Below are 56,079 nucleotides of genomic sequence, written 5' to 3'. Positions count from 1 at the left end.
TACGCCAGCCCCCACAAGCCGCTTGCAGACGATGTGACGCTTCCCCTAGTCTCCATCACACCGGCCCTTGCCGCCGGCTGCGCCGATGTGGAGCCGCCCATGCCTGCCAATCCATCCCGACTTGCGTCTGCCGCCCGTAACGGCGCAGGCAGGCGTGCGCGGGCCGCTGCCCTGTGCGCAGCGGCCGTCGCGGCAGCTTGCGCCGGACTCAGTAGCAATGCGATGCAAGACATCATCGATTCCTGGAAGCGCGTTCCGGTCGATGAAGCGAAGCGCCAGTGGGGTCCGCCGCAGGCCGTGCAGGCCCTTCCCGCCGGCACCGCCTACATCTGGACCGACACCGTGCCGGTCGCGCGGCCGCCGGGCAGCGGCCCGCGCGATGCCGGCATGGAGCGCACGCCGGTGCCGGGGCAGTGCCAGCGCAAGCTGGTAGCGGACCCCGCCGGCATCATCACCGGCGGCGAGTGGCGCGGCGATGCCTGCTGCATCACCGCGCTGGCCGGGCGCTGCGCCGCGCTCAAGTATCGGGGGCGCGGCTGAACACAGCCGCCGCCTGGATCCCCACCAGCTCAGCGTTCAGGCCACGCACCGGTATCGGCCAGCACGGGCGACATCTCCCGGAAGGCGAAGCGCAGCGGCAGCGCGCGCTCGCGCCGCACCACGCGTTCGACATGCAGCCGCACCAGCCGCTCCGCGCCGGCGTAGGCGGCCAGTTCCGCGCCTTCCCAGATCACTTCCGCGCGACCGCCCACATGCAGCAGCGAACCGTCGGCAAAATCCGGCACCACGATGCCCGCACGCGGGTCGGCCAGCAGGTTGCCGATCGTGTTGAAGAAGTTGTTGCCGTTGAAATCGGGAAACGTCAGGGTCTGGTCATCGTCCACGCGGATAAAGCCAGGCTTGCCGCCGCGGTGCGAAACGTCGACACCGCCGGTATGCTTGCCCTCGCCCTGCGGCGACACCGTATGGCTGGACGCGATGAACAGCGTATCGGCGCCGCGCAGCCACGCGCTGGCCTGCGCGTCGAGCGCGTCGCCGTGCCAGGTCGCGGGCGCGGCGGCTGGCTCGGCAGCGGCGACGTCGCGCAACTGGATATAACGCGGGCAGTTGCCGAAGCTCTGCTCGACCTGGACCGTCATCCCGCCCTCGTCGCGCGCCACGATGATCCCGTTCATGCGGTTGCGCCGGCGCGTCGGCAGCTCGATGCCGAGCAGCCCGATGCGCGCGCCCTGCTCCAGCGCCGCTGCCAGCGGATCGCCGGGCAGCGGCACGGCGTCGATGCGCAGGTGCGTGGCGTCCGGCGTTTGCGCAAACCCCGGCGGCCCGACCAGCAGCGTGGCCCATGGCATGCCGTCGGCGTCGACCGCGCCGGCCAGCAGGAACGGCAGTTGCGCGAAGAACGTGCGGTGCTGTTCCGGCATCTCGCCACGGATCACGCGCGGACCCGCCGCGGCCATGCGCTCGCGCTTGCCGGCGCGCTGCTGCGCGGCGAGTTCGCCGGCGTGGAAAGGCAGGCCGGCATGCGGCCAGGTGGGCAGGTCCATGATCGGCTCCTTCGAAACGTGAATGGCCTGGCGCGCGCGCCGGCGGCAACGGTTAGGCGGCCAGGCTGGGCTGCGATACCAGCATCGGCACGAACCCGGGCAAGGCTTCCACGCGCCGCAGCCAGGCGTTGAGCGCGGGGTACGGCGCCAGCGGCACGTTGCCTTCCTCGGCGCGGGCGATATAGCTGTACGCGGCCACATCGACAATGGTGGCGTGGTCGGCGGCCAGGAACGTGCCCGCGGCCAGCACCGACTCCATCAGTGTGAACAGCCGCTGCGCGCGGGCGACGGCATCTTCCATCGGCACCGGCCGCCCGAACAGCACGCCCAGGCGCGCCGCGGCCGGGCCGAACGCAATCTCGCCGGCGGCCACCGACAGCCAGCGCTGCACGCGCGCCGCGCCGACCGGATCGCGCGGCAGCCAGCGGCCGTCGTCATAGCGCGTGGCCAGGTAGACCAGGATTGCGTTGGAATCGCCCAGCACGACGCCGTCGTCGTCCAGCACCGGCACCTGGCCAAACGGGTTCAGGCGCAGGAAGGCCTCGCCGCGCTGCTCGCCGCCGCGCAGGTCGACGTCCACCAGCCGGTAGGGCAAGCCCAGCAGCCCCAGCATCAGCTCGGCGCGATGCGCGTGGCCGGACAGCGGCGAACGGTACAGCACCAGCGGCCTGGCCGGCACTGCGGGGGGATGGGTCTGTTGCATGGCACTCTCCTGAGCGGTTGGTATGGACGGATTCTCGGCGCCGGCCAGCCTGGAATAAATGGGGTCATTGGTATTTGACTACTCCGGAAAATGGAGTAATGTCTGGCGCCATGGACAAGCTACGTGCGATGCAGACCTTTGTGCGGATCGTCGACGAAGGCAGCCTGACGGCCGCCGCGGCGTCGCTGCATACCTCGCTGCCGGCGGTGGTGCGTACGCTGGCGGCGCTGGAATCCGAGCTGCAGGTGCGGCTGCTCAACCGCACCACGCGGCGGCTGTCGCTGACCGCCGAGGGCCGCAGCTACCTGGACGGCTGCCGGCGCATCCTGGCCAATATCGACGAAATCGAAGCCGGACTGAGCGACAGCCATGTCGAGCCCAGCGGCCAGCTCACGCTGACCGCCTCGGTCCTGTTCGGGCAGATGTACGTAGCGCCGGCGGTGACGCGCTTCGTGCAGCGCTATCCGCGCGTGCGCTGCCGCATGGAATTCACCGACCGCGTGGTGAACCTGCTCGAGGAAGACCTGGACGTGGGCGTGCGCATCGGCCCGCTGGCGGACTCCACGCTGGTGGCGCAATCGGTCGGGCACATCCGCCGCGTGGTGGTCGCCACACCGGCCTACCTGCGCAAGCACGGCGTGCCGCGCCACCCGGACGACCTGGCAAGCGCCAACTGCCTGCGCTTCACCGGCAACCATGCGCACTGGTGGTCGTTCCGCGACGGCGAACGCGAGTTCCATGTGCCGGTCTCGGGCAACCTGGAGTTCAACCAGACCGCGCCCGCCGTGGCCGCCTGTGCTGCCGGTGCCGGCTTCGGCCATTTCCTGTCGTACCAGGTCGCGCAACTGGTGGAAGAACGCAAGCTGCGCATCGTGCTGGAAGATTTCGAACTGCCGGCGTGGCCGCTGTCGCTGATCTATCCCCACGCGCGGCTGCTGCCGGCGCGCACCCGCGCCTTTATCGACTGGATGCGCGACGAACTGAGCCCGCGCTTCGGCTGAACCGTCACCTTCTCGTGCTCGCATTCAGAATGTTCTGATTGATGTGCCCGGCACAGCGCAAGGCACGCGGCTCGCACCGTCGTGCGCCGCACGGCATCCGGGCGGACCAATTGCAGGGCAAACCGACAAAACCCCTTGACGCGTTGCGGTGCGCACCGGTATTTTCAAATTCGAATCCGAATTCGAATACGGAAATATGACCATGTCAGCGACGCCTTCCAGCTTCCCCGCCAGCGCTTCCTTCCCCCGTATCGACACCCCCTCGATCCTGCAGCCGCCGCGCCAGCGCCGTGCCCGCGAGACCGAACAGGCCTTGCTGGGCGCGGGCCGCGAGCTGCTTGCGACGCGCGACTTTGCCGCGGTGTCGGTGGCCCAGATCGCTGCCGCGTGCCAGGTATCGGTCGGCGCGTTCTACGGCCGCTTCCGCGACAAGATGGCCTATTTCGAGGCCCTGCGCGCAATGGTGATGGAAGAAACCTCGGCCTCGATCGACCGCTACCTGGCACAGGAACGCTGGGAAGATGTCGCCACGCCGGTGCTGCTGGAAAAGGCCGCCCGATTCATGGTGCTCGGCACGCTGGCCAACCGCGGCGTGATGCGCGCATCGCTGCGCCATGCCGCCACCCGCCCCGAGGAATGGCTGCCCCACCGCCAGAACGGTGAAGCGATCGTTGAACGCATGGTGCAGTTGCTGGTGCCCCGGCTGCCGCTGCCCGCCGAGACGGCCGAGTTGCGTGTGCGCTTTGCCATGCAGGCCGTGTTCAGCGTGCTGGTCAATGCCGTGCTCAATGATTCCGGCCCGCTGCACCTTGACGACGAGCGGCTGATCACCGAGCTGAACCGCCTGATGGCGGGCTATCTCGGCGTTCCCCTGGCAGAGGCGGCCTGAACCTGGCCGGGTAATGCAGCCGGGCCATGGCTGCTATGAATTGCGCGGCGCTTGCTTGGCGGTAGCACCGGCGCTCCATAGAATGTGCCCACGCCCGGCCCCGCGCCGAGGCAGCCCTATCCGCCTCAATGCTTATCGGGACCGCTCATGGCCACGCTTTTCCTCGTCCGGCACGGACAAGCCTCGTTTGGCGCCGCCAACTATGACTGCCTGTCGCCCACGGGCCGCCAGCAGGCGCGCTGGCTGGGCGAATACTTCGCCGAGCGCGAGATCCGCTTCAGCCGGGTCGTGGCCGGCACGCTGGTGCGCCAGCAGGATACCGCCACCGAAATCCTGGCCGGCATGGGGCAGCCGCAGGCCGCGGTGATCTCGCATTCCGGCCTGAACGAATACGACGGCGAGGCGCTGTACCGCTGCCACACCCGCGGCGCCGACCACCTCGCCCACCAGAACACCGACTACAACGACTACTGGCGCACCTTCCGCGCCGCCTATGCGGCCTGGACGCAGGACGGGCTGGCCGAAATGCCCGAGAGCTGGGCCGACTTCGGCGCGCGCATTGCCGGCGCGCTGGCGCAGGCCAGCGAGGGCACCACGCGCGAAGATGCAATCCTGGTGGTCAGCTCGGGCGGCGCCATCGGCCGCGCCACCGCGGACCTGCTCGGCGCGCCGGCGCAGGCCGCGATCGAGATGAACCTGCAGTTCCGCAATACCGCGTTCTGCGAGATCATCGTCGGCCGCGGCGTGCAGCGCCTGCTGAGCTTCAACAACGTGCCCCACCTCGAACGCGCCGACCGGCGCAGCGCCGTGACCTTCGCCTGATTCAGCGTTTTCTGCCTCCCAAATGACAATGGCCGCGATTCCGCGGCCCTTCTTTTTCCTGCTCCGGCTGCTGGCGCGGGCACTTTGACATGCCCGCGCCGCCGGTCCTTCTCCCTTTACTACTCGGTCTCGCCGCGTCGCCGGATTACAGGCGCTCGACGATGGTCACGTTGGCCAGTCCGCCGCCTTCGCACATGGTCTGCAGGCCGTAGCGCTTGCCATGCGTATGCAGCGCATGCACCAGCGTGGTCATCAGCTTGGCGCCGGAGCCCCCAAGCGGATGGCCCAGCGCGATCGCGCCGCCATGCACGTTCAGGCGCTCGGGATCGGCGCCGGTGGCCTTGAGCCAGGCCAGCGGCACCGGCGCGAAGGCTTCGTTGACTTCGAACAGGTCGATATCGCCGATGCGCAGGCCCGCGCGCTTGAGCGCCACTTCGGTGGCCGGCAGCGGCGCTTCCAGCATCACCACCGGGTCATGGCCGATCACGGTCATGCTGTGCACGCGCGCCAGCGGCTTCACGCCCAGCTTCTTCAGGCCGGCCTCGTTGACCACCATCAGGCCCGCGGCGCCGTCGCAGATCTGGCTGGCGGAAGCGGCGGTCACGCGGCCGCCTTCGGCGATCAGCTTGACGCTGCCGATGCTTTCCAGCGTGGCGTCGTAGCGGATGCCTTCGTCGGTGGTGTGCATCTCGCCATTGGCGCCGTCGGCGGTGCGCACTTCCACCGGCAGGATCTCGGCGCTGAAGCGGCCCGCCTTGGTCGCGGCGATGGCGCGCTGGTGGCTCTGCAGCGCGTAGGCATCCAGCTGCTCGCGCGACAGATCGTACTTGCGCGCGATCATCTCGGCGCCGGTGAACTGGCTGAACTGCACGCCGGGGTAGCGCGCCTCGACGCCGGGGCTCTTGGGCACGCCGAAGCCGTTCTTGGCCGGCAGCTGCGACGACAGGCCCATCGGCACGCGCGTCATGCTTTCCACGCCGGCGGCGATGACGATGTCCATCGCGCCCGACATCACCGCCTGCGCGGCAAAGTGCAGGGCCTGCTGCGACGAACCGCACTGGCGGTCGACCGAGGTGCCCGGCACGCTTTCCGGCAGGCGCGAGGCCAGGATGGCATTGCGCGCCACGTTGCCGGCCTGCTCGCCGACCTGGCTCACGCAACCCATGATGACGTCTTCGACCAGCGCCGGATCGGCGCCGGTGCGCTCGACCAGCGCGTCGAGCACCTGTGCCGCCAGGTCGGCCGGATGCCAGCCCGACAGCTTGCCGCCCTTGCGGCCGCCGGCGGTACGGACCGCCGCGACGATATATGCCTCTGCCATGTGATCTCCTTGGTTCGGTGCAGGCCGCCTGCGCAGCCGTGGTGTTGTGCGGGATGCCGGCACGGGTGCCGGCAGCGTCGAAGGCTATTGTTGCGCCGCGGGTGGCGGCCAGCGTCGTCGGAAGCGACGAAGTTGCCGCACCGCTCAGGCGCGCGGCGCCAGCACCGCGAAGATCGCGGTGGCGCGCAGCAGGCAGCGCTCGCCGCTGAACAGCCGGCAGGTGCCGTAGCGCAGCCGCGAGCCGAGCTTGTCGAACTCGACGCGGGCCTCGACCCAGTCGCCCAGGCGCGCCGAATCGAGGTAGTCGAGGCTCAGGTTGACCGTCACCGCGCTTCTGTCACGGCCGCATTCCAGCGACATCATCATGCCGATGGCGGTATCGGCCAGCGTCGCCAGCATGCCGCCGTGCGGGATGCCCAGGTTGTTCAGGTGGCTCTCGTCGATGCGCACCGCCAGCGTGCGGCGTTCGGCATGCAGGTAGAGCTGGCCGAAGCCGGCCATGTAGCCGCGCATCCGGCGCAGCGGGACAAAGCCCTCCGGCACGTCGGCGCCGGCTTCAGCGGGCGCGGCGATGGCGCGGGCCAGCGCCGCTTCGATTTCCGCCTCGGCCATGGCGTCAGGCAAAGTAGCGCGAGGCCACGCTCAGGTGCTCGCGGCAGTCGGCGACCATGCGCGCGATCAGTTCCTCGCAGCTGGGCACGTCGTCGATCAGGCCTACGCACTGGCCGGCGCTGATGATGCCGCCATCGGTCTCGCCCGCCTTCAGCGCGGCCTTGCCGCGCACGCCGGCAACCAGGTGCTTGACGTCCTCGAACTGCGCGCCGCCGGGACGGCGTTCGATGCTCACCACTTCGTCCGACACGGCGTTCTTCAGCACGCGCGCGGTGTTGTGCAGGGTGCGGAAAATCAGGTTGGTGTCGCGCTCGCTGGCCTGCACCAGCGCCTGCTTGACGTTGTCGTGGATCGGCGCCTCGCGCGTGGCGCAGAAGCGCGTGCCCATGTTGACGCCCTCGGCGCCCAGCACCAGCGCCGCCGCCATGCCGCGGCCGTCGGCGATGCCGCCGGAGGCGATCACCGGGATCGACAGCTTGCGCACCGCCTGGGGGATCAGCACCATGCCGGGCACATCGTCCTCGCCCGGATGGCCGGCGCACTCGAAGCCGTCGATCGAGACCGCATCCACGCCCAGCCGCTCGGCCGACAGCGCATGGCGCACCGCCACGCACTTGTGGATCACCTTGATGCCCGCGGCCTTGGCCCGCGCGATATGTTCCTTGGGGTTGTTGCCGGCGGTCTCCAGCACCTTGATGCCGCTTTCGATGATGACGTCGAGGTAGCGCGCATACGGCGGCGGGTTGATCGACGGCAGCAGGGTCAGGTTCACGCCGAACGGCTTGTCGGTCATGTCGCGGCAGCGGCGGATCTCGTCGGCCAGGTCCTCGGGCGTGGGCTGCGTCAGCGCCGTCAGGATGCCCAGGCCGCCCGCGTTGGAAACGGCCGAGGCCATTTCGGCGTAGCCAACCCATTGCATGCCGCCCTGGATGATGGGGTAGCGAATGCCAAGCAGTTCGGTGATGCGTGTCTTCATGGTGGTCCTTTTGCTGTCTGTGGCGGCGGCAGGCACGGCGGTACTGCGAGGTGCCGGCCCTGCCGCTTGATCCACGCCAGTCTACGGCGGCGTGCGCCGTCGCAGCCTCGTCGGAAGCGACGATTGCGGGCGGCGCAATCTGCACTAGTGTTGGGCGAGCCCCGCTGCCGGCGCCCTCACCCGAAAGCTTCCGGCATTCTCCGGCATCCCTCCCATCTCCCAGCAGGAGCCCCGCATGACGCCAGCCACGCCTTCGTTCGAAACCCTGCGCTACGCCGTTGCAGACGGTGTCGCCACCATCACCCTGCACCGCCCCGACCAGCTCAACGCCTTCACCGCGCAGATGATGCACGAGCTGATCGCCGCGTTCGACGCCACCGATGCCGACGACAACGTGCGCGCGGTGATCGTCACCGGCTCGGGCCGCGCCTTCTGCGCCGGCGCCGACCTGTCCGGCGGCAGCTCCACCTTCGATTTCGAAAAGCGCTACGGCGCCAGCCCGGACACCGCCCATCGCGACGGCGGCGGGCGCGTGTCGCTGCGCATCTTCCGCAGCCTCAAGCCGGTGATCGCCGCGGTCAACGGCGCCGCGGTCGGCGTGGGCGTGACCATGCAGCTGCCGATGGATATCCGGCTGGCGTCGACCGACGCCAAGTTCGGCTTTGTCTTTGCGCGCCGCGGCATCACGCCGGAAGCGGCGTCGTCGTGGTTCCTGTCGCGCGTGGTCGGGATCTCGACCGCGCTGGAATGGTGCTATACCGGCCGCGTGTTCACGGCGCAGGAGGCGCATGAACGCGGCCTGGTGCGCTCGCTGCACGCACCCGAAGACCTGCTGCCGGCAGCGCAGGCGATTGCGCGCGAGATCGCCGCCAATGCCGCGCCGGTCTCGGTGGCAATCTCGCGCCAGCTGATCTGGCGCATGGCCGGCGCCAGCCACCCGATGGAAGCGCACAAGCTGGACAGCCGCGCGATCCAGTCGCGCGGCCGCTCCGCCGACGTGAAGGAAGGCGTCAGCGCCTTCCTGGAAAAGCGCCCCGCCGCGTTCCCCGAGACCGTGTCGCAGGACATGCCGGACTTCTTCGACTGGACCAGCGAGCCGCCCTTCATCTGAAGCGCGCCCGTCGATCAACTTTTCCGGAAATCCGCATGAAAGTCAGCCAGGCCGTCGCCAGCCGCAAGTCCGTCCGCGGCTTCCTGCCCCGGGCCGTCGCGCCCGATACCATCCGCCGCGTGCTCGACGCCGCCGCGCGCGCCCCGTCCGGCGGCAACCTGCAGCCCTGGCATATCCATGTGGTCGGCGGCGAGGCGCTGGAACGGCTGCGCGGCATCATGCGCGAGCGCGTTTCCCAGGCCCCCACCGGCGAAGCGCGCGAATACGACATCTACCCGCGCGAGCTGGTCTCGCCCTACCGCGAGCGCCGCTTCCAGGTGGGCGAGGCGCTCTACCACCACCTCGGCATCCCGAGCGAGGACAAGGCCCGGCGGCTGGCGCAGTTCGCCAGCAACTTCACCTTCTTCGGGGCGCCGCTGGCGCTGTTCTGCACGGTGGACCGGCGCATGGGCCCGCCGCAGTGGTCGGACCTGGGCATGTACCTGCAGACGGTGATGCTGCTGCTGCGCGAAGAAGGGCTGGACAGCTGCGCGCAAGAGTGCTGGGCGATGTATCCGCAGACCATCGCGGCGTTCCTGTCGCTGCCCGCCGAACGGATGCTGTTCAGCGGCATGGCGATCGGCTACGAAGACCCCGAGGCGCCCGCCAACCGCCTGCGCGCCGAGCGCGCGCCGCTGGCGGAATTCACCGAATTTCTGGGCGTTTGAGCCGGCCGCGCTTGGCGGTCTAGAGCAGCCCGAGCTGGCGCGCAATCGCCACCGCCTGGGTGCGGTTGCTGGCGTGCAGCTTGGCGCTGATATTGCGCAGGTGCGTGCGCACCGTGGTCTCGGACACGAACAGGCGCTCGGCCATGGCGACGTTCGAGTAGCCCTCGGCCAGCAGGTGCAGCACCTTCTGCTCCTTCGGCGTCAGCGGCTCCACCAGCGCCGGCGGCGCGGGCCGGCCAGCGCCGCCAGTCGGCTCCGCGGCAGCCTGGCCGCAGGCCTGCAGCAGCTTCTCGACGTAAGGGGGCGGCAGGCTGGCCGACTGGCGCGCGCAGGCGTCGGCCACCAGCCGGCGCACATCGTCGCCCTCGTCGGCAAAGATGCGGACAAAGCCTTCGGCCGCGCCGAAGCGCAGCGCCTCGCCCATCACCACCAGCGCATGCGCGCCGTCGCCGGTGCGCTGCCATGCCTGCGCCAGCAGGATGCGCAGCTTGAGCGCGCGGCGCATCAGCTGGTTGCCGGCGGCCGCCGCCAGTTCGCGCTCGATGGCCTCGCGCACCGGCGTGCCGGGGCGCGCGTACAGGTCCAGCCGCAGCCGGCCGAGCGTGATGTCCTCGACATCGCTGGCAAATGAACTGACGCCCGGGCGCGTGCGCCACAGCGCCGGATCGGCGGCGCGCTCGATCGCTTCTTGCGCGGCGTGCACATTGCCCTGGCGCAGCGCCAGCCGGGCGCGCTCCAGCATCGCCGCCATCACCAGCCGGGTCAGGCCGCGATGGTGCCCCAGCGCTTCGAGCTGCGCCAGCCACTCGTGGGCCTGGTCGGTCTCGCGGCGCTCGAAGGCGATGCGGGCCAGCACCGCATGCCCGGTGATGATCTGGTCGGGCAGGCCGAGGTCGCGCGACAGCGGCAGGTAGACGTTGAGCAGGCGGCTGGCACGTTCGGAATCGCCGCTCTCGTACAGGCCCTCGGCCAGCAGGATGCCGGCCATGGCGTTGCCGTTGGTGGGCCCGAAGCGGTTCGGCAGCATGGTGCTGGCGGCGATGCGAAAGCGCGCCAGCGCCTGCTGCAGCCGCCCCTGGCGCAGATCGATCAGCCCTTCGACCGCTTCCGAGAAGATCTTGTTGAAATTGCTGTCCGAGCCCCGCACCGCGTGGCGCGCCACCTGCAGCAGCCGGCGCGCTTCGGGATAATCGCCGGCCACCGCGGCCAGCCGCGCCATCGAGGTGGCCAGGATCGCATCGGGAAAGGCATAGCCCATCGGCAACGGCGGCAGCTCGTTGCGGGCGAAGGCGCGCGCGTCGTCGAAGCGGTCCATCATGTTCAGCAGCATGTGGCGCAGCGCGCGGATATGCGCGAGCAGGTCGCCGGCCGCGCCCTCGGTGGGAATCTGCTGCAGCAGCCCGATGGCTTCGGCCGGCCCGCGCGTGAACGACACCGCCCACACCCGCGCGATCTGCAGCTTGGGCAGCCGCGCCAGCTCATCGGCAGGCACCGCCTCGAGCCAGCGCGTCAGCAGGCGCATGCGGCCCTGCGCCAGCAGGTCGTCGGCGGCGCCATCGAGCAGCTGCAGCGCATGCGCCAGCGCGCCGGCGGCGAAGGCATGTTCGATGGCCGGCACCAGGCGCCCTTGCGACTCATACCAGCGCGAGGCTGACAGATGCAGTTGCGGCATGGCCTCGGGCATGGCCTGCGCCAGCTGCGCGCGCAGGAAACCTGAGAACAGGCTGTGATAGCGATACCACTGCTCGGGCGCGGCACCGCTGCCGCGCTCGCCATAGCGCTCGCTTTCCAGCGGCAGCAGGAACAGGTTGGCGCGCTCCAGCCAGGCCAGGATTTCCTCGCTGCTGCCGGAGGCGGGCTGGCATACCGCATCGCACAGCGGCCCGCACAGCTGGTCCAGGATCGAGGTGCGCAGCAGGAAGTCGCGCACCGGCTCCGGCAGGTGCAGGAAGACGTCTTCGACCAGGTAATCGGCAATCGCCGCGTTCGAGCCCGAGAAGCCGGCAATGAAGCCCTCGGGCTGGGTGCGCCGCTCCAGCGCCACCGACGCCAGCCACAGCGCCGTGGCCCAGCCCTCGGTGCGCCGGTGCAGCACGCTGATGGCGGACGGCTCCAGCTTCAGCCCGCGCGCCTGGCGCAGGAACGACGCGGTCTCGTCGGCGGAAAAGCGCAGCTGCGCCGGTTCGATCTCGAGCAGTTCGCCGCGCGCGCGCAGGCGCGCCAGCCCGGTCTCGGGCACCCAGCGCGTGCCGATCACCACGCGGCAGCCCGGCGGCAGGCTTTCCACCAGCTGCCAGACCAGTCCGGCCACGGCCGCGTTCTGGATCGCTTCGAAATCGTCGAGGAACAGCGTGAAGTCGCCGTGATGGCTGGCGAGGCGGTCGATCAGCGCAAGCGCCTGCTCGCCCGGATCCTGCGCCAGTGTTTGGGGTGCGGAGCGGTCCGGACCGCCGCTGCCCAGGCCCTGCGCGATGGCGGCCTCGATCGAACCGAGGAAGCGCGAGGCGTCGTTGTCCGCGCGGTCCAGCGTCAGCCACGCGGTGCGGCCGCCAGCGGCCTCGAGCCGCGCGCGGCACTGGAGCATGGCGGTGGTCTTGCCGAAGCCGGCGGGTGCGCGCACCAGCACCAGCTTGACGAAGCCCGCCGCGCACACGGCATCGCAGATCGCCGCGCGCTGGACCTGGAACGGGGTCAGCAGCGGCGGGCGCAGCTTGGCGGCCAGCGATGCCGCGCCGGCAGGTGGCGGCGTGCGCCGTCCGGTCTCCTCGATACTTGCCATTGGCTGTTTGTCGTCTCCGCACATCGCGGCCCTTGCCGGGCGCGCGAGGCGCCCCCGGCTGCAAGATGCAGGCGGGCGGCCGTGGCTGTGGTGTAGCGGGGAATTATGACGTAAACCGCTGGCCGCGCGAAAACGCCGGGCAGCGGCCATGCACCGTGTGCCGGTGCCTCACACCAGCTTGCTGGCGTGCCCGGCCCAGTAGCGGTCGCGCAGCAGCCGCTTGAGCAGCTTGCCGGTGGGCAGCCGCGGCAGCTCGGGCTCGAAGTCCACCGTGCGCGGGCACTTGATGGCCGACAGGTTGGCGCGGCAGAACGCGATCAGTTCGGCGGCCAGCTCGGGCCCCGCCTGGCCCATGTCGGCCGGCTGCACCACCGCCTTGACCTCTTCGCCGAAGTCGTCGTTGGGCACGCCGATCACGGCGACATCCATCACCTTGGGATGCGTCATCAGCAGGTTCTCGGCCTCCTGCGGGTAGATGTTGACCCCGCCCGAGATGATCATGTTGGCCTTGCGGTCGGTCAGGTACAGGTAGCCATCGGCGTCGACATAGCCGACATCGCCGATGGTGCTCCAGTCCGGATGCTGCGGATGGCGCGTCTCGGCGGTCTTGGCCTCGTCGTTGTGGTACGCGAAAGCGCGGCCCTCGGCAAAGTAGATCGTGCCCGGCTCGCCCGGCGGCAGCAGCGCGCCGTCCGGCCCGCAGATGCGCAGCTTGCCCACCATGGCCCGCCCCACCGTGCCCTTGCGCTGCAGCCATTCCGGCGTGTTGACCACGGTCACGCCGTTGCCCTCGGTGCCGGCGTAGTACTCCCAGATCACCGGCCCCCACCACGCGATCATCGCTTCCTTCACTTGCACCGGGCATGGCGCCGCGGCGTGGATCGCCACGCGCAGCGACGACACGTCATAGCCCTGGCGCTGCGCCTCGGGCAGCTTGAGCATGCGCGAGAACATCGTCGGCACCAGCTGCGTATGCGTGATGCGGTGTTGCTGCACCAGCCGCAGGAACTGCTCGGCATCGAAATGCTCCATCACCACCACGGTGCCGCCCAGCGCCTGTACCGTCATGGTGTAGCGCAGCGGCGCCGCGTGGTACAGCGGCGCCGGCGACAGGTAGCGCGTGTCGGCATCGAAGCCGTAGAGGTGCTGGCACAGGGTGGTCAGCGTCGTCGGCACCTCGATGTCGGGGCTGGACGGGGGCGCGTACACGCCCTTGGGCCGGCCGGTGGTGCCGGACGAATACAGCATGTCGCCGCCGGTCACTTCGTTGTCAATGCGCGTTGCCGGGCACCCGGCGAGCGCGTCTTCATAGCTGTCATAGCCCGGCACCGTGCCGTCCAGCATCAGGCGGCCCTGCAACGCCGGCGTCTGCCCGGTCAGCGCCGCGGCGATTTCCGCCTGCGCGTGCGTGGTGACCAGCAGGCGCGCGCCGCTGTCGTTGACGATATAGGCCGCGTCGGCCGCGTTCAGGCGCGTGCTCAGGCAGATATAGACGATGCCGCTGCGCTGGGCGCCCCAGCACAGCTCGAACAGCCGCGGGTGGTTCTCCACCATGAAGGCCACGCGGTCGCCGGGCTGCAGGCCGAGCTTGCGGAACAGGTGGGCGACCTGGTTCGAGCGCTGGTCCAGCTCGCGGTAGGTAACGACCGCGCCGCTGCCGCCCATGATGACGGCTGGCTTGTCGGGCGTGCGCTGCGCGTGGATGTGCGGATGCATGGCGTGGAACTCCTCGACTGGGGTGGTGGAGTCGGCGGATGCCGATCCCGCATTCTCGGAACCCTGGCCGGTTCAACCATCGTCGGAAGCGACGAAGCGGCACGGGCACGTTTTGCCGCAGCGCCGCAATTGAAGGCGCTTGCGCTCGCCGGCGCAGCTTCGTCCGATGCGACGATGCGCCGCCGGGCACCCTGGCCGGAAGATGGCCGCCAGACTACCGCCATCACGCCTCACCCTTATCCGAAGGAGCCAAGGTGGATTTCCAGTTCAGCGAAGAACAGTCGATGCTGCGCGACACGCTCGCGCGTTACCTGGCCGATCACTATGATTTCGAAGCCCGCCGCGCGGCGTCACAGTCCGCGGCGGGTTGGCGCCCGGAGTGCTGGCGCGCGTTTGCCCGCGACCTGGGTATCCTGGGCGCAGGCTTCCCTGAGCAGCTCGGCGGACTCGGCGGCGGCGCCGTCGAGCACATGATCGTGATGGAACAGCTGGGCCGCCACCTGGTGCTGGAGCCATACCTGGGCACCGTGGTGCTGGGCGGCGGCGCGCTGCTGCACGGCAGCCCCGAACTGGCCGCGCAGTGGCTCCCGGCCATCATCGGCGGCGAGGCCACCGTGGGCTGGGCCCATGCCGAGCCCGCCAGCCGCTATTGCCGGCACGACGTGCAGGCCAGCGCGACGCGCGTTGGCGACGGCTACCGGCTCAGCGGCCACAAGCACGCCGTCGCCGGCGCGCCGTTCGCCTCGCACCTGCTGGTCAGCGCGCGCAGCAGCGGCGCGCGCCGGGACCACGGCGGCATCAGCCTGTTCTGGATCGCGCGCGACACGCCGGGCGTGACGCTGCGCGAATATCCCACCTTCGACGGCCAGCGCGCCGCCGAAGTGCTGCTCGACAACGTGCAGGTGCCGGCCAGCCAGCGCATCGGCGAAGAGGGAGAGGCCCTGGCGCTGATCGAGCAGCTGTGCGACCACGCCATGATCGCGCTGGCCGCCGAAGCCAACGGCGCGATGGCGCGCATGCTCGCCGACACCATCGACTACGCGCGCCAGCGCAAGCAGTTCGGCGTGCCGATCGGCACCTTCCAGGTGCTGCAGCATCGCATGGCCGACATGTACATGCAGCTGGAGCAATCGGTGGCACTGACCCAGGTGGCCGCGATGCAGGCCGCCAGCGCTGCGCCCGTGCGCGCGCAGGCCGCGTGCGCCGCGAAGATCCAGGCCGGCCAGGCCGGCGCCTTCGTCGGCCAGGGCGCGGTGCAGATCCACGGCGGCATGGGCGTGACCGAGGAACTGGCCGTGGGCCACTACTTCAAGCGCGTCACCGCGATCGACCTGCAGATGGGCTCGGCCGAGCACCACCTGCGCCGCTACGCCGACCTGCTCTATCCCGCCCGGGCCGCGGCCTGAAGCCACCCCGATTCAAGACCGATTACCCAGCGAGGCCCGTCGATGCATCTCGATCTCTCCCCGCAAGACCAGCAGTTCCGCAAAGAAGTGCGCGCCTGGATCGCCCAGGCCTATGACGCCGACCTGCGCGCGATGATGGCGCAGTCCAAGAACGGCTACCTCGACAAGGCCGGACAGGTGCGCTGGCAGAAGGCGCTGCACGCGCGCGGCTGGGCCGCGCCGAACTGGCCCAGGGAATACGGCGGCCCGGGCTGGAGCGCGGCCGAACGCTTTATCTTCCAGTCCGAACTGGCCGCCGCGGGCTGCCCGCCGGTGTCGCCGATGGGCCTGAAGATGGTGGCGCCGGTGATCATGAAGTACGGCACGCCCGAGCAGAAACAGCGCTTCCTGCCGCCCATCCTCAGCTCTGACGTCTGGTGGTGCCAGGGCTATTCCGAGCCCAACTCCGGCTCCGACCTGGCGTCGCTGCAGCTGCGCGCCGACCACGGCACCGACAGCGATGGCGAGCACTACATCCTGAACGGCTCCAAGATCTGGACCACGCACGCGCAATGGGCCGACTGGATGTTCTGCCTGGTGCGCACCAGCCGCGAATCGAAGCGCCAGGAAGGGATCTCGTTCCTGCTGCTGGACATGCACACGCCCGGCATCACGGTGTCTGCGCTGCCGACGCTCGATGGCCCCATGCCCGGCCAGCAGGAGGTGAACCAGGTCTTCTTCGAGAACGTGCGGGTGCCGGTGGCCAACCGCATCGGCGAGGAAGGCAAGGGCTGGACCTATGCCAAGTACCTGCTCGAGTTCGAGCGCGGCGGCACGTATAGCCCGATGCTGCGCAAGCAGTTGTCGAAGATCGCGGAGATCGCGGCGGAGCAGCCTGGCGATGACGGTGGCAGGCTGCTGGACGATCCCGCCTTCCGCCGCAAGCTGGCGGCGCTGCACCTGCGTGCGGCGGCGCTGGAAGCGGTCGAGTTACGCGTGTTCTCGGGCGTGGAGTCGGGCACCTCGATAGGGGCGGCGTCCAGCATGTTGAAGCTTACAGGCACCGAGACGCTGCAGGCGGCAAGCGAACTGGCGGTAGAGGCAGCGGGCCCAGCGGCGCTGCCGTTCGTGCAGGACACGTGGGCGCATTTGCAGGGGCGCGAGGCGCCGCCGCGCGTCGGACCGGACTATGCGGCGGTGCTGGCGCCGCGTTATTTCAACTACCGGAAGGCTTCGATTTACGGCGGATCCAATGAGATCCAGCGGAATATTATTGCGAAGCTTGTGTTGGGGCTTTGAGGGGGTTCAGGGTGGTTTTTGGAACGGCCGCTGTGTGCGGCTGTTTTTTTGGGGCTTGTCTTGGTGGTGACATGCTGTCGGCGTTTGAACCGCCTGGTTCCGCCCTGCTGGGCGGGTCACTTTTTGTCCGAGCGACAAAAAGTAACCAAAAAACGCGTCGCCTATGCGGCTGGCAATCAATTTCACGGCGTTGGTGGTTCTCGCGGTGGTGATTTCCCTTTAGCGTGGGTGCCCGTTCGACCCTGCTAACGCTATGTGAGTCAGGGACAACGCCTCCGATAACCGACTTTTGAACAATCCCAACTAGGGTGTAGGCAGCCTGCTGCTAGCCATATCGCGGGGACGCCTACGGCTGCTGCGCAGGCCCTATCTCAGGTCGGGTGCTCTGGCACGGAACGCGTCGCTGCGCTCGCTTGGCGCTCGAGCGCGCCCCGCCGGCGCCGGCGCCCGCGCCCGCATCCACTGCCACTGGTTTGCTCCCCTCTCCCGCCTGCGGGAGAGGGGCCGGGGGTGAGGGCAGGGAGCCTCAACGAAGTGGGGCCTTCCACAGCGAAACAGCCCCGGTGTCCGCGGCCAGCCAACGCCAAGCGAGCGCAGCGACGCGTTCCATGCCAGAGCCCACGCCGCGCGATAGGACCGGCGCGCAGCGCAGCCGAAGGCGTCCCCGCGTTGACGCCAGCAGCAGGCTGCCTACACCCTAGTTTGGGATCGTTCAAAAGTGGGTTATCGCAGGCACCACCCCTAACTCACATAGCGTTAGCAGGCTCGAACGGGCACCCACGCCAAACGGAAATCACCACCGCCCGAACCACTGACGCCGTGGAATTGATTGCCAGCCGCACAGGCGACGCGCTTTTTGGTTACTTTTTGGCGCTCGGCCAAAAAGTGACTCGCCGGCTACGCCGGCGAAACAGCCACGCCCGCCAAGCACGACAAGCGGCCGGCATTGCCCCGAATGCCATGGCATGGCTCTAAAAAAGACGCTGGATTCCCGCCTGCGCGGGAACGACGGTAGCGCTTGATTACCACCCCACTGAACCGCATTAAGCCCATAGGGTTCCCCCTGAATTGACGCCCACCCCTCCTACCCATATATTTTTATGAACATACAGTTCATTTTTGAACACACCAAACCTGCCAGTCGGAAAAAATGCCCCTCAGAATCGGAATCAACGGCGCCGGTATCGGCGGCCTGGCCGCCGCCATCGCCCTACGCAAACTAGGCCTCGACCCCATCGTCTACGAACAAGCCCCCCGCTTTGCCCGCGTAGGCGCCGACATCAACCTGACGCCCAACGCCGTGCGCGCCCTCGACGGGCTGGGCATTGGCGACGCCCTGCGTGAAACCGCCGCGCGTCCCAGCCACCGCATCAGCCGCATGTGGGATACCGGCGCCGAGACCTCCCGGCTGCCGATGCAGGAAGACGCCGAGCAGCGCTACGGCGCGCCGCAACTGACCATGCACCGCGCCGACCTGATGACCGCGCTGGAAGCCGCCGTGCCGGCCGCCCGCGTGCGGCTCGGCCACAAGGCCGTGGCGATCGAGGCCCGTGCCGATGGCGCGACGCTGCGCTTTGCCAATGGCGCGCAGGAGCAGGTCGACGTGCTGGTGGGCGCCGACGGCATCCATTCCACCGTGCGCACCGCGCTGTTCGGCCAGGAAAGCCCCATCTTCACCGGCGTGGTCGCGTATCGCGCCGTGGTTCCGGCCGGGCGCCTCGCCGGCGTGCCCAACCTGGGCGCCTTCACCAAATGGTGGGGCCCGGACGCGGCCACGCAGATCGTCACCTTCCCGCTCAACCGCGGCCGCGACATCTTTATCTTCGCCACCGTCGCGCAGGAAGCCTGGCGCCATGAATCGTGGACCACGCCGGGCCGCGTGGAAGACCTGCGCAGCGCCTATGCCGGCTTCCACCCCGAGGCGCGCGCGCTGCTCGATGCCTGCGACGACGTGCTGATCTCCGCGCTGTACGTGCGCGATCCGCTGCCGGCGTGGTCGGCGGGCCCGGTCACGCTGATGGGCGACGCCTGCCATCCGATGATGCCGTTCATGGCGCAGGGCGCGGGCATGGCGATCGAGGACGGCGTGGTGCTGGCGCGCTGCCTGGCCGAGGCTGCAGCCGCCGGCGCCGCCGACGTCCCCGCCGCGCTGGCGCGCTACCAGGCCGCGCGCCATGCGCGCGCGAGCCGCATCCAGATCGGCTCGCGCAGCAATGCCTGGCTCAAGGAAGGCGGCAATGCCGACTGGGTGTACGATTACGACGCCTGGAACGTCGCCCTCGGCTGAAGCCGCCGGCCCGCGTTTCGCTCCTCACGGCCGCCTGCGCGGCCGTTTTCCATGGATAGTCAACGCCAACATGCCCAAGTCCCGCCTGCCGACCGAACCTGACCTCGACGACGGCGCAGCACCGGAAGACGCCCGCGAGGCCCAGCTGGTCTCGCCGGTGATCCGCGGCCTGCGCCTGCTGCGCTTTATCGCCGAAGGCGGCGCCACCGCCAACCTGAGCGAGGTCGGCCGCCGCATCGACGTGAACCGGGTCACCGTGATGCGGCTGCTCGATACGCTCGAGCACGAAGGCATGGTCGAGCGGCTGCCGCAGGGCGGGCACCAGGTGGGCTTCAACTTCCTGAAGCTGGCCTCGCGCGTGCTGGCCTCCAACGACCTGACCAGCTTTGCCGCGCGCGTGCTGGCGCGGCTCAGCGGGTCGCTGCAGCTATCGGCCTACCTGGCGGTGCGCGATGGCGGCGATGCGCTCTACCTGCTGCGGCAGATGCCGGCGGCGGCGCTGGTCAGCAATATCCAGGTGGGCAGCCGCATTGCCGCGCACCTGACCACGCCGGGCCGGATGCTGATCGCCGAGCTGCCGCCCGAGACGCTGCGCGAATTGCTGGGGCCCGACCCGCTGCCGACCGCGACCGGCCAGAGCCCGGCCACCCACGCTCGGCTGGCCGAGATCCTCGCCGCCGACCGCGAGCGCGGCTGCGCGTGGAGTTTTTCGGCCTACGAGCCTGGCATCGATGCGTGCGCCGCACCGGTGCGCGGCGCCGACGGCGCGGTGATCGCCGCCATCAGCGTGGCCGGGCCGCAGCAGCGCTTCGACGCCGACGGCGCACTGCGCGAGCGCGTGGCGAAGGAAGTCCGGCAGGCCGCGCACGACCTGTCGCAGCTGATGGGTTACCGCGGCGGCGCTACTCCGCGGTGATGCCGTACTGCCGGATCAGCTTTGCCCACGTGGCGGTTTCCTCGCGGATGCGCTGGTCGAGCGCCTGGGCCGTGCTGCCCACCGGCTCCATGCCCTGGCGCTGCAGCTCGGCGCGCAGCGCGGGCGTGGCCAGCAGCGCGCGCACGTCGGCGCCGAGCGCATCGGCCGCGGGCTGCGGCGTGGCCTTCGGCACCAGCAGCGCGTACCAGGAACTGACGTCGATGCCGGGCACGCCCTGCTCGGCCAGCGACGGCACGTTGGGCGCGGCCGGCGAACGCTTCGGCTGCGTCACCGCCAGCGCGCGCAGCGCGCCGGACTGGATGAACGGCGCCAGCGTCGGCCAGGTGCCGAACAGCACCGGCACCTGCCCGCCCACCACGTCGTTGAGCGCCTGCGTGGTGCCCTTGTACGGCACGTGCAGCAGCGCGATGCCGGCCTGGTGGCGGAACAGCTCGCCGGCCAGGTGCAGGCCGCTGCCGACGCCGGGGCTGGCGTAGCCCAGCGGCTTGCCCGACTTGTCGGCCTGCCGGGCCAGCCTGATCAAGTCCTGCACCGAATGCGCCGGCACCGACGGGTGCACCGCCAGCACGTTGGGCGATCCCGCCAGCAGCGACACCGGCCGGAAATCGCGCTCGACGCTGTAGGCCAGCGCCGGCATCAGCGTCGGGTTGATGGTCAGGTTGCCGGCGGGGGTCACCAGCAAGGTGCAGCCATCGCCCGGCGCGCGCCGCACCGCGTCGATGCCGATATTGCCGTTGGCGCCGGGCTTGTTGTCGACCACGAAGGGTGTGCCGCGCCGCTGCTGCAGCCCGTGGGCCAGCGTGCGCGCGAGCTGGTCCGCCGGACCGCCCGCCGGAAACGGCACCACGATGCGCACATTGGCACAAGCGGCCTGCGCTCCCTGCCAGGGCAGGCATGCCGCCAGCGCCACCGCCAGCGCCGTACCGGCCAGCCATTGGCGCCGCCGCGGCGCCCTCTTTTGTTGCTTGCTTTGCTGCATCGTGCTTTCCCGTGGTGGCCGTCGGCACCTTGCCGTCAGGCGAACGGCCTGGGCACCTCCGGCCGGTAATCAAGCAACCGCGACAGCTCCGCCGCGGCCCGCCGCACCTGTTCCACCATGTGGTCGAGCTGGTCCGGGTCGATGCGCGCGGCCGGGATGGTGGCGCCCAGCGCCGCCGTCACCTTGCCGCTGCGGTCGCGCACCGGCGCCGCGATGGTCGAGATGCTGGCCTCGAAGAAGCCTTCGTGCAGCACATAGCCGCGCTGGCGGTCGCGCTGGACCATCTCGTACAGCTCTTCGACCGTGCGCGGCGTGCTTTCGGAATAGACCTCGAGCCGCTCTTCCGGATAGAGCGCGCGCAGCTCGGCCAGCGACAGGTCTTCCAGCAGCACGCGCCCCAGCACCGTGGCATGCGCGGGCAACCGGGTGCCGACGTTGACGGTGCTGGCAAACGGGCGCGATGCCACCGACTTGGCCACATAGACAATGGAGCGCCCGTCGCGCACCACCAGGTTGCACGGGTAGTGGATCTCGTCGCGCAGCCGGTCGAGCAGCGGGCGGCCCAGTTCGGTCAGTTCCAGCGACGCCAGGTAGTCAAAGCCCAGGCGCAGCACCGCCATGCCCAGCCGGAACTCGCGCCCGCCGTCGGTGCGCTCGACGAAGCCCATCATTTCCAGCGTGGCCAGCAAGCGGAACACGGTCGAACGCGGCACCTTGAGGCGGCGTGCCAGCTCCGCGGCCGACAGCGTGCGCTCGCGGCTGCTGAATTCGCCCAGCAGGCGCAGGCCGCGCTCCAGCCCCGGCACGATGTACTTGTCCTGCGCACCCTCCGGCGCCCCCTCCTGCCCGCCTTCCTGCGTCTCTTCCTGCGGCGAATCGGTCATCATGGTCTGTCTCTGCAATATTCGGTCTTGGCGCAACGCTCTCATATATCACGCCCGCACCCGATAGGGTACCCGTATTGCGGACCGTCCCCGCCGAGCAGGCCGCTAGGCGCGCGGGCGCAGGTAGTCGCGCAGCCACGCCGCGCACTGCTCGCCGTGCGCCGCGGGCCAGCGCACCACGATGGTCTCGTCGTGGCGGCGCAGCTCGATGCAGATTTCGGCAAGCGGACCGCGCGCGGCCTCGCTGCGCCCGAACAGCCGCGCCAGCAGTCCGGCGGGCGCCGGCGCCGGCACGGACTGCGCCGGCAGCACCGCATGGCCGTTCGCTGCCGGCGGCGTCGCGGCGGCCGCCGGCGTCACCGCGGCCGGGTTCCGCGCCGGCGCGGGGGCGGGCGGTGCGTGCTGCCCGCCCTGCGGCTCCAGCCGCGCCAGCAGGTTGGCGCCGAACTCGTCCCACATGCGGTCGGCCTTGGTCTTCATCACGCTCAGGCCGAAGGTGCCCAGCCGGCCCAGCACATCCAACTGCACCTTGATGCGCAGCTGCGTGCCGCCATCGTCCAGCGGCGTCAGGAACAGCTCGCTCGACTGCCGCAGCGAGCTTGCCACCGAAGCGTCCTCGCCGGTGCCCTCGGTGCGCAGGTAATGGGGCGCGCGGGTCTCGACGATCTTCGTATGCAGCCGGAAGCGCGCGTTGATGAAGGCAATCTTGACCGCCATGTGCGCGATGTACTCGACCTCGCTGAGCACTTCGATCGATGCCATGCCGGGCACGCACGCGCCCATCACGTTGGGGTCGAGCAGCAGTTCCCACACGCGCGCCGGCGGCGCCGCGGTGACCAGGGTCTTTTCAATTTCCACGCATTTTCTCCGCGGCGGACAGGACCGATTCGACGATGCCGACATAGCCGGTGCAGCGGCACAGGTTGCCGTTCAGGCCATGGCGGACTTCTTCCTCGGTCGGGTTGGGATTGTGGGCAAGCAGCGCGCACGCGGCCATCAGGAAGCCGGGGGTGCAATAGCCGCACTGCAGTCCGCCGTGGTCCATGAAACTCTGCTGCAGCGGATGCAGCTGGCCATCGGCGGCCAGCCCCTCGACAGTCATCACGTGGCGCCCGCGCGCCTGCACGGCAAGCATCAGGCACGACTTGACCACCTCGCCGTCGACCAGCACGGAGCAGGCGCCGCAGATGCCAGTCTCGCAGCCGCGCTTGGTGCCGGTCAGGTTCAGGTCGTCGCGCAGCAGGTCGGAAAGCAGGCGCCGCGCCGGCACCTGCACCTGGTGTTCTTCACCGTTGACGGTGAGTTCGATGCTGACTTGGTTCATGGGTAGGCTCCTTACTCCGATGCCACGCCGAACAATGCGGCAATGGTGCGGCGCGCGACCACGCGCACCATCTCGCGGCGGTAGGCCTCGGACCCGCGCGCGTCCGACACCGCATTGATGTCCGCGGCGACGATGGCCGCGGCCTGCGCGGCCAGTTCCGGCGTCACCGCCTGGCCCGCCAGCAGCGCCTCGGCACGCCGCAGCCGGCATGGCACCGGCGTGGACGCGCCCACCGCCAGGCGGGCCTCGATGCAGAACGCGCCCTCGCGCCGCACCGCCAGCGCAACGCTGGCCAGCGGCCGGTGTTCCGCCGCGGTGCGCAGGAAGCGCGCGTAGTGGCCATCGGCCCCGGCCCCCGGCGCGGGCACGCGGATCTGCGTGACGATTTCATCCGGCGCCAGTGCAGTGACGTAGTAGTCGACCAGGAAGTCCTCGATATCAATCACGCGCTCGCCGCCGCGGCCGCTGACCACTACCTGAGCGCCCAACGCCATCAGGCAGCCGGGCGGATCGGTGGCCGGGTCGGCATAGCAGAGGTTGCCGCCGAGGGTGCCCTGGTTGCGCACTTGCGGATTGGCGACGCGCGCGGCCATGCTGGCCAGCATCGGGTAGTGCGCCCGCACCAGCGGCGAGCGCGCGAGCTCGGCATGCAAGGTCAGCGCGCCGATGCGCAGGCCGTCGCGCGCATCGAAGCTGATGCCGCGCAGCGCGTCGAGCCGGCCCAGCGAGACCAGGTGGGCCGGCGCCAGCATGCGCTGGCGCATGCCCAGCATCAGCGCGGTGCCGCCGGCAAAGACGCGGCAGCTGTCGCCCAGGTCGGCCAGCATGTGGCTGGCCTCGGCCACGGTGGCCGGCTCCAGCAAGGCAAAGTCACGCACGGGCGGCCTCCTTTTCGTTGAGCGCGCGCAGGCCCGCGAGCACCTTCTCCGGCGTGATCGGCAGCGACTGGATGCGCACGCCGACGGCGTCGAACACGGCATTGGCGATCGCCGCCGCGCCCGGCAGGATCGCGGTCTCGCTGGCGCCCTTGGCGCCGTAGGGGCCGTTGGGGTCATTCGATTCCACCACGTCGGTGCGCAGCATCGGCACGGCGTCGGCGGTGGGCATGGTGTAGTCGGCGAAATTGCCGTTCATCAGGCGGCCGTCCTCGTAGTGCAGTTGCTCGTACAGGGTCCAGCCGATCGCCTGCACGGTGGCGCCGTGGGTCTGGCCATGCACCGCGAGCGGGTTGATGGCCTTGCCGCAGTCATCGGCGACAAAGCTGTCGATCACGGTGACCTGGCCGGTGCAGGTGTCGACCTCCACTTCCACCGCCTGCGCCGCGAACGAATGCGCGGGCGCGACGTTGCCGTAGTAGTCGGCATCGTGCATCACCGTGGGCGCGTCGTAGCTGGCGCGCACGTGGATGCCCTCGCCGCCGTGGCGGAAGATATGCAGGCGCGCGATCTCGGCCAGCGTGGCCGACTTGTCCGGCTGGCCCGGCACGGCGACGCGGCCATCGGCGATCACCAGCTGCTGCGCGTCGACGCCGAGCTTTTCCGCCGCCAGCGCCAGCACTTTCTGCCGCGCCTCGCGCGCCGCGCGCAGCACCGCGTTGCCCGAGATAATGGTCACGCGCGACGCCAGCGAGCCCAGGCAGAACGGCGCGGTATCGGTATCCGGCGCCATCACGGTGACGTGCGACAACGGAATGCCCAGCTCCTGCGCGCAGATCTGGCTGAGCATGGTGTTGGCGCCCTGCCCCATGTCGCACTCGCTGGTCTGCAGCATCACGCGGCCGTCCTCGTTCATCTTGAGCAGGATGGTGGAGCCGTCCCAGTTGCCCAGCGTGCGGTTGCCGCTGACATGCATCGCCGCGGCAATGCCGACGCCGCGCCGGCGCGTGCCGGTGCCGCGCGGCGCCGCGCGTTTTTCGTCCCAGCCGATGGCCCGGCGCGTCATGTCCAGGCATTCGGCCATGCCGGTGCTGCTGATCTTCCAGCCGTGCACGCTGGTCTCGCCGGCGCCGATGGCATTGCGCTTGTGCACTTCGACCGGGTCGATGCCGAGCATGCCGGCCAGCACCGTCAGGTGGCAGTTCAGCGGAAACTGCATCTGCTGCCCGCCAAAGCCGCGGAACGCGCCGCGCGGCGGGTTGTTGGTATAGGCCATCACCGCGTGCGTGCGCACGTTTTGCACGCGATGCATGTTGTCGCTGCGCATGGCGGTGACGTGCATCACATCGCCGGCAAGACCGGAGTACGCGCCGCACTCGGCCGTGATGCGCACGTCCTTGGCCAGGATCACGCCGTCGGCGGACAGGCCCAGGCGCAGCCAGACCTGCATCGGCACGCTGGCGCGCGCGCCCTGGAAATCCTCCAGCCGGTTGTTGACCAGCCGCACCGGGCGTTCCAGCCGGCTTGCCAGGAAGGCGCAGATCAGGCTGTTGTTCTCCTCGACGATCTTGGCGCCGAAGCCGCCGCCGGTGGTGGCCTGCACCACGCGGATGGTCGAGACCGGCCGGTCCAGCGCCTCGGCCAGCCGCGCGCGCGCCAGGAACACAGACTGCGTTGACGCCCACAGCGTGAGCCGCCCGTTGCCGTCCTGCGCCGCGACCGAGGCCATCGGCTCGAGGTAGCCCGGGTACTGCGAAGGCATGTCGTAAGTGGCTTCGTACACCGCGGCGCAGGCCGCGAAGGCGGCATCGACGTCGCCGCGCTCGATGCGCATTTCATGGCCGATATTGCGCGTGCCGGCGTGGATCTCTGGCGCGCCCGCGGCCAGCGCCGCGGCCGGCGTCAGCAGCGCGGGCAGCACCTCGTACTCGACGCGGATCAGGTCCAGCGCATCGCGCGCGATGTCCTCGCTGAGCGCCACCACCGCGGCCACTTCCTCGCCCACGTGGCGTACCACGCCGCAGGCCAGGATGCGCTGCTCCTTGCGGTGCGGGCCCCAGTGGCGGGCGGGCACGTCGTGCCCGGTCACCACCAGCTTCACGCCGGGCAGCGCCCTGGCGGCCGTAGTGTCGATGCGCACGATGCGCGCGTGCGGGTGCGGGCTGCGCAGCACCCTGGCGTGCAGCATGCCGGGCAGCTTGATGTCGCCGGCATACTGCGCGCGGCCCATGACCTTTTCCCGCGCGGTCACCTGCGGCGTGGAGCTTCCCACGATGGCCTTGCTCATGCCGGCCTCCTGCTTGTCTGTTTGCATGAATGCGATGCGCTGCCCTGCGTCATTCCGCGGTGATCGCCAGGTCGCGGATCACCTTGCCCAGGCGCTCGTAGTCGGACGCGTTGACCTTTTCCAGCGCGGCCGGCGCGCCGCCCACCGGGGTCGCGCCGAAGGTCGCCATCTTCTCGGCCACTTCGGGCAGGCGCAGCACCTCGTTGAGCTGCTGGTTCAGCGTCTTGACCACCTCGGGCGGCGTGCCTTTCGGCGCCATCACGCCGTGCCATGCGCCGACCACCACGTCCTTGTAGCCCAGCTCGGCCAGCGTCGGCACGTTGGGCAGCAGCGGCGAGCGCTTTGCGTCCGTGATCGCCAGCGGGATCAACCGGCCGGTGTTGATGTACTGCGCCACCGGGCCCAGCGTGACGTAGGCAAACTGCACGTGCCCCGCCACCACATCGTTGACCGCAGGGGCCACGCCCTTGTACGGCACATGCTGGATCTTCACGCCGGCGGCGCGGTTCAGCATCTCGCCGGCGATATGCATCGGCGAGCCAGCGCCCGGGCTACCGTAGGTCAGCGTCTTGCCGCCCCTGGCCGCGGCCACCATCTCGCCCACGGTCTTCACGCCCGCCTGCGGGTTGGCGACCAGCAGCACCGCCTGCACCGCGGTCTGGATCACCGGAGTAAAGCCGTGCAGCGGGTCATAGCTGGCCGACGGCGCCAGCTTCAGCACCATCGGCGCCAGCGTGAACGGGTTCGGCGTGTACAGCAGCGTGTAGCCGTCCGCCGGCGCACGGCCGACAAAGGCCGCGCCGACCACGCCACCGGCGCCGGGACGGTTCTCGACAATCACCGGCTGCTTCAGGCGCGCCGACAGCTTGTCGGCATAGAGGCGGGCCATGGCGTCGGTATCGCCGCCTGGCGGGTAGGCCACCACCATGGTCACGGTCTTGGCCGGATACGCGGGGGCGGCCAGCGCGCTGCCGCCGGCGACCAGTGCGAACGCCGCCAGGGCGGCGGCAGCGCCGGCAGCGGCGCGTCGGGGACGTTGTTGTCTCATCTACAGCTCCTGTGGGGGCGCATTCGCGACGCTGGAGTGGCGGTTGTGCACATCGCGAAAACAGGGTTGTCTTGGGTTACAACTCTCTATGGTTGTTTTATTGGTGAAACGCAAGTTCACAAAAGGAACACAACCATCGTAGGTTGCGAAAGTTGACAACTCAACTTACGACAAACACGGATTGACGAGAATTGTTTTGTATGGATGAATCCGCGCTTAACCGGACCGAGGCACGGTGGCGGCAATGGCAAGCGCCTGTGAGACAATTTGCCCGCCCCCCGGCCACGCATCCTGGCCGGCAGACCAGACCAAGAGGAACGCATGTCCCGTGATGCCGCGCCCGTCAACAGCAAGCCCGCGCCCGCCACTGCCCCCGCCAACGACCCCAGCCCCTGGACCGACCTCGACGAGGACGGCAGCGGCCTGACCGTCGACAACTTCCTGACCACGATGCTGAGCCAGTTGGTGACGGCGCTGCGCAGCACCGTCACCAAGCCCTATGCGGAACAGTTCGGCCTGACCGTGCCCGAATGGCGCATCCTGGCGCTGCTGGCGCACGCGCGCGCGTTGCCGTTTGCCGAGCTGGTAACGCAGTCGACTTCCGACAAGGCGCTGGTCAGCCGCACGCTGCGGCTGCTGGAGGACCGCGGACTGGTGCAGCTGACCTCCGCCGGCAATACGCCGCGCAAGAAGCTGCTGTGCGCCATCACCGAAGCCGGCATTGCGCTGCACGACCAGGTGATGCCGCTGGCGCGGCGCGGACAGGCCGAGGTGATCCGGCAGCTGTCGCCGCAGGAGCGCGAAGCCGTGTACCAGGGGCTGCGCAAGCTGTTGCGCGCCCAGGCATAAAGAAAACCAGACCGCGCCGACCCGCTTCGCCCCGACGACAAGGACCAGGGACCCGGCGGGTCCTGCTTGCGCGGCTGGCCCCGGCTACCCGCCGGCGCTTGTGACATGCCGCAAGACTTCTCCACGCCCGGCATGACGGCAACGTCCATATCGCCTATAACGTCTGCTACCGGACCCGCGCAAGCCCGCTGGCGAAGCTGATCGCCACGCCATGGCCGGGGCCAGAAACAAAAATCAACCCGGAGGAGACACCATGAGGCTTAGCCATTCGATCCGGCGCCGGGGCGCCGGCGCCCTCGCGCTTGCCGCGGCGCTGTCCTGCGGCGCCGCGCACGCGCAGCCAAGGACCGCGATTTCCGACGACGTGGTCAAGCTCGGCATGCTGCTCGACATGAGCGGCCTGTATGCCGACGTCACCGGCCGCGGCAGCGCCACCGCGGCGCAGATGGCCATCGACGATTTCGGCGGCAAGGTGCTGGGCAAGAAGATCGAGCTGGTGGTGGTCGATCACCAGAACAAGGCCGATATCGCCGCCAGCAAGGCGCGCGAATGGTACGACACCGGCAATGTCGACGCCATCCTCGACGTGGCCGCGTCGGCGCCGGCGCTGGCGGTGCTGGAGGTGGCGAAGCAGAAGAACCGCATCGTGGTGTTCTCGGGGCCGGGCACCGAGCGCATTACCAACGACCTGTGCACGCCGGTGTCGGTGCACTACGCCTATGACACCTACGCGCTCGCCAATACCACCGCGCGCGCCACGGTGCAGCGTGGCGGCAAGAGCTGGTTCTTCCTGACCGCGGACTACGCCTTCGGCCATACGCTGCAGGACTCTGCTACGGCGGTCATCAACGAAAGCGGCGGCAAGGTGCTGGGTGCCGCGCGCCACCCGATCGGCGCCAGCGACTTTGCCTCGTACCTGCTGCAGGCGCAGGCCAGCAAGGCACAGATCGTCGGACTGGCCAACGCCGGCGGCGACACCATTAACGCGATCAAGGCGGCCTCGGAGTTCGGCCTCACGCGCAACCACACGCAGCGCATGGCGGGCCTGCTGCTGTACGTCAACGACATCCATGCCATCGGGCTGAAGACCTCGTCCGGCCTCCTGCTGACCGAGGGCTTCTACTGGGACATGAACGAGGCCACCCGCGCGTGGTCGCGGCGCTATTTCGAAAAGCTGAAGAAGATGCCCAACATGAGCCAGGGCGGCGCGTATTCGTCGGTGATGCACTACCTGAAGGCCGTGCAGGCGGCAGGCACCGACGAGACCGCGGCGGTGATGAAGCAGATGAAATCGATGCCGATCAACGACTTCTTCGCGAAGAACGGCCGCATCCGCGAGGACGGCCGCATGATCCACGACATGTACCTGTTCGAGGTGAAGACCCCGTCCGAATCCAGGTACCCCTGGGACTACTACAAGGTGGTGGCGACGGTGCCCGGCGAGCAGGCCTTCATGCCGGCATCGAAGTCGAAATGCCCGCTGCTCCGGCACTGACATGCTCGCCAGCCATGTACGCGGCACCGGCAACGCTTCGCCGGCATCGGGGGCGGCACGCCGCTGACTCGTCCAGGAAGGGGTAACCGTCGTTGCCCGTGCGCCGCCACGAACATCGCACGGGCACGCTGGCCGCTCAGACCTCCAGCTCCTCCAACACCCGCCCCTTGGTCTCGATGCCCAGGTAATGCACGGTAACGGCCGCCAGCGCCGGCACCACCGACAGCGCAAAGAAGGCAAAGCTCAAATCGCCGCTGCCGATGGTGCTGGCGATCAGCCCCGGCGCGAAGATCGCCGCCAGCTTGAGCCAGGCGCCACCAAGGCCGCAGCCCATGGCGCGCACGCTGGTCGGGTACAGCTCGGGCGTATAGACGTACGCGGTGATGAAGCCGCTGGCGAGGAAGCCCATGGCCAGCGCGCAGAAGGTCGCGACCACATAGACGCTGGAGGCGTAGAACACCCCCGCCAGCACCAGCGACAGCGCGCACAGCAGGAACGACACATTGATCACCGGCTTGCGCCCGACCTTGTCGACAATCATGGCGCAGACCAGCGACCCCACCACGCCCAGCACCGACGCCGCGGCGGCGAGGTTCAGCGCCAGCTGCAGCGGCGCGTGGTAGACGGTCTTGTAGACCGTGGGCAGCCACGTCGACAGCCCGTACTGGATAAAGCCGCAAGTGGCCCACAGCATCCACACCGCCAGCGTGCGGCCGAGATAAGCCTTGCTGACCAGGTCGCGCACGCGCCGGCGCGGGTGGTGGCCCATGCGTTCGTAGGCGCTGGCATCGCCCGGCGGCGGCAGTGGCGTGCGGGCGCGCGCCTCGAACGCGCGCAGCGCGGCGTCGGCCTCTGCCAGCCGGCCCTTTTCCGCGAGCCAGCGCGGCGATTCCGGAATCACGCGGCGCAGGATGAAGAACAGCACCAGCGGCACGCCGCCGATGAAGTACATCACCTCCCAGCCGTAGTGCGGCACCAGCCAGGCGCCGACGCCGTTGGACACCATCAGGCCGATCGGGAACACCACTTCGTACAGCAGCACGAAGCGCCCGCGGCCATGCGCGCGCGTGACTTCGTTGATATAGGTGGCGGCCACCGGCAGCTCGCCGCCAAGGCCCAGCCCCTGCACGATGCGCAGCAGCAGGAAGATCTCGAACGACGGCGCCAGCCCGCAGGCAAGGCTCATCAGGCCGATGATGCCCGCGCTCCAGCCGATCGAGCGCAGCCGGCCGAAGCGCTCGGCCAGCCCCGGGAACAGCAGCGCCCCGACCAGCTGGCCGACCGACGGCGCGGCGATCAGCAGGCCGACCTGCGCCGGCGTGAGCGACCACTGCGCGATCAGCAGCGGCAGCGTGGCGGCGATGGCGATCACGTCGAAGCCGTCGAAGAAGGTGGCCAGGCCGATCAGCAGCCGGGCGCGCACATGCATGGCGTTGCCGGGCATGCGCTCGATGCGGGCGACGATATTGCCGCGCGTGAGCGGGCCGGTGCGGGAAGTGGCGGTGGCCGTGGCGGCGCCCTGGCCGGCGCTGTCGGCGGTGGTGACGATACCTGCGGTGGCGGCCAACGGTGCGCCGGGGGACGCTGCGTCTTGTCTCTGGGTTAGCACGGGACTGTTTGGGTTGGGTCTTGAGGGGCGTCCCGACTTGCGGGAGCTTTGCTCCCCTCTCCCGCTGGCGGGAGAGGGGCCGGGGGTGAGGGCCGGCGGTTCTGGTGGCGTGGTGCCTTGCTCAACCACCCCTCACCCTGCCCTCTCCCCATGAGGGGAGAGGGGAACACCGCCAGCATGCGATGGCACTGCGGGAGTTTTACAAATCCAGCACCAGCTTGCTGCCCTTGCACCCCGACACGCACACCATCATGGTCTTGTTGCTGGCGCGCTCGCTGTTGCTGAGCACGCTGTCGCGGTGGTCGGGGCAGCCTTCCAGCACGGCGGTCTCGCACGACCCGCACACGCCTTCGCGGCAGCTGTACTCGACCTCGATGCCGGAATCGAGCAGCGCATCGAGCAGCGACTTGCCCGACGGCACCTTGACCAGCGAACCGGTGCGCGACAGCTGCACCACATACTCGCCTTCCTGCACCGCCTCGGTCGACGGGTCGGCGGCGAAGCGCTCGATATGGACGTTGGGGTAGGCGTGCGCCGCGCAGGCGGCCTCGAACGCATTGAGCATCGGGCCGGGGCCGCAGCAGTAGAAGTGCGTCTGCGCATCCAGTCCGCCCAGCATGGCGTTCAGGTCCGGCGGCGCGCCCGCTTCGTCGTCGAAGTGGAAGCGCACCGCGTCGCCGTACGCGGACAGCTGTTCGACGAACGCGGCCTCGGCGCGCGAGCGCGCGCAGTAGATCAGCGTGAACGAGCGGCCCAGTTCGGCCAGCCGGCGCGCCATGCAGACGATCGGCGTGACGCCGATGCCGCCCGCCACCAGTACGGTGTGCGCGGCGCTCTCGTCCAGCTCGAAGTTGTTGCGCGGCGCGCCCACCGTCAGCGTGGCGCCGACGCGCAGCTGCTCGTGCACATAGCGCGAGCCGCCGCGGCTGCCGCGGTCCAGCAGCACGCCCACGGTGTAGCGGTTGCGTGCTTCCGGCGCGCCGCACAGCGAGTAGCTGCGCACCAGGCCGTTGCCCAGGTGCAGGTCGATATGGGCGCCCGGGGTGTACTCGGGCAGGGACTTCCCTTCGGGGTCTTGCAGTTCGATGCTGACCACGCCGCGCGCTTCGTAGCGCATGGCGTGGACCCGCAGGGTCAGGGACTGGTGGGCACTCATTGCTGCTTCCTTCTGTTGCGCTGCTGCTTACCGCTTCTCGGTCAGGAACTTGCCTGCCGGGCCGCCCGCGTTCTTCTGGCGGCGCGTGTTACCGTCGATGCCGCCCTCGATCGCCCATTCGGCGAACATGGTCGGGCCGGGCTCGAAGGCGCGCGGCTCCCAGTGTTCGTCGAGCTGGTCTTCATCGGCGTAGTACTCGATCAGGCCGCCGGCGGGGTTCTTGAAGTACCAGAAATACGCCGACGAGATCGGGTGCCGGCCCGGGCCGAGCTGCGTATCCCAGCCCTTGCGCGACACATGCATGCCGCCGCCGAAGACCTCGTGGATATCGCGCACGGTGAAGGCAACGTGGTTCAGGCCGCTCTTCGGTTCCGGCAGCTGCAGCAGGAACAGGTCGTGGTGGCCGCCCTCAGGCGTGCAGCGCAGGAACGCGCCGCGGTCCGGGTAGCGGTCAGACGGCACGAAGCCGAACTTCTCGACATAGAAGCGCTCGGTGGCCTTGACGTCCTTGACGAAGAACACCACGTGGCCCACCTCGATCGGGGTGGCGTGGTCGTAGATCGGGCTGCGCTGGTTCAGGCGAGGCTTGTCGTTCCACGTGTTCATCAGCGCGCAGTCGACCTGCACCTCGTGCTTGCGGGTGACCTGGAAACGCACCGCCAGGCCGTTCGGATCGGTGCAGCCCACGCGCAGCGTATCGCCCTCGCCTTGCTTCACGAAGCCCGGTGCATCGGCGATTGCCTTGGCGAGCTGGTCCAGCGACGCCTGCGATTCGACGCCCCACACCACTTCGCGCAGCGTCGGGCCGGCCTCGATCGCCGGCGGCAGCGCGGGATCGTCGATGCGGCGCACCAGCACGCGGCAGCCGTTCAGCGTTTCGAAATCCAGCCCCTGCGCGTCGTCGCGCTTGATGGCCAGGCCCCAGTCGGTGAAGAAACCGCGGCAGGCGTCGAAGTCATCCGCGCCGTAGACGATCTCGTCGATTCCCAATACCTTGATCATTGCTTCTCTCCAGCCTGCCGGGTTCAGTGGTTGGCCCACGGCAGCGGTTGTTGGTTCAGGCCCCAGTACACGCTCTTCTGCTCCATGTACTGCAGGATGCCCAGCCGTCCCTTCTCGCGGCCCAGGCCGCTGTCGCGCCAGCCGCCGAACGGCGTCGAGATCGAGAACTGCTTGTAGGTGTTGATCCACACGTTGCCCGCTTGCACGGCGCGTGCCACGCGCCAGGCGCGCTTGTAGTCGCGCGTCCAGATGCCGGCGGCGAGCGCGTAGACGCTGTCGTTGGCCTGCGCGATCAGGTCGTCCTCGTCGTCGAACGGGATCGCCACCAGCACCGGACCGAAGATCTCTTCCTGGCAGATGCGGGCGTTGTTGTCCAGCCCTTCGATGATGGTCGGGGTGTAGAAGTAGCCGTTGGGCAGGCCGGCCACGTCGGGACGCACGCCGCCGCTGCGCAGCTGGCCGCCTTCGTCCACGCCCGCGGCGACATACGATTCGATCGAGTCGCGATGGCGGTCGGTGATCAGCGGGCCCATCTGGGTGCGTTCGTCGGCGGGGTCGCCCACGCGCAGCTGCGCCGCGCCGTGCGCCAGCCGGTCCATGAAGGCCTCGTACTGCGAGCGCGCCACGAACAGGCGCGAGCCGGCGATGCACGATTCGCCCGACGAGCTGAAGATGCCGTACAGCACGCCGTTGACCGCGTGGTCCAGGTCGGCATCGTCGAACACCATGGTCGGCGACTTGCCGCCCAGCTCCAGCGACACCGGCATCATCTTGTCGGCGGCGATATGGGCGATGTGCTTGCCGGTGGTGGTGCCGCCGGTGAACGACACGCGCCGCACCAGCGGATGCTGGGTGATGGCGTCGCCGATTACCGAGCCCTTGCCTGGCAGCACGCTGATCAGCCCCTTGGGCACGCCGGCTTCCTCGCAGATGCGCGCCAGTTCCAGCGCCATCAGCGGCGTGACTTCAGCAGGCTTGACCACCACGGCGTTGCCGGCGGCGAGCGCCGGCGCCATCTTCTGCGCCTCGCTGGCGATCGGCGAATTCCACGGCGTGATCGCCGCGACCACGCCCATCGGCTCGTACACGCTCATGGTCAGGCAGTCGCCGCGCTGCGGCGTGATGGTTTCTTCCAGCGTTTCGCAGGCGGCGGCAAAGAACTGGAAGGTGCCGGCGGCGCTGGCGACCAGCGCACGCGTTTCGCTGATCGGCTTGCCGTTGTCGAGGCGCTGGCGCTGGGCCAGCTGCTCGCCCTGGGCGCGGATCAGTTCGGCCACGCGGTAGAGCACCGCGGCGCGCTCGTGCGGCTTGCGCTGGGCCCAGCCGCTGGTGAGGAAGGCGTGATGGGCGCCCTGCACGGCTTCTTCGACGTCGGCCAGGCTGGCGGCGTTGAGTTCGGCCACGACTTCGCCGGTGGCGGGGTAGCGCGTGGCGTAGCGGTCGCCGCTGCCGAGGCGCCATTCGCCGGCGATGCAGATGGGGAGGACTTCTTGGGGTTTCATGTCGTTGCCTGCTAAGTCTGTTTGCCAGCGGCTGTTGCTGCTAGCCATACTGCGTTATCTCGGTGCGATGCCCTCACCCATGCCGGGGCGGGACTCCCCTCTCCCGCTTGCGGGAGAGGGGTGGGGGTGAGGGCGGGGCGCTTCTCACGGAGTGCAGCTTGTCGTGCTTGGCACACGCCTGGCCCTCACCCCCGGCCCCTCTCCCGCAAGCGGGAGAGGGGAGCAAACACACTGCGGTGGATAGCGCCTCGGCGAGCCCTTCAAATCGATACCGCGTGCGCCCGGTTCCCCAGCGCCCGCACCACACTGAACACCGTCAGCGCCGACGTCTTCGGGTTCGCCGCCAGCGGCTTGCCCCGCATGGTCAGCTCAAACCCGCCAAACGCCCCGCGCGCTTCCACGTGATGCACGTTTTCCACCGCGTGCGGATCGGCCAGCAGCTTGACCGACGTCCGATCCAGCCCGAGGCCGGCCAGCGACACCGTGGCGGCGACGTTGGCGTTCTTCGGGTACAGGCGCGCCGCGTCGCGCGCGGTGCCTTCGAAGATCACCGTGGTCTCGGTCAGCGCCTCGAGGTCGAACAGCTGCTCGGCCGGCGTGCCGGTCCATGCGCGCGCGGGCTTGCGGCCGGTGTAGACGACTTCATCCAGCCCGCCGACGCGCGCCGCGGCCAGCGCGTCGATGGCGCCGATCGCACCCGACAGCAGCTGCACCTGCGTGCCGCCGCGGCGCGCGGCGGCTTCCAGCCGCTCGGCCATGCCGGGCTCGGACAGCGCGCCCACCGACACCACCATGCACGGGATGCCGCGCTCCAGCGCCGGCACGATGTGCTCTTCCAGCGCATGGTGGCCGGCGCACTCGACCAGCAGGTCGGGCCGCTGGTCGTCCAGGTGCGTGGCGACGCGGGCGCGCGGCGCCAGCGCCGAGACCGCGCCGCGGGCCTCGTCCATCGTGTGCTCAGGCACGATCACCACGTCGAATACCACGTCCGGATCGCTCTTGAGCAATTCCAGCACGCCGCGGCCGATCGCGCCGCAGCCAACCATGGACACATGCAGCATTGCGGGTCTCCCTCAGGCGGTGACAGTGGTTTGTTCGCGCGCCGGCTCTTCGTTGTCCTTGTTCACCGGCGGGCCGGCGAAGATGGTCTTGAAGGAGCCGATCGACAGCATGTCGATCTCCAGCAGGAACGGGCCGGACTCGGCCCGGGCCGCGTCGAGCGCGGCGCCGACCTCGGCCAGGTTGCTGACGCGCGCGTGGCGCAGCGACAGCGACTTCGCCAGCGTGGCGTAGTCCGGCGTATGCAGGTCCACATAGTGGCGGCGGCCGCCGTACTGCGCGTCCTGGATGTTCTTGATCACGCCGTAGCCCTTGTCGTTCATCAGCACGATCACCATGTCGGCGCGTTCCTGCACCGCGGTGGCCAGCTCACCCAGGTTCAGGATGAAGCCGCCGTCGCCGGCCAGCGTGAAGGTCTTCTTGCCGGAGCCGGTGGCCGCGGCGCCGATGGCGGCGCCGATGCCCATCGCCAGGCCCTGGCCGATGCCGCCGCCCAGCGCATGCACGCCGGCGCGCGAGTCGAAGATGCGCAGCTGGCGGTTGCCCCAGGTGCTGTTCGACACGGTCACGTCGCGCACCCAGTTGAAGTTGCGCCCGACCGCGCCCTGCAGCGCCTGCACCAGCGCCGAGTACGGGCCCAGGCCGTCGACCAGGCCGTTGACCGCGGTGTCGTGCGCGCGGCGCAGGTCGGCGGCGAAGGCCGGGTCGATCTGCATGCGCTGCTCGAGCCGGTCGGCCAGCGCATCCAGCGCCAGCGCGGCGTCGCCGCTGACAAAGTAGTCGCTCATGTAGCAGCGGCCTTCGGCGGCGGGGTCGGCGTCGATGCGCAGCAGCGGGCGCGGCAGCTTCAGCTCGTACTTCAGGGTTTCATTGCCGCGCAGCCGCGAGCCCACCACCAGCATCGCATCGCAGGTCTGGTAGAAGGCCTCGACCGGCTTGTGCAGGTTGAACGCGCCCAGCGAGCGCGGGTCGTCCTCCGGCACGATGCCGCGGCCCTGGGTGCTGGTGACCACGCCGAAGCCCAGGTCCAGCAGGCGCTGCACCTGCTTGCTGGCGTGGCGCGCGCCGCCGCCCAGCCACAGCAGCGGGCGCTTCGCCTTGGCCAGGCGCTCGGCCAGCGCGTCCAGCGCATGCGCGGACGGCACGTGTTGCGGCACCGGCAGCGGCTGCAGGTCGGCCGGCAGGTCGATCAGCGCGGCCTGGATGTCGATCGGGATCTCCACGCTGACCGGGCCGGTCGGCGCGGTCAGCGCGGTCTGCACCGCCAGCTTGATGGTGCTGATCGCGGTATCGGCGCTGCGGATGCGGAACGCGGCCTTCGACACCGCCTTCAGCATGGTCAGCTGGTCCGGCGCTTCGTGGATGTAGGCCAGGCTCTGGTCCAGGTACGGCGTTTCGATCTGGCCGGTGATATGCAGCATCGGCGTGCCGGCGGTCAGCGCTTCGACCATCGCGCCGGCGGCGTTGCCCGCCGCGGTGCCGGTGCTGGTCAGGCATACGCCCAGGCCGCCGGTGGTGCGGGCATAGGCGTCGGCCATATTGGTGCCGCCCGCTTCGCCGCGCGCCGGCACGAAGCGGATCTTGCCGCGCTCGCCCATGGCGTCGAGGATCGGCATGTTGTGGATCGAGATCACGCCGAACGCGGCCTTGACGCCGCACTGCTCGAGAAACGCCGTGATGGCGCAGCCGACGGTGACCTGCTGTTGTTCGTACGGTTGTTGATTAGGCATGACGGGAGTGTCCTCCGGAGATATCGATATGGCTGCCCGTGGTGTACGAAGACAACGGCGAGGCAAGGAACAGGATGGCGCGGGCTGCCTCGACGGGCAGGCCCAGGCGGCCGAGTGGAATATGTTTCTGCCGGGCCAGGCGCGCGGTCCACGCGGCCCAGTCCAGCTGGCGGTCTTCTTCGGGGCGCGCTTCATAGCGGCGGCGCCACTGGCCCGATTCGACCAGCCCGATCAGGATGCCGTTGACGCGCACGCCCTTGGGCGCGAACTCGGTGGCCATCGAGCGCACCAGGTTGAGCACGCCGGCGCGCGCGGCGGACGTCGCCACCATGTGCGGCTCGGGCTGCTGCGCGAGCAGCGAATTGACGCAGACGATGGCGCCCTGCCCCGACTGTTCCAGCTGCGGCAGGAACGCGCGCGTGGGGTGGATCACCGAGAAAAACTTGAGCTGCAGCTCGTCCATCCAGGCCGCGTCCTCGGTACTGGCGAAGGTGGACACGCGGCCCTGGCCGGCGTTGTTGACCAGCATGTCGACGTTGCCCAGCTTGGCCTGCACGGCGGCGGCAAAGGCTGCGACCTGTTCCGGCCTGAGCACGTCGCAGGGCGCGGCGTAGAGCCGGCAGCCGGGGAATTGCTCGCGCAGCTGCGCTTCGGCGCCGCGCAGGCGCGCTTCGTCGCGGCCGCACAGCGCCACGGCGGCGCCCGCTTCGAGCAGCAGTTCGACGGTCGCCAGCCCGATGCCGGAGGACCCGCCGGTAACGACGGCAACCTTGCCGCCGAGATCAATCATGGACATTGTCCTCACTCCCGATACAGATTCACGACCTTGCCGGCGCTGTGCAGCGACGGCCGGTAGTCGAGCAGGCGCGACAGTTCGCCCGCGCTGCCCCTGACCTTCTCCACCATCGCGTCCAGCTGATCCGGATCGAAATGCGCCGGATCGATATGCGCGGCGGGGATGGTCGCGCCCAGCGCCGCCACCACCTTGCCGGTGCGGTCGCGCACCGGCGCCGCGATGGTCGAGATGCTCGATTCGAAAAAGCCTTCCTGCAGCACGTAGCCACGCTCGCGGTCGCGCTGGACGATGGCGTAGAGCGCGTCGGCCGTGCGCGGCGTGCTGTCGGAGAACACTTCGAGCTGCGCTTCCGGATACAGCGCGCGCAGCTCCGCCAGCGACAGGTCTTCCAGCAGCACGCGCCCCAGCACCGTGGCATGCGCGGGCAGCCGCGTGCCGACGTTGACCGAGCTGGCGAAGGGCCGTGGCGACACCGCCTTGGCCACATACACGATCGAGCGCCCGTCGCGCACCACCAGGTTGGTGGGGTAGCCGATCTCGTCGCGCAGCCGCTCCAGCAGCGGGCGGCCGAGTTCGGTCAGCTCCAGCGACGCCAGGTACTCGAAGCCGAGCCGCAGCACCGCCATGCCCAGCCGGAAATCGCGGCCGCCGTCGGCGCGTTCGACAAAGCCCAGCATTTCCAGCGTGGCCAGCAGGCGGAACACGGTCGAGCGCGGCACCTTCAGGCGGCGCGCCAGTTCCGCCGCCGACATGGTGCGGTCCTTGCTGCTGAACTCGCTAAGCAGGCGCAGGCCGCGCTCCAGGCCCGGGACGATGTACTTGTCCGGGGTCTCGTTGGCGGCTGGCGCGGACGGGATGGCGTGGGTGGTCATGGTCAGTGCGTGCGGCGGGGCCGATGGCGCCTCAGCGCTTGATCTTCGACAGCGGGTGCTCGGGCGGATAGGTCGGCGTGACCGGCTTCCTGGCGCCGAGCATCACGCACATCAGCGCGTCTTCCTCGCCGATATTGATTTCCTCGCGATACACGCCCGGCGGCACCGAGACCAGGTCGCGGTCGGTCAGGATGGTCTCGTAGCGCTCGCCGTCCTTTTCCAGGATCAGCTTGACCTTGCCGCGCAGGATGAAGAACACCTCTTCCACGTCGGTGTGGATATGCGACGGGCCTTCATGGCCGGCCGGGATGATCATGGTGGAGAAGGTGAAATGCTCGCTCGGCACGGTGTTGGTGTCGGCGGCGACGCCGGTGCCGCCGGTGCCCAGGTAGCGCATCTGCGCGCGGCGGTACTTGGGGTCGTAGTCGGCCTGGAACTTCAGCGCGTCCCAGTCGTACTTGCGCGTGGCGAAGCGCGCGACGCGGCTTTCCATCCACTGGTCGAACGAGGCGCCCTCCGGCTGGTCCCAGGAACGCTTGATGTTTTGTTGTTGGGAAAGATCGCTCATTTGGATTCCTTCTGCTTGGATGTGGCTTTCGGTGGATCGGTGGATCAATGCATGACGAAGCCGCCGTTGACAGCCAGCGTCTGGCCGGTCACGAAGCGGGCAAGGTCGGACAGCGCGAACAGCACCGCGCCGCAGACATCGTCGGGCACCTGCTCGCGCTGGATCGCGCGCTGCTCGCGGTACAGGTCGTGGCGATGCTGAGGCACGTACTCGGTGGCTTCGACCAGCGTCAGGCCCGGCGCCACGGCGTTCACCGTGATCTGGTCGCGGCCCAGCTCACGCGCCAGCGAACGGGTCATGCCGATGATGGCGCTCTTGCTGGCGACGTAGGCCAGCAGGTTGGGCGCGCCCCACAGCGGCGTGTCCGACGCCAGGTTGACCACCGCGCCGCGGCCGCTGGCGCGCAGCGCCGGCAGGCAGGCGGCGGTCATCAGCCAGGTGCCGCGCACGTTGACGTTCATCACGCGGTCCCAGGTGGCGATGTCGATGGCACTGGCGTCACGGCCGCCCGAATCGGTCACGGCGGCGTTGTTGACCAGGCCGTCGAGGCCGCCCAGCGCCTTCACCGCGGCGTCGGCGCAGGCCTGCACCGAGGCCGGGTCCGACAGGTCCAGCGTGACCGGCACCACCTTCAGCCCGGCGGCGCGCAGCGCGTCGGCTTCCTGCTGCAGGCGCTCGGCCAGGATGTCGGCCATGGCCACGGTGGCGCCGGCTTCGGCCAACGCCTTGGCGAAGGCCAGGCCCAGTCCGCGCGCGGCGCCGGTGACCAGCACCTTGCGGCCGGCCAGCAGCGTGTTGTTCTGGATGGCCTCAGGCATGGCTGGCGGCTCCGGCGGGTTGCAGCATGGCCACCGGCTCGTCGGCCACTTCCTGCTCGGCGCGGCGCTTGAGCAGGCGGCGCACGCGCGTGATGCCGGCATCGTGCTGGTACAGCATCTCGTGGTCGCGGGCGTTCGGCGCCATCATTTCCAGCACCACGCGGTCTTGCTCCAGCACGTCCCAGTGCAGCTGCTCCAGGCGGTTGCGATACAGGAAGCGCCACACGTCGCGCTCCCAGCCCTGCACGTGGCGGGTGCGCCAGAAGAACACCATGCAGTGATCCTCATCCACCGGCGTGGCCATGCCGACGAGGCCGAACGGGCCGCCGGGGCCGACCTTGGCGCGGTACGGGATCGCCAGGCGCAGCCACAGCGTGCCGGTCTCGCCGAATTCGACCCAGTCGAAGTTGACGCCGCGCTGGCCGGTCTTCTCGAACACCAGGCCGTGCTCGGTCTCGCGGATCTGCATCACCGCGGACTTCTCGCCGCTGGCCATCGAGTGCGACACGGCGTGCAGGTAGGCGCCGTGCATCGGGTCCATGACGTTGTCGATGGCGTAGCGGTAGTTGCAGTCCCAGTGCGCCACGCACAGGAAGTGGCTGTGTTCTTCGCTGACCAGCTCTTCCGGCAGGCGCAGCTCGTCCGGGCTGCCCTCGCCCTGCGGGGCCTGGTCGCCAAACCACAGGAAGATCGCGCCGGCTTTTTCCTGCACCGGGTAGCTGCGCACGCAGGTGCGGCCTTCCAGCGGGCAGCTTTCCACCGCCGGCACGCTCTTGACCTGGCCGTCGCCGCCGACCTCGACGCCGTGGTACCAGCAGGCCACGCGGTCGCCCAGGTTCCAGCCCATCGACAGGCGCGCGCCGCGGTGCGGGCAGCGGTCTTCCAGCGCGTGGACCTGGCCTTCGCCGTCGCGCCACAGCACGATGTTCTGGCTCAGGCGGGTGATGCCGATCGGCGCGTGCGACACCGCCCACGAGGCGGCGACGGGGTACCAGTAGTTGCGCAGGCCGGTGTTCAGGCGCGCTTCGGTGCGGGCTTGCTTGTTCGATTCCATGGTTTTCTCGCTTCGAGGCTGGACTTGGACGGGGGCGGGCTCAGGCACCCAGCCGGCGCATTTCGGACAGGAAGCGCTCTTCGGTCCAGGGCTGGCCGTCCACGCCCAGGAAGCCGGCGGCGTTGAACGCGCGCACGATGTCCTGCGGGTTCTGCGCACCGCCCTCGAAGGCGGCTTCGAGCGCGTCGCCCAGCGCGTTCTCGTAGGCGCTCGGTGCGGCGGCGCGGGTCTGCCAGACGATGTTGGCGACCTTGCCGGGTTGCTCGATATGGCCCTTGCCTGCCACGTTGTTGGGCGCCGGACGCTCCCAGGGCACCAGGTTCGGGTTGTACGAGAGGCTTTCCATTGCGCTTGGCTCCATGTCTTGCAGCAGGGGGACCGTGTTCCGCGTGCGCTGGCGACCGTCTTTGGTTCGCCGCGCTACGTTTTACTAATGAAACACTGGTTTAGATATTGAACACAGGTACGACTATAGACAACAGCGACGTAAAAATTGACTGGGGTTAACCCGCGCCCGGGCAGCAGGGAGGGAAGGTGAGGCGCAAACAGCGCGCCGCAGGGGGCGGGGGGCGGCGGCAGGAAGCCGCCGCAGCAATCACTGCGCCGCGGGCAGGGCCGAGCGGATCAGCCGCGCCGTGGCGGCGGCCTGGTCGATATAACAGGCGTGCCCGGCATCCGGGATCAGCGAGAACGGCAGGCCGAAGCGCTCGGCCAGCGCGGCGCAGGCCGGCGGGGTGGTGACGATATCGCCGCCGCCGCAGGCAATCTGCACCGGCAGGCGCGCCGGGCGCCGCGCCAGGTAGGCATCGATATCGTCGCCGCACAGCATCGCCACCGCCTGGCGGTAGCCGTCCGGGTTCAGCCGCCGCATGTTCCAGCGCACCCACGCCTGGGCGCCCGCATCGGCGGCTTCGCCGAGCAGCCGCCCCGGGCCGCGTTGCGCCAGCCCGTCGACGCCCAGCGACGCCAGCGCCTCCAGGCGCTGGCTCGCCACCGCGCTGGCCTGCGCTTCCTTGCCACGCGCGCCGTAGCCTTGCGCCACGCTCAGCAGCAGCATGCGGGCCGGCAGTTCGCGCGCGGTGGCGGCGTAGGCGGCCGCCATCAGCGCGCCCAGCGAATGCCCGACCACCAGTGCCGGCTGCACGCCCAGTGCCGCCAGCAGGCCTTCGAGCCGCCGCGCATAGTCCGCGGCCAGCGGCCGCGCCGGCGCCAGCGGCGAGGAATCGCCGTAGCCCGGCGCGTCCCAGGCGATCACGCGCGCATGCGCGGCCAGCAGGCTGGCGCAGGGCAGCCACGACGCCGCCCCCGAGCTGATGCCGTGCAGCAGTACCACCACCGGCCCGGAACCGCCGCCGCTGCGGTAGGCCACGCGCTCGCCGCCCACCTGCGCCACGCGCTGGGCAAACCCGCTGTCGAGGGCATCCAGCAGGCCGCGGTCCGGTTCAGGAAGCGCCTGGGGCTTATTTTGTTCCATATATAAAACCATAGTTGGCAAATAAAACCCTTGAAGCATAGGCGCTGCCCGCGCACCACCGGGATCAGGGTTAACGATAGGCAAGCCGGAAAACGGCGTCGCAACGCCAGTGCCGGTCATCCAGCCCTATCGCTTTAGGGATAACCCTCCTCACATTTTCCGGAAACTCGCGGCTATATTTTGCTCAACGTTTCTTATGTTGTTTGATGTTTCATATATAAAACACAAAAGAGGCGAAGAAGACATCCGATGCCGCCATCCGCAGGGGTACCGGAAGACAAGACCAAAACACCACAAGACGGAAAACGGAAGGAAACCGGTAGATGAAACTTGCACGAACCGCCGCGGCGCTGCTCGCGGCTTCCCCCCTGCTGGCCTCGGCGCAATCGTCGTCATCGTCGGTCACGCTGTACGGCGTGATCGACAGCGGCGTCGAGTACGTGAGCAATGTCGGCGCCAACGGCGACGGCCTGGTGCGCATGCCCAACAACACCGCCACGGTGCCGTCGCGCTGGGGCATCCGCGGCACGGAAGACCTGGGCGGCGGGCTCAAGGGCCTGTTCGTGCTGGAATCGGGCTTCTCGCCGGACACCGGCAGCGCCAACCAGGGCGGCCGCCTGTTCGGGCGCCAGGCGCTGGTCGGGCTGAGCAACCCGTACGGCCAGCTGTCGTTCGGCCGCCAGTACACCATGCTGTTCTGGGCCATCCTCGACAGCGATATCCTCGGGCCGAACGTCTACGGCTCCGGTTCGCTCGACAGCTACCTGCCCAATACGCGCGCCGACAACGCGGTCGCGTACAAGGCGAACTTCAACGGCTTCGTGGTCGGTGCCACCTACAGCTTCGGGCGCGACGCGGTCAACGCCGGCCCCAGCCCCGCCGGCACCAACTGCGCCGGCGAGAACCCCGCCGACAAGAAGGCGTGCCGCGAATGGTCGGCCATGGTCGGCTACGACAACAAGACCTGGGGCGTGATCGCGGCCTATGACTCGCAGCGCGGCGGCCCGGGCGCCTTCGGCGGCCTGACCAGCAGCAACCTGACCGACGACCGCCTGTCGCTGGGCGGCTACATGCTGCTGAAGAACACCAAGCTCGGCGCCGGCTGGATCCGCCGCGACAACGAGGGCAGCCCCACGCCGGTCAGCGACCTGTACTACGCCGGCGTCTCGCACGACATCACGCCGGTGGTCAACCTGGCCGGGCAGGTGTACTTCCTGAACTACCACGGCAGCGACAACCAGGCCATGCTGTACGCGCTGCGCGCGACCTACAGTTTCAGCAAGCGCACCTCGGTCTATGCCACCGCGGGCTTTATCAACAACGGCGGCCAGCTGGCCATGTCGGTCAGCGGCGGCTCGCCCGGTTCCGCCCCGCGCGCGGGCGAGAACCAGTGGGGCTCGATGCTCGGCATCAAGCATATTTTCTGAGTCCGTCGATCCATCGTAGCCGCCGGCGCCGCGCGCCCGGCTTCACTCCACGCGGCACCGCCTCCGGGCAGGTGCCCGGTTTTACCGAGGTCTGAAGATCATGAAGTCTGCACGACGCCAACTGCTGGCCACTCTCGCCGCCGCCGCGCTCGCTCCCGCCGCCCTGCTGGGCGCCGGCAGCGCGCTGGCCCAGGGTTCGTACCCGAGCAAGCCCGTCACCATCGTCGTTGCCTACCCCGCCGGCGGCGACGTCGACGTGCTGGCGCGCCTGCTGGCCGAAAAACTGGCCCCGCGCCTGAAGCAATCGGTGGTGGTGGAAAACCGCACCGGCGCGGCCGGCACCATCGGCAGCGCCTACGTGGCGCGCGCCAACCCGGACGGCCACACGCTGCTGCTCGCGCCCAACACCGTCGCCATCGCGCCGCTGGTGCTGCGCGCCGGCACCGGCGCCAGCTACGACGTGCAGCAGGACTTCACGCCGATCAGCCAGATCGGCACGCAGTCGCTATTCGTGGTGGTCAACAAGGGCACCGGCATCACCAAGGTCAGCGACCTGGTGGCGCGCGCCAAGGCCGGCAAGGTCGAGACCTATGCCACGCCCGGCAACGGCTCGCCGATGCACATCATGGGCGAGCTGTTCAACAAGTCCGCCGGCATCAAGATCAGCCAGGTGCCGTACCGCGGCCTGGCGCCCGCCATCGTCGACGTGATCGGCGGCCAGGTGCCGGTGACCTACATCACCTACGGCGCGATCTCGCAATACGTCGGCAACGGCAGCCTGGTGCCACTGGCGGTCGCCGACCCGAAGCGCTCGCCGTTCGCCCCCAATGTGCCGACGCTGGCCGAGCTGGGCTACAAGGATGTCGAGATCGGCGCCTGGCAGGCGCTGCTGGGACCGAAGAACATGCCGGCCGAGGTGGTGCGCACCCTCAACGCGCATGTCAACGAGATCCTGAAGATGCCAGACGTGGTCGCGCGCATGGCCACCATCGCCGTCACGCCTTCCGGCGGCGAGCCCGCGGTGCTGTCCAAACTGATCGCCAGCGATACCTCGCGCTACACCAAGGTCGTGAAGGAATTCGGCATCCAGGCCGACTGAGCGCGGACCGGGCGCGGCTTGCAGGCACGGGCAGCCTCGCGGGCCCGTGCCTGTAAGAATTACCATTCGATACCTGCGGTATAGCGGCGCCTGCGCCACGGCGTGGCCGCGCCGCGCTTCCCGCCGGCTGGCAGGAAAGTTGCAGCTTGGCCTGCATGGACTTTTCGATCGACTGGCGCGAAGCGCTCTTCTTCACGGTTTCCCCGCTCGAGATCATCGTGCGCGGGACCGTGGTGTACTGGTCGCTGTTCCTGCTGTTCCGCTTCGTGGTGCGGCGCGACATCGGCACCATGGGTATCGCCGACCTGCTGCTGATCGTGATCGTCGCCGACGCGGCGCAGAACGGCATGGCGGGCAAGGGCGACGGCGTCGCCGATGCGATCTTGCTGGTGATCACGCTGATCGCGTGGAACCGGCTGATCGATTTCCTTTCCTACAAATTCCCGGCCTTCCAGCGTTTCGCCGAGGCCAAAAAGGTGATGCTGGTGCGGGATGGCGTCAAGCTGCAGGAGAACATGCGGCGCGAGAACATCACCGACGAAGAGCTTGAAGCCAAGTACCGGCAGGAAGGGATCGAATCGATCGACAGCGTCAAGGCGCTCTACCTGGAAGCCGACGGCAAGGTCAGCGTGATCAAGAAAGAGTAGGCGCCGCGGCATAAACAACAAGCCCGCCGGAAGTGGCGGGCTTATTGTTTTGCGCTGCGATGAACGGCCTCAGTTCACCTGCCGGTTCATCCCCTCCCAGAACGGCTCGCGCAGCTTGCGCCGCAGCAGCTTGCCGGACGGGTTGCGCGGCAGCGCGTCGACGAACTCGATGCTCTTCGGCACCTTGAAGCCGGCCACGCGCTGGCGCGTCCATTGCAGGATGGCATCGCGGTCCGCCGTTTGCCCCGGCTTGAGCACCACGATAGCCTTGACCGCCTCGCCCCACTTCTCGTCGGGCACGCCGATCACGGCCACGTCGGCCACCTGCGGATGGCCGTAGATCGCGCTTTCGACTTCGGCCGGGTAGACGTTCTCGCCGCCACTGATGATCATGTCCTTGACGCGGTCATGGATGTACAGGTAGCCGTCCGCATCCATATAGCCCGCATCGCCGGTGCGCAGCCAGCCGTTGGCATCGATGGTGCGCGCGGTCTCTTCGGGCTGCTTCCAGTAGCCGGCCATGTTGTGCTGCGAGCGCACCACCACCTCGCCGACCTCGCCCGGTGCCAGCTGGCGCCCTTCGTAGTCCACCACCTTCAGCTCGACCCCCGGCAGCGCCTTGCCCGCGGCGCGCATGCGCGGCACCTCGTCGGTGGTGTGGTCCTCGGGCGGCAGCGCGACGATGGTGCCGGTGGTCTCGGTCATGCCGTACTGCTGCACGAAGCCGCAGCCGAACACTTCGATGCCTTCGCGCAGCAGCGCCGCGGGAATCGGCGCTGCGCCGTACAGCAGGTACCTCAGGCGCGAATAGTCGATCTGGCGCGCGCGCGGGTCGCGCAGCACGATCTGCATCGCGGCCGGCACCAGGAACAGCTTGCTGACGCGCTCCTTCTCGATGAAGTCGAGCACCGCGCGCGGATCGAACTCGCGCGCGACCACGCCCTTGGCGCCGGACAGCAGGTTGCGCAGGCCCCAGCCGGAGCCGCCGATATGCGCCACCGGCATCGCCACCAGCGAGATATCGTCGGCCACCCAGTGCGACCACGCGATCTGTTCGCGCTCGCTGACCTCGGTGCCGATGGTCAGGTTGCGGTGCGTCAGCATCGCGCCCTTGGGCCGGCCGGTGGTGCCAGAGGTGTACAGCTGCAGCACCACGTCGTGCGCGGCCGGCGCATGCGCGGGCGGCGTGGCCGGATGCGCGTCGCGCCAGTCGGTGTAGCAGGGCCAGTCGCCCTGCCCGTCGCACGGCTCCATCACCACCACCTTGCGCACCAGCGGCAGCGACGGCAGCAGGTTGCGCACCATCGCCGCCGATTCGGCGCCGACGAACAGCACCACCGCATCGCAATGCCCGAGGATGAACTCCACCTCGGGCGGCGCCAGGCGCCAGCTGGCCGGCGCCATCACCGCGCCGGTCTTGCCCGCGCCCAGCAGCAGCTCAAAATAGTGGTCGCTGTTCTTGCCGATATAGCCGATGCGATCGCCCGCGCGCACGCCTTCGGCCAGCAAGGCCTGCGCCACGCGGTCGGTGTTGCGCTCGAACTCGGCGTAGGTGGTGTGCCGGCCTTCGAACGAATACGCCACCGCCTCGGGCCGCAGGCGCGCGAAATGGCGCACCGCGTGAGGCAGCGTGGTCAGATAGCTGAAATCCATCCGCGTCTCCAAGGTATTCAAGGCCCGTTCAGAGGTCAGCGCGGCGCCATGCGGATGGCGCCGTCCAGCCGCACCGACTCGCCGTTGAAATAGCCGTTGCGGCACATCTCGACGGCCAGCGAGGCAAACTCTTCCGGCTGCCCCAGGCGCTTCGGGAACGGCACCGACGCGGCCAGCGCGGCCTTGACGTTCTCGGCCGCGCCCTGCAGCAGCGGCGTATTGAAGATGCCCGGCAGGATGGTGTTGACGCGGATGCCTTCGCCGGCCAGGTCGCGCGCGATCGGCAGCGTCATGCCGACCACGCCGGCCTTCGACGCCGAGTACGCCGCCTGCCCCATCTGCCCGTCCTGCGCCGCCACCGACGCGGTGTTGATGATCACGCCGCGCTCGCCGCCGGCGGTGTCCAGCGTCAGCATGCCGGCCGCGGACCGCGCGATGCAGCGGAAGGTGCCGATCAGGTTGATCTGGATGATGCGCTCGAAGGCATCGGACGGGAAATGCTTGATCTGGTCCGGCGCTTCCTTGGAACGCGAGGCGGTCTTGATGGCGTTGCCGGTGCCGGCGCAGTTGACCAGGATGCGCTCCTGGCCGATGGCTGCGCGTGCCTTGGCAAATCCGGCCTCGACCTCGGCCTCGGAGGTCACGTTGACCTGGCAGAACACGCCGCCGAGCTCGCGCGCCAGCGCTTCGCCCTTCTCGGCGTTCAGGTCGAACAGTGCCACGCGCACGCCCTGTGCCGCCAGCGCCCGCGCCGTCGCCGCGCCCAGCCCCGAAGCGCCGCCCGTCACCACTGCCGATACCGATGCATTGAGTTCCATGCCGTCTTTCCTTGTCTCTCGTTCGCGTGCGGCCGGCGCTGCGCGGCCGCGCTCTGGTTGAAGCCGGCAGGCGCGCAAAGCGCCTGTACCGGAGTGGGTTCGAGATTCGGGGATCGGGGCCGCCGATGCATCGTCCGAAGCGACGAATGCGGCCCGACGCGCCGAATGCGCCCGATGCGGCTCCGGCAGCGGCACCCGCGCGCCCGATGCGCTACAGTGGCGCGATCGATGGCTACCGCGGCGCCGGCGCCCCCCGGCAGACGATTCCCCGCCATGCGCAAACCCGAAGCTCTCGCCCTCACCCGTCCCCGCCGGCCTGCCATGCTGGCCACGGCGCTGGCCTTGCTGGCCGGCCTGCTCGCGCTGCTGTGCGCCATGCCGGCACGCGCCGCCCCGGCCGGGCCGCTGGCCGCCTTGCTGGCACCGGCGGACAAACCCGCCGCGCCCGCCAGCGCCGCTGCCGCCAGCGTGCCGCTGGCGCAGTCGCTGGACCAGGTCATCACCACGCTGCAGGACGATGGCGAGCGGCGCGCGCTGGTGAGCCAGCTGCAAACCCTGCGACAGGGCCTGGCAGCGTCCGCGGCCATGGCGGCGCCAGCCACGCCGGCGTCGGCCTCCGCGCCCGGGCTGATCGGCGCCATGGCGCAGATGCTGGACGAGGTGGATGCGCGCCTGCGCGAAGACCGCGGCCCGTGGCAGTACTGGGCCTGGCGCACGCGCTTCGCGGCCGAGGAATGGCGCGCCGCGCTGACGCAGGGCGGCACGCGCTCCGGGCTCGACTCGGTGCGCGAATTCGCACTGGTGCTGGCGGCATGGGCGGCGTGCGGCTGGCTGCTGCGCGAAGCCGGCCACCGGCTGCGGCGGCGCCGCAGGGCCGACGCCCCCCACGCGCAGCGCGCGCCGGGCGGCAAGCTGCCCGAACTGCCCTCGTGGGTCGATGTCGGCGCCTACATGCTGCGCCATATCGGGCCGTGGGTGGTGGCGTTCGCGCTGACGCTGCTGCTGGCCCGGCGGCTGTTCGCGCAATCGCCGGCCAGCGTCGCCGCCGTGCTGGTGGCCTACGCCATCGTCGCCGGCGCGGTCGCGGCGGCGGTGTGCCAGGTCATCTTCGCGCTGTTCCGGACCGCGCACCGGCAAACCGCGGTACGGCAACTGCTGGCGCGTTCCCCGTGGCTGCTGTTCTGCACCGGCGCGCTGGCGGCACTGGGCAACGGCGCCGCCGACGGCCGCATGGCCGCGGTGCTGGGCGGCAACCTGTGCGCGCTGGTCTCGACCCTGGCCAATATCGCCGCGGCGCTGGGCATCGGCGTGTTCGCGCTGGGTTTCCGGCGCCAGATCGGCCAGCTGATCAGCCAGCGGCCGCTGCCCTTCCGCCAGGCCCATCCCGCCGTGACCGACCTGCTGCGCCTGGCCGGCCACGCCTGGCACCTGCCGGTGCTGGCGGTGGTGGTGGCGTCGGTGATCGGCACGGTGCTGGCCACCGGCCATGCCGATGTGTTCCTGCGCCGCACGGTGGCGTCGGTGGCGCTGTTCGTCGCCGCGCTGCTGCTGACCATGGTGCTGGGGCGCTCGCCCAAGGCCGGCGCGCGCGCGCCGCGCATCCGCGACCGCCGCCGCTCGGCCTACCTGCAGCGCTTCGGGCGCTTTGCGCTGGCGCTGGTGCGCGTGCTGGTCTGGGCGGTATTCGTCGAAATGGTCATGCGCGTGTGGGGCTCTTCGCTGGTGCGGCTGGCCGAGTCGTCGGCCGCCGGGCGCCACCTGGCCGAATCCGCGTTCCGCGTCACCAGCACCGTGCTGATGGCGTGGCTGGTCTGGCTGCTGATCGACACCGCCATCATGCAGTCGTTGTCGCCCGCGCACGCGCGCGCCGCGCAGCCCAGCCTGCGCGCCCGCACCATCCTGCCGCTGGTGCGCAATGCCTCGTTCATCGGCCTGCTGGTGCTTACCGTGATCGCGGTGCTGGCCAACCTGGGCGTCAACGTGACGCCGCTGCTGGCGGGCGCGGGCGTGGTCGGGCTGGCCATCGGCTTCGGCGCGCAAAGCCTGGTGCAGGACCTGATTACCGGCCTGTTCATCGTGGTCGAGGATTCCATCGCCATCGGCGACTCGATCGAGCTGCCCGACCACGCCGGCGTGGTCGAGGCCATGACCATCCGCACCGTCAAGCTGCGCGACGGCCGCGGCGCGCTGCACACGCTGCCGTACAGCCAGATCAAGGCGGTCAAGAACCTGTCGCGCGGCTACGGCTACGCCGTGCTCAGCATCGGCATCAGCTACCAGAGCGACCTGGACCGGGCGCTGGACCTGATCCGCACCACCGGCGCCGAGCTGGCGCGCGACCACCGCTACGGCCGCAAGCTGATGTCCGGGCTGGAGATCCTGGGCCTGGACCGCTTCGACCCGAGCGGCCCGGTGGTGATGGCGCAGATCAAGACCCGGCCGCTGATGCAGGCGGAAATCACGCGCGCCTTCAATGCCCGGCTCAAGCGCAACTTCGACGCCAGCGGCATCCGCATGGCCTCGCCGAACCTGACCATCCAGGTCGATGGCGGCACCGTCGAGTTGCCCGTCGGCGAACTGGCTGCGAAGGGGGCGCCACAGTAGCCTTGCCCCCTGACCACGGCTGGCTCAGGCCGCCGCAAGGGCCGCCGGACGGGGGCTGGCAAGAATCTTGCGGCGCACAATCGGGGTTTCCCCTCCCAAAACGGGGTATAAAACATACAAAATTGTTTGGCATGATTGCGGTACGGCAAGCGCAGCCGACAGGCGCGTTGCCCGCAGCAGCCGTATCGGCGCCACTACAGAACGCCAGAACGGAACCGATAACACGTAGGGATGTGGCCACTTGCCGTGGCGCAGAGCAAGAGGCGTTTGCCACCGGGGGGATCTGAACATGGGCGAACACCCGACAACGGACGAGGACTTCCATCGTCTGGTCGACTCCATCTATGAGTCCGCGCTGGACGTCGCGGCCATGCCCGCCGCCCTCGATCTCTTCTCCCGCTACACCTGCACCGTCAGCCCGCGCTACCTGATCTGGGACAAGCTGGCCGGCCATGCCCGGCTGGGCGTGACCCCGCACGGCTGCTTCACCAGCGGCGCCAGCCTGCCCGACTGCCTGCCCGGGCCGCTCGACCTGCCTTGCGGCGACACCGGCCGCACCCTGTTTGACGCGGCCGAGCCATGCGGCGGCGGCACCGCGACCGCCGCTGCGGCGCTGGCCTGCAGCGAACTGGAACAGGGCATCCGCCTGGTCGAGAACGCCGAGGTCTGCGTGCTGATGAGCGGCACCAACGCCGGCAGCATCAGCACGGGCCAGCGCGAGCGGCGCCTGTCGCAGGTCATGCCGCACTGGGTGCGCGCCGCGCGCATGCAGCAGCGCAACTTTGAACTGAGCGGGCTGGCCAGCCTGGGCCTGGCCGGGCTCGATACGCTGGACTTCGGCGTGATGGTGCTGCAGGCCGACCTGCGCGTGCGCTACGCCAACAGCTGGGCCGAGGCGCTGGTGCAGGCCGACAGCCACCTGTCGCTGCAGGACGGCGTGCTGCGCGCCCACAGCGACACGCTGCAGGCGGTGCTGCGCAAGCTGCTCGACGGCGCCATACGCGGCCGCGGCGCCGACGCTGCTTCAGGCTCGTGGATGCATATCACCTCGGGCGGGCAGCCGGTGCCGATCATCGTCACGCCGCTGGTGTCGCGCCAGCCGGTCGAGGGCCCGTGGCAACTGCCGGCGGCGATGCTGCTGCTGGGCAACTCCGAATCGCGTTCGGTGCTGGACGCGGGCGTGCTGACCTCGCTGTTCGGGCTGTCGCGCAAGGAAAGCATCATCGCCATCCGGCTGGCCGCCGGCGAGACCCTCAACGAAATCGCCGAGCGCGAGTTCCTCTCGCCGCATACCGTGCGCGTGCATATCCGCGACACGCTGCGCAAGACCGGCACGCATCGCCAGTCCGAACTGGTGCGGCTGCTGCACCTGCTGCCGGGCGTGAACCTCGAGCGTGCCGGCGTGAGTTCGGCGATCCGGCCGCGCGCGCCGCGCCCGCGCGCCGCCTGACGTAGAGTACGGTAGCGTACGGCAGCGCCCGCTACTTCACCGCCGCCTGCGCCGCCGCCAGGAAGCGCTGCACCTGGCGGTCGCCGTCATCGGGCCGCGCCGCCAGCGCAATGCCGATGCGGCCCGCCGGCCGCGGGCTCGACAACGGCAGGAAGCGCACGCGCCGGTTGGCATAGCGCGCCGCCACGCTCGGCACCAGCGCCACGCCCAGCCCGCTTTCCACCAGGCTGACCTGGGTCTGCACCTGCACCGCCTCCTGCGTCACGCGCGGCACGAAGCCCGCTTGCTGGCACAGCAGCATCGCCACCGCATGCAGGTTGGGCACCTGCGCCGCCGGATACATGATGAAGGGCTGGTCGGCCAGCGCGCGCAGCGCGATGGCTTCCGCGCGCGCCAGCGGGCTGTCCGCCGGCACGGCGGCGACGAAGACATCGTTCTCGAGCGGGGTCAGCGTGTAGCCGCCGCTGCTCAGCACCGGGAAGCGCACCAGCCCGGCGTCGATCTGGTGCTTCTCCAGCCGGTCAAGGATCGCGGCGGTGGTCGATTCATGCAGGATCAGCTCGATGCCCGGATGCGCGGCGCGGAATGCCGGGATCAGCTTGGGCAGCAGCGCATAGGTGGCCGAGCCGATAAAGCCGATGCGCAACGCACCGCGCTCGCCCTGCCCCGCCGCCATCGCCGCGGCGCGCGCCTGCTGCGCGTGGAACAGCGCCCGGCGCGCGTCGTGCAGCGCGGCCTCGCCCGCCTGCGTCAGCCGCACCCCGCGCGAGGTGCGCACGAACAGCGCCGTGCCGAGCTGTTCCTCGAGCTTGCGGATCGAAATCGACAGCGGCGGCTGCGCCATGTGCAGCCGTTCGGCGGCGCGGTGGAAGTTGCCGGTCTCGGCCAGGGCGACGAACTGCTGCAGTTGGCGCAGGTCCATGGTCGGTAATATCCAGTGGATATCGATTGCTAAAAAACTAATATTAGACCAGCCGGCGCCCGCTGATCTACCCTGTGGCCCACAGTACAAAAGATCCGGAGACACTATGCTGCCGCTTGCAGGCATCCGCGTGGTCGACCTGTCCACCGTGGTGATGGGGCCGTATGCCAGCCAGTGGCTGGCCGACCTGGGCGCCGAGGTGATCAAGGTCGAGCCGCCCGAGGGCGATTCCACGCGCCGCACCGGTCCCGCCGCCGAACCCGGCATGGCGGCGATCTTCCTGGGGGTCAACCGCGGCAAGCGCAGCGTGGTGCTGGACCTGAAGCAGCCCGCGGCGCAGGCCGCGCTGCAGCGCATGCTGGACCACGCCGACGTGCTGATGCACAGCATGCGCCCGCAAAAGCTGGCGGCGCTGGGGCTGGCGCCCGACGCGGTGCGGGCGCGCCATCCGGACCTGGTCTTCGTCAGCCTGCTGGGCTTTGCCGAGGACGGCCCCTATGGCGGCCGCCCGGCGTATGACGACATCATCCAGGGCCTGTCGGGCAACGCCGCGCTGATGGCGGCGCAGAGCGGCGACAGCCGCTACTTCCCCACCATCGCCGCGGACAAGACCAGCGGGCTGGTGGCGGCGCTGTCGGTATGCGCGGCGCTGGCCGGGCGCGCGCGGCGCCAGGCCGACGGCAGCGCCGGCCACGGCACGCTGGTCGAGGTGCCGATGTTCGAATCGATGGTCGCGTTCAACCTGGTCGAGCACTTCTACGGCCGCCACTTCGAGCCGCCGCGCGGGCCCAGCGGTTATCCGCGCGTGCTGGCGCCGCTGCGCCGCCCCTACCGCAGCGCCGACGGCCACGTCTGCATGATGCCGTACACCGATGCGCACTGGCGCGACTTCTTCCACGCCGCCGGGCGCCCGGAACTGGCTGCCGACCCGCGCTTTGCCGACATCGCCGCCCGCACCGAGCATATCGAGACCCTGTACGAACTGACCGGCGAGATCGTGCAGGCACAGAGCACCGCGCACTGGGTGGCCCTGTGCGAACGGCTGCAGATCCCGGTGGCGCGCATCAACGCACTGGACGACCTGCCCAACGACCCGCACCTGGCCGCCACCGGGTTCTTTGAAGATCTCGAGGATCCGGCCATGGGCACGCTGCGCTTTCCGGGCGCGCCGGTGCGTTTCGACGGCCAGCGCGCGCCGCTGGCAGTGCCGCCGCGGCTGGGCCAGCACACCCGCGAGGTGCTGGCCGAGGCCGGCCTGGACGCCGCGCAGATCGCACAACTGCAACAAAGCGGCGCCGCGCGCTGCGCCGCCACGGAGACACCATGACGCAAGCCGAACTGCCCCGCCTGGGCCAGGGCTTCTACTGGCAGGACCTGCACGAGGGCCAGGCCTTCCGCACCTTTTCGCGAACGGTAACCGAGACCGACCTGGTCAACTTCATCTCGGTCACCGGCATGGTCGAGGCCATCTTCATCGAAGCCGGCTACGACGGCGGCGCCATCCCGGGGCGGCCGGTGCCGGCGGCGCTGACCTATGCGCTGATCGAGGGCTTCATCCTGCAGACCATGATCCAGGGCACCGGGCTGGCGATGCTGGAACTGACGCAGCAGATCCACGGCCCGGTGCTGGTCGGCGACACCATCCACGCCACCGTGACCGTGACCGGCATCCGCCCGACCTCGCGCAGCGGCCGCGCCGTGGTGGATTCGCGCATCGAGGTATTCAACCAGCGCGGAGAGCGGGTCATGACCTATACCGCGCGCCGGTTGCTGGCGGGGCGCTGAAGCCATGCGCTTGCGCCGCGATGGGATCAAGGCTGCGGCGTGCCAGCGCCTGCCCTCACCCCCGGCCCCTCTCCCGCGAGCGGGAGAGGGGAGCAAACCGGCAGCGGGAACATTGCCTCGAACTTTCCAACTCCCGCTTGTGTACTCCCTCTCCCGCTTGCGGGAGAGGGTCGGGGTGAGGGCGGGGAGCGTCAACGAAGTGAA

49 protein-coding genes are annotated in these 56,079 nt (G+C 69.5%); 19 read left to right on the top strand and 30 right to left on the bottom strand.

The window, feature by feature from the left end; translation table 11 throughout:
* The first annotated feature begins 99 nt into the window (after nucleotides 1-99).
* Complete coding sequence (locus CBM2594_RS17770) at nucleotides 100-540, top strand: hypothetical protein (protein ID WP_116358145.1); 441 nt, start codon at nucleotides 100-102, stop codon at nucleotides 538-540.
* A 29-nt stretch (nucleotides 541-569) separates the two neighbouring features.
* Here the strand turns inward: CBM2594_RS17770 and CBM2594_RS17765 are convergent, their stop codons facing one another.
* Both CBM2594_RS17765 and CBM2594_RS17760 read right to left on the bottom strand, forming a co-directional pair.
* Entirely contained in the window at nucleotides 570-1,544 is a 975-nt protein-coding gene (locus CBM2594_RS17765; RefSeq protein WP_116358144.1) for a pyridoxamine 5'-phosphate oxidase family protein, read from the bottom strand.
* Nucleotides 1,545-1,596: 52 nt separating this feature from the next.
* The gene (locus CBM2594_RS17760; RefSeq protein ID WP_116358143.1) at nucleotides 1,597-2,247 is read right to left on the bottom strand and encodes a glutathione S-transferase family protein; all 651 of its coding nucleotides are present in this window, start codon (nucleotides 2,245-2,247) and stop codon (nucleotides 1,597-1,599) included.
* Between the two features lie 98 nt (nucleotides 2,248-2,345).
* Between CBM2594_RS17760 and CBM2594_RS17755 the strand changes: the two genes are divergently transcribed.
* The 3 genes from CBM2594_RS17755 (at nucleotide 2,346) to CBM2594_RS17745 (ending at nucleotide 4,959) form a co-directional block, all read left to right on the top strand.
* Entirely contained in the window at nucleotides 2,346-3,248 is a 903-nt protein-coding gene (locus CBM2594_RS17755; protein WP_116358142.1) for a LysR family transcriptional regulator, read from the top strand.
* A gap of 202 nt (nucleotides 3,249-3,450) precedes the next feature.
* Entirely contained in the window at nucleotides 3,451-4,137 is a 687-nt protein-coding gene (locus CBM2594_RS17750; protein WP_116359665.1) for a TetR/AcrR family transcriptional regulator, read from the top strand.
* A 147-nt stretch (nucleotides 4,138-4,284) separates the two neighbouring features.
* Nucleotides 4,285-4,959, top strand: coding sequence for a histidine phosphatase family protein (locus CBM2594_RS17745; protein WP_116358141.1), 675 nt, complete (start codon nucleotides 4,285-4,287; stop codon nucleotides 4,957-4,959).
* 145 nt (nucleotides 4,960-5,104) lie between these two features.
* On the opposite strand, the gene CBM2594_RS17740 is transcribed toward CBM2594_RS17745, so the two are convergent.
* The 3 genes from CBM2594_RS17740 to CBM2594_RS17730 all read right to left on the bottom strand — a co-directional run bounded on the left by CBM2594_RS17740 (nucleotide 5,105) and on the right by CBM2594_RS17730 (nucleotide 7,904).
* Entirely contained in the window at nucleotides 5,105-6,280 is a 1,176-nt protein-coding gene (locus CBM2594_RS17740; protein ID WP_116358140.1) for an acetyl-CoA C-acetyltransferase, read from the bottom strand.
* 144 nt (nucleotides 6,281-6,424) lie between these two features.
* Complete coding sequence (locus CBM2594_RS17735) at nucleotides 6,425-6,892, bottom strand: PaaI family thioesterase (protein ID WP_116358139.1); 468 nt, start codon at nucleotides 6,890-6,892, stop codon at nucleotides 6,425-6,427.
* Nucleotides 6,893-6,896: 4 nt separating this feature from the next.
* Entirely contained in the window at nucleotides 6,897-7,904 is a 1,008-nt protein-coding gene (locus tag CBM2594_RS17730) for an NAD(P)H-dependent flavin oxidoreductase (RefSeq protein WP_290367798.1), read from the bottom strand.
* Between the two features lie 199 nt (nucleotides 7,905-8,103).
* Between CBM2594_RS17730 and CBM2594_RS17725 the strand changes: the two genes are divergently transcribed.
* Together CBM2594_RS17725 and CBM2594_RS17720 are read left to right on the top strand one after the other, a co-directional pair.
* The gene (locus CBM2594_RS17725) at nucleotides 8,104-8,979 is read left to right on the top strand and encodes a crotonase/enoyl-CoA hydratase family protein (protein WP_116358137.1); all 876 of its coding nucleotides are present in this window, start codon (nucleotides 8,104-8,106) and stop codon (nucleotides 8,977-8,979) included.
* 35 nt (nucleotides 8,980-9,014) lie between these two features.
* The gene (locus CBM2594_RS17720; protein WP_116358136.1) at nucleotides 9,015-9,686 is read left to right on the top strand and encodes a nitroreductase; all 672 of its coding nucleotides are present in this window, start codon (nucleotides 9,015-9,017) and stop codon (nucleotides 9,684-9,686) included.
* Nucleotides 9,687-9,705: 19 nt separating this feature from the next.
* On the opposite strand, the gene CBM2594_RS17715 is transcribed toward CBM2594_RS17720, so the two are convergent.
* Nucleotides 9,706-12,465: a LuxR C-terminal-related transcriptional regulator gene (locus tag CBM2594_RS17715; RefSeq protein ID WP_116358135.1), complete on the bottom strand. Its 2,760-nt coding sequence runs from the start codon at nucleotides 12,463-12,465 to the stop codon at nucleotides 9,706-9,708.
* A 168-nt stretch (nucleotides 12,466-12,633) separates the two neighbouring features.
* On the bottom strand, nucleotides 12,634-14,181 hold the full coding sequence (locus CBM2594_RS17710) for an AMP-binding protein (RefSeq protein WP_116358134.1): 1,548 nt from the start codon (nucleotides 14,179-14,181) through the stop codon (nucleotides 12,634-12,636).
* A gap of 254 nt (nucleotides 14,182-14,435) precedes the next feature.
* On the opposite strand from CBM2594_RS17710, the gene CBM2594_RS17705 reads away from it, so the two are divergent.
* The 4 genes from CBM2594_RS17705 (at nucleotide 14,436) to CBM2594_RS17690 (ending at nucleotide 20,068) form a co-directional block, all read left to right on the top strand.
* The gene (locus CBM2594_RS17705) at nucleotides 14,436-15,587 is read left to right on the top strand and encodes an acyl-CoA dehydrogenase family protein (RefSeq protein ID WP_116358133.1); all 1,152 of its coding nucleotides are present in this window, start codon (nucleotides 14,436-14,438) and stop codon (nucleotides 15,585-15,587) included.
* A gap of 42 nt (nucleotides 15,588-15,629) precedes the next feature.
* Nucleotides 15,630-16,865: an acyl-CoA dehydrogenase family protein gene (locus CBM2594_RS17700; protein ID WP_116358132.1), complete on the top strand. Its 1,236-nt coding sequence runs from the start codon at nucleotides 15,630-15,632 to the stop codon at nucleotides 16,863-16,865.
* Nucleotides 16,866-18,015: 1,150 nt separating this feature from the next.
* The gene (locus CBM2594_RS17695; RefSeq protein WP_116358130.1) at nucleotides 18,016-19,152 is read left to right on the top strand and encodes an FAD-dependent monooxygenase; all 1,137 of its coding nucleotides are present in this window, start codon (nucleotides 18,016-18,018) and stop codon (nucleotides 19,150-19,152) included.
* Nucleotides 19,153-19,222: 70 nt separating this feature from the next.
* Complete coding sequence (locus CBM2594_RS17690; RefSeq protein WP_116358129.1) at nucleotides 19,223-20,068, top strand: IclR family transcriptional regulator; 846 nt, start codon at nucleotides 19,223-19,225, stop codon at nucleotides 20,066-20,068.
* Here the strand turns inward: CBM2594_RS17690 and CBM2594_RS17685 are convergent.
* From CBM2594_RS17685 to CBM2594_RS17655, 7 genes are all read right to left on the bottom strand, one after another.
* Nucleotides 20,055-21,068 (bottom strand): tripartite tricarboxylate transporter substrate binding protein, encoded by a 1,014-nt coding sequence (locus CBM2594_RS17685; RefSeq protein WP_116358128.1) that lies wholly within the window; start codon nucleotides 21,066-21,068, stop codon nucleotides 20,055-20,057. The two genes, CBM2594_RS17690 and CBM2594_RS17685, sit on opposite strands and share 14 nt — an antisense overlap.
* A 35-nt stretch (nucleotides 21,069-21,103) precedes the next feature.
* Nucleotides 21,104-21,955 (bottom strand): IclR family transcriptional regulator, encoded by an 852-nt coding sequence (locus CBM2594_RS17680; protein ID WP_116358127.1) that lies wholly within the window; start codon nucleotides 21,953-21,955, stop codon nucleotides 21,104-21,106.
* A 102-nt stretch (nucleotides 21,956-22,057) separates the two neighbouring features.
* Nucleotides 22,058-22,810, bottom strand: a complete 753-nt coding sequence (locus tag CBM2594_RS17675) for a CoxG family protein (protein ID WP_116358126.1) — start codon at nucleotides 22,808-22,810, stop codon at nucleotides 22,058-22,060.
* Entirely contained in the window at nucleotides 22,800-23,276 is a 477-nt protein-coding gene (locus CBM2594_RS17670) for a (2Fe-2S)-binding protein (protein WP_116358125.1), read from the bottom strand. Before CBM2594_RS17670 ends, CBM2594_RS17675 begins: the two co-directional genes overlap by 11 nt.
* A gap of 11 nt (nucleotides 23,277-23,287) precedes the next feature.
* Nucleotides 23,288-24,154, bottom strand: coding sequence for an FAD binding domain-containing protein (locus CBM2594_RS17665; protein WP_116358124.1), 867 nt, complete (start codon nucleotides 24,152-24,154; stop codon nucleotides 23,288-23,290).
* Complete coding sequence (locus CBM2594_RS17660; protein ID WP_116358123.1) at nucleotides 24,147-26,438, bottom strand: xanthine dehydrogenase family protein molybdopterin-binding subunit; 2,292 nt, start codon at nucleotides 26,436-26,438, stop codon at nucleotides 24,147-24,149. Before CBM2594_RS17660 ends, CBM2594_RS17665 begins: the two co-directional genes overlap by 8 nt.
* Nucleotides 26,439-26,487: 49 nt before the next feature.
* Nucleotides 26,488-27,486: a Bug family tripartite tricarboxylate transporter substrate binding protein gene (locus CBM2594_RS17655; protein WP_116358122.1), complete on the bottom strand. Its 999-nt coding sequence runs from the start codon at nucleotides 27,484-27,486 to the stop codon at nucleotides 26,488-26,490.
* 321 nt (nucleotides 27,487-27,807) lie between these two features.
* Between CBM2594_RS17655 and CBM2594_RS17650 the strand changes: the two genes are divergently transcribed.
* Both CBM2594_RS17650 and CBM2594_RS17645 read left to right on the top strand, forming a co-directional pair.
* Nucleotides 27,808-28,335 (top strand): MarR family winged helix-turn-helix transcriptional regulator, encoded by a 528-nt coding sequence (locus tag CBM2594_RS17650; protein WP_116358121.1) that lies wholly within the window; start codon nucleotides 27,808-27,810, stop codon nucleotides 28,333-28,335.
* Between the two features lie 253 nt (nucleotides 28,336-28,588).
* Entirely contained in the window at nucleotides 28,589-29,830 is a 1,242-nt protein-coding gene (locus CBM2594_RS17645; protein WP_116358120.1) for an ABC transporter substrate-binding protein, read from the top strand.
* Nucleotides 29,831-29,966: 136 nt separating this feature from the next.
* Here the strand turns inward: CBM2594_RS17645 and CBM2594_RS17640 are convergent, their stop codons facing one another.
* The 13 genes from CBM2594_RS17640 to CBM2594_RS17580 all read right to left on the bottom strand — a co-directional run bounded on the left by CBM2594_RS17640 (nucleotide 29,967) and on the right by CBM2594_RS17580 (nucleotide 43,470).
* The gene (locus CBM2594_RS17640; protein ID WP_198048168.1) at nucleotides 29,967-31,397 is read right to left on the bottom strand and encodes an MFS transporter; all 1,431 of its coding nucleotides are present in this window, start codon (nucleotides 31,395-31,397) and stop codon (nucleotides 29,967-29,969) included.
* Nucleotides 31,398-31,638: 241 nt separating this feature from the next.
* On the bottom strand, nucleotides 31,639-32,595 hold the full coding sequence (locus tag CBM2594_RS17635; protein WP_116358119.1) for a PDR/VanB family oxidoreductase: 957 nt from the start codon (nucleotides 32,593-32,595) through the stop codon (nucleotides 31,639-31,641).
* A 27-nt stretch (nucleotides 32,596-32,622) separates the two neighbouring features.
* The gene (locus CBM2594_RS17630) at nucleotides 32,623-33,597 is read right to left on the bottom strand and encodes a VOC family protein (RefSeq protein ID WP_116358118.1); all 975 of its coding nucleotides are present in this window, start codon (nucleotides 33,595-33,597) and stop codon (nucleotides 32,623-32,625) included.
* A 23-nt stretch (nucleotides 33,598-33,620) separates the two neighbouring features.
* Nucleotides 33,621-35,099: an aldehyde dehydrogenase gene (locus tag CBM2594_RS17625; protein WP_116358117.1), complete on the bottom strand. Its 1,479-nt coding sequence runs from the start codon at nucleotides 35,097-35,099 to the stop codon at nucleotides 33,621-33,623.
* Between the two features lie 260 nt (nucleotides 35,100-35,359).
* The gene (locus CBM2594_RS17620) at nucleotides 35,360-36,160 is read right to left on the bottom strand and encodes an aspartate dehydrogenase (protein ID WP_116358116.1); all 801 of its coding nucleotides are present in this window, start codon (nucleotides 36,158-36,160) and stop codon (nucleotides 35,360-35,362) included.
* A gap of 12 nt (nucleotides 36,161-36,172) precedes the next feature.
* Nucleotides 36,173-37,888 carry a thiamine pyrophosphate-binding protein gene (locus CBM2594_RS17615; protein ID WP_116358115.1) on the bottom strand — a complete coding sequence of 572 codons (1,716 nt, stop codon included), beginning with the start codon at nucleotides 37,886-37,888 and terminating at the stop codon, nucleotides 36,173-36,175.
* Nucleotides 37,881-38,684: an SDR family oxidoreductase gene (locus CBM2594_RS17610; RefSeq protein ID WP_116358114.1), complete on the bottom strand. Its 804-nt coding sequence runs from the start codon at nucleotides 38,682-38,684 to the stop codon at nucleotides 37,881-37,883. Before CBM2594_RS17610 ends, CBM2594_RS17615 begins: the two co-directional genes overlap by 8 nt.
* A 5-nt stretch (nucleotides 38,685-38,689) precedes the next feature.
* On the bottom strand, nucleotides 38,690-39,556 hold the full coding sequence (locus tag CBM2594_RS17605; protein ID WP_116358113.1) for an IclR family transcriptional regulator: 867 nt from the start codon (nucleotides 39,554-39,556) through the stop codon (nucleotides 38,690-38,692).
* 31 nt (nucleotides 39,557-39,587) lie between these two features.
* Nucleotides 39,588-40,124 (bottom strand): cupin domain-containing protein, encoded by a 537-nt coding sequence (locus CBM2594_RS17600; protein ID WP_116358112.1) that lies wholly within the window; start codon nucleotides 40,122-40,124, stop codon nucleotides 39,588-39,590.
* Nucleotides 40,125-40,168: 44 nt separating this feature from the next.
* Nucleotides 40,169-40,942, bottom strand: a complete 774-nt coding sequence (locus CBM2594_RS17595) for an SDR family oxidoreductase (RefSeq protein ID WP_116358111.1) — start codon at nucleotides 40,940-40,942, stop codon at nucleotides 40,169-40,171.
* Complete coding sequence (locus CBM2594_RS17590; protein ID WP_116358110.1) at nucleotides 40,935-41,996, bottom strand: aromatic ring-hydroxylating dioxygenase subunit alpha; 1,062 nt, start codon at nucleotides 41,994-41,996, stop codon at nucleotides 40,935-40,937. Before CBM2594_RS17590 ends, CBM2594_RS17595 begins: the two co-directional genes overlap by 8 nt.
* A gap of 40 nt (nucleotides 41,997-42,036) precedes the next feature.
* Nucleotides 42,037-42,342, bottom strand: coding sequence for a recombinase-like helix-turn-helix domain-containing protein (locus CBM2594_RS17585; RefSeq protein WP_174078852.1), 306 nt, complete (start codon nucleotides 42,340-42,342; stop codon nucleotides 42,037-42,039).
* A 249-nt stretch (nucleotides 42,343-42,591) separates the two neighbouring features.
* Nucleotides 42,592-43,470 (bottom strand): alpha/beta fold hydrolase, encoded by an 879-nt coding sequence (locus tag CBM2594_RS17580; RefSeq protein WP_116358108.1) that lies wholly within the window; start codon nucleotides 43,468-43,470, stop codon nucleotides 42,592-42,594.
* Between the two features lie 323 nt (nucleotides 43,471-43,793).
* On the opposite strand from CBM2594_RS17580, the gene CBM2594_RS17575 reads away from it, so the two are divergent.
* The 3 genes from CBM2594_RS17575 (at nucleotide 43,794) to CBM2594_RS17565 (ending at nucleotide 46,643) form a co-directional block, all read left to right on the top strand.
* Entirely contained in the window at nucleotides 43,794-44,897 is a 1,104-nt protein-coding gene (locus CBM2594_RS17575) for a porin (RefSeq protein WP_116358107.1), read from the top strand.
* 100 nt (nucleotides 44,898-44,997) lie between these two features.
* Nucleotides 44,998-45,996, top strand: coding sequence for a Bug family tripartite tricarboxylate transporter substrate binding protein (locus CBM2594_RS17570; RefSeq protein WP_116358106.1), 999 nt, complete (start codon nucleotides 44,998-45,000; stop codon nucleotides 45,994-45,996).
* A 155-nt stretch (nucleotides 45,997-46,151) separates the two neighbouring features.
* Nucleotides 46,152-46,643: a DUF421 domain-containing protein gene (locus CBM2594_RS17565; protein ID WP_116358105.1), complete on the top strand. Its 492-nt coding sequence runs from the start codon at nucleotides 46,152-46,154 to the stop codon at nucleotides 46,641-46,643.
* A 69-nt stretch (nucleotides 46,644-46,712) separates the two neighbouring features.
* On the opposite strand, the gene CBM2594_RS17560 is transcribed toward CBM2594_RS17565, so the two are convergent.
* Together CBM2594_RS17560 and CBM2594_RS17555 are read right to left on the bottom strand one after the other, a co-directional pair.
* A complete protein-coding gene (locus tag CBM2594_RS17560) occupies nucleotides 46,713-48,296 on the bottom strand; it encodes a fatty acid--CoA ligase (RefSeq protein WP_116358104.1) in 1,584 nt (527 codons plus the stop codon).
* 35 nt (nucleotides 48,297-48,331) lie between these two features.
* Complete coding sequence (locus tag CBM2594_RS17555; RefSeq protein WP_025586544.1) at nucleotides 48,332-49,114, bottom strand: SDR family NAD(P)-dependent oxidoreductase; 783 nt, start codon at nucleotides 49,112-49,114, stop codon at nucleotides 48,332-48,334.
* A 273-nt stretch (nucleotides 49,115-49,387) separates the two neighbouring features.
* On the opposite strand from CBM2594_RS17555, the gene CBM2594_RS17550 reads away from it, so the two are divergent.
* Entirely contained in the window at nucleotides 49,388-51,718 is a 2,331-nt protein-coding gene (locus tag CBM2594_RS17550) for a mechanosensitive ion channel domain-containing protein (protein WP_116358103.1), read from the top strand.
* Nucleotides 51,719-52,007: 289 nt separating this feature from the next.
* The gene (locus CBM2594_RS17545; protein ID WP_116358102.1) at nucleotides 52,008-53,168 is read left to right on the top strand and encodes a helix-turn-helix transcriptional regulator; all 1,161 of its coding nucleotides are present in this window, start codon (nucleotides 52,008-52,010) and stop codon (nucleotides 53,166-53,168) included.
* Nucleotides 53,169-53,199: 31 nt separating this feature from the next.
* Here CBM2594_RS17545 and CBM2594_RS17540 read toward each other — a convergent pair whose 3' ends face one another.
* Nucleotides 53,200-54,090 (bottom strand): LysR family transcriptional regulator, encoded by an 891-nt coding sequence (locus tag CBM2594_RS17540; RefSeq protein WP_116358101.1) that lies wholly within the window; start codon nucleotides 54,088-54,090, stop codon nucleotides 53,200-53,202.
* A gap of 106 nt (nucleotides 54,091-54,196) precedes the next feature.
* On the opposite strand from CBM2594_RS17540, the gene CBM2594_RS17535 reads away from it, so the two are divergent.
* Nucleotides 54,197-55,417, top strand: a complete 1,221-nt coding sequence (locus CBM2594_RS17535) for a CaiB/BaiF CoA transferase family protein (RefSeq protein WP_116358100.1) — start codon at nucleotides 54,197-54,199, stop codon at nucleotides 55,415-55,417.
* Nucleotides 55,414-55,875 (top strand): MaoC family dehydratase, encoded by a 462-nt coding sequence (locus CBM2594_RS17530; protein ID WP_116358099.1) that lies wholly within the window; start codon nucleotides 55,414-55,416, stop codon nucleotides 55,873-55,875. Before CBM2594_RS17535 ends, CBM2594_RS17530 begins: the two co-directional genes overlap by 4 nt.
* The last annotated feature ends 204 nt before the right edge of the window (nucleotides 55,876-56,079 follow it).

The organism is Cupriavidus taiwanensis, assembly GCF_900249755.1.
GTDB lineage: Bacteria > Pseudomonadota > Gammaproteobacteria > Burkholderiales > Burkholderiaceae > Cupriavidus > Cupriavidus taiwanensis_D.
The sequence above is the reverse complement of the archived record's forward strand: the minus strand, read 5'-3'. Positions and strand labels throughout refer to the sequence as shown.

Excerpts from the sequence above, each read along its gene's own strand:
- CBM2594_RS17770 (WP_116358145.1), top strand. The coding sequence starts at position 100 with ATGCCTGCCAATCCATCCCGACTTGCGTCTGCCGCCCGTAACGGCGCA.
- CBM2594_RS17765 (WP_116358144.1), bottom strand. The coding sequence starts at position 1,544 with ATGGACCTGCCCACCTGGCCGCATGCCGGCCTGCCTTTCCACGCCGGC.
- CBM2594_RS17760 (WP_116358143.1), bottom strand. The coding sequence starts at position 2,247 with ATGCAACAGACCCATCCCCCCGCAGTGCCGGCCAGGCCGCTGGTGCTG.
- CBM2594_RS17755 (WP_116358142.1), top strand. The coding sequence starts at position 2,346 with ATGTCTGGCGCCATGGACAAGCTACGTGCGATGCAGACCTTTGTGCGG.
- CBM2594_RS17750 (WP_116359665.1), top strand. The coding sequence starts at position 3,451 with ATGTCAGCGACGCCTTCCAGCTTCCCCGCCAGCGCTTCCTTCCCCCGT.
- CBM2594_RS17745 (WP_116358141.1), top strand. The coding sequence starts at position 4,285 with ATGGCCACGCTTTTCCTCGTCCGGCACGGACAAGCCTCGTTTGGCGCC.
- CBM2594_RS17740 (WP_116358140.1), bottom strand. The coding sequence starts at position 6,280 with ATGGCAGAGGCATATATCGTCGCGGCGGTCCGTACCGCCGGCGGCCGC.
- CBM2594_RS17735 (WP_116358139.1), bottom strand. The coding sequence starts at position 6,892 with ATGGCCGAGGCGGAAATCGAAGCGGCGCTGGCCCGCGCCATCGCCGCG.
- CBM2594_RS17725 (WP_116358137.1), top strand. The coding sequence starts at position 8,104 with ATGACGCCAGCCACGCCTTCGTTCGAAACCCTGCGCTACGCCGTTGCA.
- CBM2594_RS17720 (WP_116358136.1), top strand. The coding sequence starts at position 9,015 with ATGAAAGTCAGCCAGGCCGTCGCCAGCCGCAAGTCCGTCCGCGGCTTC.
- CBM2594_RS17715 (WP_116358135.1), bottom strand. The coding sequence starts at position 12,465 with ATGGCAAGTATCGAGGAGACCGGACGGCGCACGCCGCCACCTGCCGGC.
- CBM2594_RS17710 (WP_116358134.1), bottom strand. The coding sequence starts at position 14,181 with ATGCATCCGCACATCCACGCGCAGCGCACGCCCGACAAGCCAGCCGTC.
- CBM2594_RS17700 (WP_116358132.1), top strand. The coding sequence starts at position 15,630 with ATGCATCTCGATCTCTCCCCGCAAGACCAGCAGTTCCGCAAAGAAGTG.
- CBM2594_RS17695 (WP_116358130.1), top strand. The coding sequence starts at position 18,016 with ATGCCCCTCAGAATCGGAATCAACGGCGCCGGTATCGGCGGCCTGGCC.
- CBM2594_RS17690 (WP_116358129.1), top strand. The coding sequence starts at position 19,223 with ATGCCCAAGTCCCGCCTGCCGACCGAACCTGACCTCGACGACGGCGCA.
- CBM2594_RS17685 (WP_116358128.1), bottom strand. The coding sequence starts at position 21,068 with ATGCAGCAAAGCAAGCAACAAAAGAGGGCGCCGCGGCGGCGCCAATGG.
- CBM2594_RS17680 (WP_116358127.1), bottom strand. The coding sequence starts at position 21,955 with ATGATGACCGATTCGCCGCAGGAAGAGACGCAGGAAGGCGGGCAGGAG.
- CBM2594_RS17670 (WP_116358125.1), bottom strand. The coding sequence starts at position 23,276 with ATGAACCAAGTCAGCATCGAACTCACCGTCAACGGTGAAGAACACCAG.
- CBM2594_RS17660 (WP_116358123.1), bottom strand. The coding sequence starts at position 26,438 with ATGAGCAAGGCCATCGTGGGAAGCTCCACGCCGCAGGTGACCGCGCGG.
- CBM2594_RS17655 (WP_116358122.1), bottom strand. The coding sequence starts at position 27,486 with ATGAGACAACAACGTCCCCGACGCGCCGCTGCCGGCGCTGCCGCCGCC.
- CBM2594_RS17650 (WP_116358121.1), top strand. The coding sequence starts at position 27,808 with ATGTCCCGTGATGCCGCGCCCGTCAACAGCAAGCCCGCGCCCGCCACT.
- CBM2594_RS17645 (WP_116358120.1), top strand. The coding sequence starts at position 28,589 with ATGAGGCTTAGCCATTCGATCCGGCGCCGGGGCGCCGGCGCCCTCGCG.
- CBM2594_RS17635 (WP_116358119.1), bottom strand. The coding sequence starts at position 32,595 with ATGAGTGCCCACCAGTCCCTGACCCTGCGGGTCCACGCCATGCGCTAC.
- CBM2594_RS17630 (WP_116358118.1), bottom strand. The coding sequence starts at position 33,597 with ATGATCAAGGTATTGGGAATCGACGAGATCGTCTACGGCGCGGATGAC.
- CBM2594_RS17625 (WP_116358117.1), bottom strand. The coding sequence starts at position 35,099 with ATGAAACCCCAAGAAGTCCTCCCCATCTGCATCGCCGGCGAATGGCGC.
- CBM2594_RS17620 (WP_116358116.1), bottom strand. The coding sequence starts at position 36,160 with ATGCTGCATGTGTCCATGGTTGGCTGCGGCGCGATCGGCCGCGGCGTG.
- CBM2594_RS17615 (WP_116358115.1), bottom strand. The coding sequence starts at position 37,888 with ATGCCTAATCAACAACCGTACGAACAACAGCAGGTCACCGTCGGCTGC.
- CBM2594_RS17610 (WP_116358114.1), bottom strand. The coding sequence starts at position 38,684 with ATGTCCATGATTGATCTCGGCGGCAAGGTTGCCGTCGTTACCGGCGGG.
- CBM2594_RS17605 (WP_116358113.1), bottom strand. The coding sequence starts at position 39,556 with ATGACCACCCACGCCATCCCGTCCGCGCCAGCCGCCAACGAGACCCCG.
- CBM2594_RS17600 (WP_116358112.1), bottom strand. The coding sequence starts at position 40,124 with ATGAGCGATCTTTCCCAACAACAAAACATCAAGCGTTCCTGGGACCAG.
- CBM2594_RS17595 (WP_116358111.1), bottom strand. The coding sequence starts at position 40,942 with ATGCCTGAGGCCATCCAGAACAACACGCTGCTGGCCGGCCGCAAGGTG.
- CBM2594_RS17590 (WP_116358110.1), bottom strand. The coding sequence starts at position 41,996 with ATGGAATCGAACAAGCAAGCCCGCACCGAAGCGCGCCTGAACACCGGC.
- CBM2594_RS17585 (WP_174078852.1), bottom strand. The coding sequence starts at position 42,342 with ATGGAAAGCCTCTCGTACAACCCGAACCTGGTGCCCTGGGAGCGTCCG.
- CBM2594_RS17580 (WP_116358108.1), bottom strand. The coding sequence starts at position 43,470 with ATGGAACAAAATAAGCCCCAGGCGCTTCCTGAACCGGACCGCGGCCTG.
- CBM2594_RS17575 (WP_116358107.1), top strand. The coding sequence starts at position 43,794 with ATGAAACTTGCACGAACCGCCGCGGCGCTGCTCGCGGCTTCCCCCCTG.
- CBM2594_RS17570 (WP_116358106.1), top strand. The coding sequence starts at position 44,998 with ATGAAGTCTGCACGACGCCAACTGCTGGCCACTCTCGCCGCCGCCGCG.
- CBM2594_RS17565 (WP_116358105.1), top strand. The coding sequence starts at position 46,152 with ATGGACTTTTCGATCGACTGGCGCGAAGCGCTCTTCTTCACGGTTTCC.
- CBM2594_RS17560 (WP_116358104.1), bottom strand. The coding sequence starts at position 48,296 with ATGGATTTCAGCTATCTGACCACGCTGCCTCACGCGGTGCGCCATTTC.
- CBM2594_RS17555 (WP_025586544.1), bottom strand. The coding sequence starts at position 49,114 with ATGGAACTCAATGCATCGGTATCGGCAGTGGTGACGGGCGGCGCTTCG.
- CBM2594_RS17550 (WP_116358103.1), top strand. The coding sequence starts at position 49,388 with ATGCGCAAACCCGAAGCTCTCGCCCTCACCCGTCCCCGCCGGCCTGCC.
- CBM2594_RS17545 (WP_116358102.1), top strand. The coding sequence starts at position 52,008 with ATGGGCGAACACCCGACAACGGACGAGGACTTCCATCGTCTGGTCGAC.
- CBM2594_RS17540 (WP_116358101.1), bottom strand. The coding sequence starts at position 54,090 with ATGGACCTGCGCCAACTGCAGCAGTTCGTCGCCCTGGCCGAGACCGGC.
- CBM2594_RS17535 (WP_116358100.1), top strand. The coding sequence starts at position 54,197 with ATGCTGCCGCTTGCAGGCATCCGCGTGGTCGACCTGTCCACCGTGGTG.
- CBM2594_RS17530 (WP_116358099.1), top strand. The coding sequence starts at position 55,414 with ATGACGCAAGCCGAACTGCCCCGCCTGGGCCAGGGCTTCTACTGGCAG.